We start from the raw sequence: 57671 nt of genomic DNA, 5'->3' as shown, positions 1-57671 counted from the left end.
CGTGCGATAAACCCATCTTGCCCCGGCTGGCCCCAAAAAGACCTGTCGAATTCATTCACACATCGGTCTGCTGTTGAGCGGGTGACATGTCGCAGACACGAATAGGCCGAAGACCTCGTCTTACTGGTTATAACCGAGTAATCCCCCGGTCCCGGGCGTCTCATTAGGGACGCCCGGGAAACCGCTTCGGCGGGACTGGAGAGGGAGCGCGCAAAGAGAAACGGGGCCGCCGGCGAGAAGCCGGCGACCCCGTGTCCGCGGAGCGGTCAGTGCGTGCCGAGCACGCCGTCCACCCGACGCGGGATGCCCAGCGGGTTCGCGTCCTGGAGTTCGGCCGGCAGCAGCGCGTCCGGCCACGACTGGTAGGTCACCGGCGCGATCCAGCGCCGGATCGACGTGGCACCGACCGACGTGTGCAGCGGGTTCGTCGTCGCGGGCCACGGACCACCGTGGTGCTGGCCCCACGCCACCGCGACACCGGTCGGCCAGGCGTTGAAGATCAGCCGGCCCGCCACGCGCCGCAGAATCTCGGCGACCTCACCGGCCTCGGCGTGGTCGGACTCGGCCGCGTGCACCGTGCCGGTCAGCGTGCCCGGCAGCTTCGCGAGCACCGAGTGCAGCTCCGCCGGCGACGAGTAGGTGACGACCAGGGCCGCCGGGCCGAAATGCTCCTCGGTCAGCTTCTCCAGGTTCTCCTCGAACACCTTCACCGGCGTGCTGAACAGCAGCGGCGCGACGGCCCACGCCTCGTCCGGGCGCACCCCCGTCGACACCACGGACACCAGGTCCGACGCGGCCAGCGCGTCCGTGCCCGCCTTGTAGGAGTCGCACATCCGCTCGTTCAGCATCGCGCCGCCCGACGACGCCGCGACGGCCTCGCCCAGCGTGGGCACGATCGACTCCGGTGCGAACACCAGGCCTGGGTTCGTGCAGAACTGCCCGACGCCCATCACCAGCGACTGGGCGAACCCGGCCGCGATGTCCGGCGTCGCCGCGCCCGGCAGGATCACCGTCGGGTTCACGCTGCCCAGCTCACCGTAGAACGGGATGGGGTCCGGCCGGCCCTGGGCCAGGTCGAACAACGCGCGCCCACCGCCGGTGGACCCGGTGAACCCGACCGCGCGCACCGCGGCGTGCTTCACCAGCGCGACACCGGCCTCGGTGCCGTACACGATCCCGAACACGCCCTCCGGCGCACCGGCCTCGCGCAGCGCGTCCACGACGACCCGCGCGGTCTCCCGCGACGTCGACGGGTGCGCCGAGTGCGCCTTCACCACGACGGAACAGCCGGACGCCAGCGCGGAGGCGGTGTCCCCACCGGCCACCGAGAACGCGAACGGGAAGTTCGACGCGGAGAACACCGCGACCGTCCCGAGTGGACGGAGCACGCGCCGCAGCACCGGTCGCGGCGGGATGATGTCCGGGTTCGCCGTGTCCAGCGTGGCCTCGACGTAGCTGCCCTCGCGCAGCACCTCGGCGAACAGCCGCAGCTGGTTCGTCGTGCGCTTCAGCTCGGTCGTCAGCCGCGGCACGCCCAGCGCCGTCTCGCCGTCGGCCGTCTCGATCAGCAACGGCGACTCGGCGTCGATCGCGTCCGCGACCTTCTCCAGCACCACGGCGCGGTCCGCCGCCGGGACCGCCGACCACGCCGTGAACGCGACGGCCGCGGCCGAGGCGATCCGATCCACCTCGCTGTCGGGCGTCTTGGCGACCGGCTCGCCGAACGGCTCACCGGTGCGCGGGTTGTATCCCTGAACGACGTGGCTCAACGCCCTGCCTCCTTGACTGCCGTGTCGAAATCGGGGCCGCACCAGGCCCCGCCAACGAACCTCGCCGCGGGCGACGAGGGGTCGAGTTCACCGTGCTGCTCCAGCACCGCGGCCGCGTACTCCTCGGAGTCGTCCTGCGGCTCGTACCCGATCGCGCGCGCCTCGTCCAGAGAGAACCAGCCGCGCTTGTTGTCCGAAACCCCCCAGACGATCCGGAATCCGGGTGACTCGACGGAGAGGCAGGCCTCGAACAGGCGCGCGCCGTCGTCGGGGGACATCCACGTCGACAGCATCCGCACGTCGCGCGGCTTCTCGAAGCACGACCCGATGCGGATCGCGATCACGTCCAGGCCGTAGCGGTCGGCGTACAGCGACCCCAGCGCCTCCAAGGCCACTTTGGACACCCCGTAGTACGTGTCCGGGCGCGGGAACGCGTAGTCACCCGCCTCGCCGTCCGCTCGTTCGACGTAGCCGACCGCGTGGTTCGAGCTCGCCAGCACGACGCGGCGGACCCCGCTGCGCCGGGCGGCCTCCAGCACCGTGTGCGTGCCGTCGATGTTGACCCGCAGGATCTTGTCCCACGACTCTTCCAGGCTGTGGCCGCCGAGGTGGATCACCGCGTCGACGTCCTTCATCGCCGCCTCCATCGCGGCCATGTCGGTCACCGAGGCCTCGACGAGCTCGACGTTCTCGCCGTCGGCGGCGGCGGGCAGCTCCGCGATGTCCAGCAGCCGCAGGACACGGCCCTGCGCCGCGAGACGGGTGCGCATGAGCGTGCCCACCCCGCCGCCGGCGCCGGTGATCAGGATGCGTGCGGTCACGGGATGGAACCCTCCGTCTTGTTCAGGTTTTCGGTACGACGTCAACGGCCGAACTGGCGCAGCAGCTCGGTGATCGTCCGCGCGGCGTCGAGCAGTGCCGCGACGACCTGCCGTTCGTGCTCGGGCGTGAGCCTGCCCAGCGGGACCGAGCAGCTCATCGCGTCCAGCACGGGATTGCGGTAGGGCAACGCCACCGCGAAGCAGCCCAGTCCGGGCGTGTTCTCCTCGCGTTCGTGGGCGTAGCCGACGTTGCGGAACCCGGCGAGCTGCTCGTGCAACGCCGCCCGGTCGGTCACGGTGTTCGGGGTCAGCGGCGACAGCTCGGCGGGCAGGATCAGATCGACGTCCTCCGGCGTGCGCGTCGACAGCACGGCCTTGCCCAGCGACGTCGAGTGCGCGGGCAGCCGGCGGCCGACGCGCGAGACGACGCGCAGGTGGTGTTCGGACTCGCGGCTCGCCAGGTACACGACGTCCGCACCGTCCAAACGGGCAAGGTGGACCGTCTCGTTGATGTCCTGGCGCACCTGCTCCATCACCCGGATCGCTGCGCGCACAACGGGGTCGTGGTCCAAATAGGACGTACCGACGAGCAGGGCGCGCACGCCGATGCCGTACGTGCCGCGGTCGGAGTCGACCTCCACCCAGCCTCGCGCCACCAATGTCTGCAGCAACATGTAGAGGCTGGACTTCGGGTAGCTGAGCTCCCGGTGCAGTTCCGTGAGCGTCAACCTGCGGTCTGACGCGGACAGCACCTCGAGAAGCTCCACCGTGCGGTCGGCGGACTTCACCGCGCCGGGTCGAGCCGTGCCCTTGCCGATCGGCGACGCCACCTGCAGCCTCCTCGAAACAGGAAAGAAACTTTCCCTTGACACGTTGCTGTGCTGATTCTTACAGTCCTGTCCCAGGTTCACAAGTACGACCCACGTTCACATATCTGAACATGAAGGGCTCCGACGATGCGCCGTAGAACTGCCACAACACTTGCCACGCTCGGCGTGGCCGCGCTGCTCGCGGGATGCGGCGGCGGTGGCACGGCGGCGACGTCCAACAAGGACCCGAACAAGCCTCTGGAGGTGTGGACCCGCTCCACCGAGGCGACCGCGAAGGTCTACGAGAAGATCTTCAAGTCGTTCACCGAGAAGACCGGTGTGCAGGTCGACTACAAGCCGATCTTCAACGACTTCGACAAGCAGGTGCAGCAGCGCGCCGCCTCGAAGGACCTCCCCGACGTCGTCATCACCGACACGGGCTCGCTCGGCAACTTCGTCAAGCAGGGCTGGACGACCGAGGTCAGCAAGGACGACGTCGCGGGTGCCGGCGACATCGTCGACCGCGCCTGGAACAACGGGAAGGGCGCGGACGGCAAGTTCTACGCCATCCCGTACTCCACCCAGGCGATGGTCACGCTGATCCGCAAGGACTGGCGCGAGAAGCTCGGCAAGCCCGTCCCCACCACGTGGGAGGAGCTCGACGACCTCGCGAAGGCGTTCACCTTCAACGACCCCGACGGCAACGGGCAGAACGACACCTACGGCATGCTCGTGCCCGGCACGACCGACCGCGGCTACCTCGCCTGGTGGGCCGCGAGCTACATCTGGCAGGGCGGCGGCGACATCCTCGAGGACGAGGGCGACGGCAAGTTCCGCGTCGGCATCGACTCGCCGGAGTCCACCAAGGCGGTCGATCGGCTGCGCAAGCTCTTCTGCGAGGACAAGGTCATGCAGCCCGGCTCGCTGACCCTCGGCACGAACGACGCGCACCCGCTGTTCGAGTCAGGCAAGAGCGGCATCTACCTCACCGGCCCGTACATGATCGGCCGCTTCGACAAGTCGATCGGCAAGGACAAGTACGAGGTCGTCGCGTCCCCCAAGGGACCGGCCGGCGCCACCGTGCTCGGTGAGGGCGAGAACATCTACCAGATGGCCGGCTCCGCGAAGACCGCCGACCAGAAGAAGCTCGCCGAGTACCTGATCACGCCCGAGGCGCAGCAGGCCGGCATGAAGGGCGACCCGCAGCCCGTCGTGCGCCTGCCCGTCAACAAGACCGTCGACGTCAACGCGACGTACCAGGACCCGCGGTGGGCGACCGTGGCGGGCGTGTACTCCAGCGAGGCGCGGCCGTTCCCCAGCGTCCCGAACTTCGCGCCGTTCCGGCAGAAGACCTCGGAGACCCTCAACTCCATCTTCGCGAAGTGCCCCGCGGACTCCTCGGCTGAGCTGAAGACCCTCGCGGAAGCCCTCAAGAAGGAACTGGACAACCAGAAGGCGTCGAAGTGACCTCTGTTCAGTCACTCGGCGAAACCCGAGACGTGGGCTCGACGGCTAGTGGCGGCGGTGCCGTCGAAACCCACCCCGTGAGGCGGCGCCGCCGGCGTCGCCTCACGGGAGCCACCTTCATCCCGTGGCTCTTCCTCCTGCCGGCCGCGCTGATCTTCCTGGTCTTCAAGTTCATCCCGATGGCCGAGGGCATCCGGCTCTCGTTGTTCGAGGTCCGGCCGTTCCTCGGGGACATCTTCGTCGGGTTCCGGAACTACGCGACGATCCTGCAGGACGAGAAGTTCCTGACCGCCAGCTGGCACACCCTCGTGCTGGCCGGCGGTCAGACGATCGGCGCGATGGTCATCGGCTTCTTCCTGGCTTTGCTGCTGGAAGGCCACACCAAGTCGCTGTGGTTCGTGCGGTCCGCGGTGTTCCTGCCCGTCGTGGCGGCCACCGCGGTCATCGGTGAGATCTGGCGGCTCTTCTTCTACCCGGCGCCCGAGGGTTTCCTCAACGAGCTGATCTCGTGGGTCGGCCTCGGGCCGTGGGAGTACATCCACAGCACGGACACGTCGCTGGTCTCGGTCATGTTCGTCGGCATCTGGAAGCACGCGCCGTACGACATGGTGCTGATCCTCGCCGGGCTCGCCGGCATCGACCGCCAGCAGTACGAGGCGGCCGCGATCGACGGGGCCTCGACGCCGCAACGGATCTGGAACGTCACGCTCCCGGCGTTGCGGCCGGTCATCACGATCCTCCTGACGCTGGCGGCGATCCGCGGCCTGCGCGTCTTCACCGAGGTGTACGTCCTCACCGGCGGTGGTCCCGCGGGATCGACCGACGTCTGGATGACCCGCGTGTACACCACGGCGTTCGAGCAGTCCGAAGCCGGACTCGCGTCCGCTGGTTCGGTGTTGTTGTTCCTGGTAACACTGGTCCTCACGGTCAGCGTGCAGTGGTACCGCCGCAGGAGGGAGGCCCGATGAGCACCGTCAACTCGAGCCGTTTCGACAGCGCCATCGGCTGGTCCACCCGCTCCGACGCGTGGGTCAGCCGGGGCATCCGGTTCCTCTTCTCGGCCCTCGCTGTAATCCTTTTCTGCGGGCCGCTGCTGGTCATCTTCTCCGGGGCGTTCGACCACAACCCGGACCCGACCCAGCTGTCGATCGTCCCGGACAACCCGTCGCTCATCAACTTCCAGGTGGCGGCGGAGAACAAGATCTGGCACTACCTGATGAACTCGCTGATCATCGCGGGTGGTGCGCTGCTGTTGCAGCTGGCGGTGAGCGTTTTCGCCGCGTACGCGTTGGCGCGCAAGAAGTTCCGCGGTCAGGCCATCGCACTGCTGGTCATCCTCGCCACGATGATGTTGCCGGAGGAGGTCATCGCGATCCCGCTGTCGCTGGTGATCGGAGACCTACCGCTGGTGCACGTGAGTCTCAAGGGCACCCTGCTGGGCGTCATCCTCCCGCTGGGGGCTTGGGGATTCTCCATCTTCGTCATGACGGAGTTCATGAAGGAGATCCCCGGCGAGCTGGAGGAAGCGGCCAAAGTGGACGGTGCCGGGGAGCTGCGTCTCTTCGCGCAGATCATCCTCCCGCTGTGCAAACCCGCGCTCGGCGTGATCGCCGTGTTCGGTTTCAACATGATTTGGGAGCAGTACCTGCTCCCCCTGATCGTCGCCGCTGACCCCTCCGATTACACGCTCACGGTCGCACTTCTCGCGCTCCGCTCCGACGACATGGTCGGAACGGGCATCGTGCTGGCCGGTGCGTTGCTGGCGCTGGTACCCAGCCTCGTGGTGTACCTGTCGCTGCAGAAGTCCTTCCTGCGTGGGATCACCACCGGAGCGATCAAGGGATGAGTCTGGTTATGCAACTCGATGGTGTGCTGTTCTTTCCGGTGACCCCGTTCGACAGCGAGGGGAACATCGCGTACGACGTGCTCGCCGAGCACGTCAAGCACGGTGTCTCCGCCGGGCCGGGCGCGGTGTTCGTCGCGTGCGGCACCGGCGAGTTCCACGCTCTGGGGCTGGAGGAGTTCGAACGGGCCGTCGCCGTCGCGGTCGAGGCGACCGCGGGCAGGGTGCCGGTGTTCGCCGGCGCGGGTGGGTCGATCGCGCAGACCAAGGAGTTCGTGCGGGCGGCCGAACGCGCCGGTGCGCAGGGCATCCTGCTGCTGCCGCCGTACCTGGTGACGAACCCGCCCGCGGGTCTCGTGCGCTACGTCGCGGAGGCCGCCGGCGCGAGCGAGCTGCCAGTCATCGTGTACCAGCGCAACAACGCGCGGTTCACGCCGGAGACCGCCGTCGAGGTCGCCTCGATTCCGAACGTCATCGGTTTCAAGGACGGCCTGGGCGACCTCGACCAGATGCAGCGGATCGTGCTGTCCGTCCGCGCGGGCGTCGACAAGCCGTTCCAGTTCTTCAACGGCCTGCCGACCGCGGAGATGACGCAGCTCGCGTACCGCGCGATCGGGGTCGAGCTCTACTCGTCGGCGGTGTTCTGCTTCGCGCCGGAGATCTCGATCGGTTTTTACAACGCTGTACAGGCCGGTGACACCGAGCTGGTGAACCGGTTCCTGTTCGAGTTCTACAAGCCGCTGGTCGAGCTGCGGGACACGGTGCCCGGCTACGCGGTCGCGCTGGTGAAGGCCGCGGTGCGCGCGAACGGCCTCGACGTCGGGGGCGTGCGCCCGCCGCTCGTCGACCCGGCCGACGAGCACCTCGCCGCACTGGACAAGATCATCGCCGCTGGTAAGGCACTGCTGAGCTGAGAGGGCGGTCGGGATGAAGATCACCGAGATTGTTCTGACACCGATCGCGTTCCGGGATCCGCCGCTGCTGAACTCGGCCGGTGTGCACGAGCCGTGGGCGCTGCGCACGATCGTCGAGGTGCACACCGACGAGGGCATCTCGGGGCTGGGGGAGACCTACGGCGACCTCGGGCACCTGGAACGCTCGCGGTCCGTTGTGGACTCACTGATCGGCCTTGATGTCTTCGCCCTCAACGAGATGCATGCGCGGGTCGCCGCCGTGCTCGGCGGCAAGGCCGGGCCGGACAAGCACGGGCTGACCGGGAAGATCACGGCCGAGAGCACCGTCGACCGGGTGTATTCGCCGTTCGAGGTGGCGTGCCTGGACATCCAGGGCAAGGCCCTGGGGCGTCCGGTGCACGACCTGCTGGGCGGCAAGGTCCGGGACGCGGTGCCGTACTCCGCCTACCTGTTCTACAAGTGGGACGGGCACCCGGGTGCCGAGCCCGACGAGTGGGGCGAGGCCGTGGACCCCGCGGGCATCGTCGCGCAGGCGTCGAAGATGATCTCGCGGTACGGGTTCGGGTCGATCAAGCTCAAGGGCGGTGTCTTCCCGCCGGAGCAGGAGATCGAGGCGATCCGCGCGCTGCGCGAGGCGTTCCCGGACCACCCGCTGCGGCTCGACCCGAACGCGGCCTGGTCCGTGGAGACGTCGCTGCGCGTGGCCGCCGAACTCGACGGCGTGCTGGAGTACCTGGAGGACCCGACGCCGGAGATCTCCGGGATGGCGGAGGTCGCCGCGAAGGCGGCGATGCCGTTGGCCACCAACATGTGCGTGGTCGCGTTCGAGCACCTGAAGCCGTCGGTCGAGCAGGACGCCGTGCAGGTGTTGCTGTCGGACCACCACTACTGGGGCGGTCTGCAGCGGTCGCGGCAGCTCGGGATGATCTGCCAGACGTTCGGCATCGGCCTGTCGATGCACTCGAACTCGCACCTCGGCATCTCGCTGGCCGCGATGACGCACCTGGCCGCGGCGACGCCGAACCTGAACTACGCCTGCGACACGCACTACCCGTGGAACGCGGCCGACGAGGTCGTCGAACCCGGCGTGCTGTCCTTTGTGGACGGCGCGGTGCCGGTGCCCGTCACGCCGGGTCTCGGTGTGTCGCTCGACCGCGACGCGGTGGCGCGCATGGCCGAGAACTACGAGAAGTGCGGCATCACGGCTCGTGACGACACGGGCTACATGCAGAAGTTCGACCCGAGCTACGAGAGGAAGCGTCCCCGGTGGTGAAGTCGGTTGTCCACGCCTACCCGTGGGACCTGGTCGGAGACCCCGAGGCCGTCGCGCGGTACCAGGACCTCGGCGTCGACGCGATCGCCCTGGCCGCGTCGTACCACACGGTGCGGGCCGCGACGCCGTTGCACCCGTCGCACCGCCTGGTGGACGCGCGGCACGCGGCGTTCTACCTGCCGGTGCGCGCGGAGAGGTACGGCCGCCTGGTGCCGGCCGAACCGTCCTGGGTGGACGGTCCGGACTCGTTCGGCGCCGCGGCCGCACTGGTCCGCGCAGCGGGACTCCCGGTGTACGCGTGGACGGTGCTGACGCACAGTTCGCGGCTGGGAGACCTGCACCCGGACCTGACCGTGGTGAACGCGTTCGGCGACCGCTACCCGTACGCGTTGTGCACGGCGCAGCCCGACGTCGTCGAGTACACGTCGGTGCTGGTGTCGGAGGTGCTGGAACTCGGTGCGCCCGACGGGATCGTCCTGGAGGCCGCCGGGCCGCTGGGGTTCTTCCACGGCGGGCACCACGAGAAGACCGACGGCACCGACTGGAACGCGGTGCAGCAGAAGCTGTTGTCGCTGTGCTTCTGCTCAGCGTGCACCGCCCTGTACGCCGACCCGGATGCCCTGCGTGAAGCGGTCCGGGCCGGGGTCGATCGCGGGGCGTCCAGCGTCGAGGAAGCGCTGGGCGCGCTCGCGGAAGACGTGAAGGCCGTGCGCACCGGTGTGGTGCGGTCGTTGCGGCAGCGGCTGGTCTCCGAGATCCGTGCTGCCGCGCCTTCGATCCGGATCGGCATGCACGTGACGGCCGACCCGTGGGGGACCGGACCGTTCGCGACCGTCGCGGGTGGCGTCGACGCCGACATCGACGTGCTGACGACGATGTGCTGGCCGGGGCCGGACGTCGCCGTGCCCGGCATCGAGGCCCTGCGCGCCGTCGCCCCGGACACGCGGATCGCCGCGTACGTCCTGGGGTTGCCGCCGAAGCCCGCCGACGGTGCCGCGCTCGCGAAGGAATGGCTCGCGTACGTCGACGCCGGCGTGGAGGAGTTCCACCTCTACCACGGGGGTCTCGCGTCCGCGGCCAGGTTGTCAGCTTTGCGAGAGGCTGTCACCGCCGTGAACCGGTGACGCTTCGGTATCAGCCGGTAACTGTGAAGAGAAGTCGCTGCAACCCGTTGTGACCGCGGTTCCGTCCTCTTCACATGAGGCACATAGGAACCGTAGTTGGCACTGGCGTCCTGCTGCTCGTCATCTCGGCCTGTGGCAGTGCGCAGAACGCAAGCCCCGGGGCAGGTGGCGGTCCCGAGCTACCGACCGCCACCGCGCCCTCGGACCCGTCGTCCGAGGCGCCGCCCAACGTCGCACCCGGTGAAGTTCCGCCGGACGGCAAACCCGTGACCAAGCTCGACGCCACCGCGCTGGCGCCGGACCACCCGCGCACCGTGTGGACGGAGAAGGACGGGAAGACCGTCGGCGTCGTCGCCCAGGAGGGCGGCTGCGGCAAGGCGAGCGCGTCCGTGCTGGAGCAGAACGCTTCCACGGTGAAGATCGAGCTCCTGGAGACGACGCCGCTCACGAAGCAGATGTGCACGATGGACATCCGCTTCCCCCCGCTCACCGTCCAGCTGTCCGAGCCGCTGGGTGAGCGCACCGTCGTGCTGACGTCGCGGCAGGACCAGAAGTAGACCTCCCTCCCCGGTGCCCGGCCGGCACCTGCCCCGCCGGCCGGGTACCTCCGCTGGAACGTTCCACCGGACAGAACCGCGAGACATTTACCGGGACTTCGTGTCCCGCTTTGCGAGGATGTGGCCATGAGAAACGCCGTCGCTGCCGTTGCTCTCGCCGTAGTGCTCGTCGGCTGCTCGTCCGGCACGGACTCGGGCGCGCCCGGCTCCAGCTCGCCGGGCGGCTCGCCCACGGGCACCAGCACGAACGCGCCGGGGTCGAGCGGCACCCCGGGATCGTCGGGCGCGAACCCCACCGCCCCGGTCCAGCCCCCGGTCTCCATCTCGGAGGAGAAGCCCGTCGTGCCCCCGAACGTCACGCCCGTGGCGAAGGAGAAGGTCGACACGACATCGTTGTCAGACACCTACCGCGACGAGGCCTACGTCTTCGGCGACGGCCGCGACGTCGAGGTGTTCGGCGTGGGCGGCGGCTGCAAGGAGGCGCGGGCCGAGATCACCGGCCAGTCCGCCGACGTCGTCCAGATCACGCTGGTCACGATCACCAAGCAGCCCGCAGGCACGGTGTGCACGCAGGAGGTCCGCCAGGTGCCGCTGACCGTCCGGCTGGACGCACCGCTGGGCGACCGCCGCCTGGTGCTCGAAGCCCGCGAGGAATCCGCCTAATCACCCGATACGGATCTACAGCCGCTGGACCCCGCCGCAAGGCGACCACGTACGGCGCGAATGCGACGGGTCGGCACCCCGGTGCTCTGCCACCCCGAACCTCGACCTGCCCCAAAACCGCTGTTTCGAACAGGCGGCTGCCGGATCTCCTGCAACCGGCCCGCTACGGCGGCTTCTTTCCAGTAATCAACCGCCTGATGAGCTCAGTCGCCACCGATATATCGCATATCGTCAACCCCTCGATGTAGACCGCTTCGCAGTAGCCAGCCACCAAGGCGGCGCACCCACGCCCTCGCGTGCGCCGCCCTGCTGTCAACTGGGTTACCGCCGCAAGCCGCGCCGAAGGAACGCTACGCAGCGTCTTCCCCAACAAGCTCGGCCCAGCTGATCGACGGCGACCTCGCCTACGTCACCCGTCGGGCTTCAACCTGTCCGCCACCATCACCGCGCCCACCCTCCCCGCTGCACGGCGACCGCGACGGCATCGATCCACCAACCCAGCCAATGGTTGGCCAACCACATCTCCACCGCATGGCTCCGCCGATCCCGAGGCGACGGCCGCATCTCGGTTCTGGACCACGCCGCAGCCGCCCTCGATTGGCTGCTGTCCCACTAGTCACATTCGCCGCGTGGTTGAGCAGCCTTGATTCTGGCGGCTCGTTCGTACATTGCGGCGGCATCGGCGTCGCGCCCGAGACGGTTCAGCGCGTCACCAAGGTTATCCACGCTGATAGCCACCCTGGGATGGTCAGGGGCGAAGGCTGCCTCGTCAATGGCGATGGCACGTTCGAAGAGCGGCTTCGCCTCGGCTGCTCGATCAAGGTCGTTGAGCAGCAAGGCGAGGTTGTTCAGGCGGATGGCGATGTTGGGATGGTCCGGGCCGTAAACGGCCTCGCTGATCGTCAGCGCGCGTTCCAACAGCGGAAGCGCGTCGGCGAATCGCCCGATTTGCCTCAGCACGAGACCAAGTCCGTTGAGGCGGATGGCGATTGTGGGGTGATCAGGGCCGTAGACGGCTTCGTCGATGGCCAGTGCGCGCTCGAGCAGCGGTCTGGCTTCGTCCGACCGGCCAAGCTCCCGGAGAACCGTACCCAGGTTGTTCAGGCGGATGGCGATGTTGGGATGGTCCGGGCCGTAGGCCGCCTGGTCGATGGTCAGGGCTCGCTCTAGCAGACGTCTGGCCTCATCGTGGTGCCCAAGAGAGTTCAAGTTCGAAGCCAGGTTGTTGAGCTGGATGCCGGTGGCGGGGGCATCCGGGCCGAGAGAGGCCTCGCTGATGGCGAGCGCTCGTTCGAGCAACCCCCTGGCTTCGGCTGATCTTCCCAGGTCTTCGAGGCTGAGCGCGAGGTTGCCCAGTAGGGCGGTAACGTCGGCGTGGTCCGAGCCGTCACCGTCTTCGACGATTGCGAGGGCACGCTCCATCAGCGGCACAGCAGCAGCGGGCTGGCCGAGTTCTTTCAGGACCGAACCGAGGTTACCCACCGTGATGGCGACGTTGTAGCTGTCGGGGCCGTGCATGGTCTCGTCGATGGCGAGTGCCCGTTCAAGGAGCGGGCGCGCCTGGCTGATCAGGCCGGTCGTCTGGAGATAAGCAGCGGTCCTGTCCAGCAACCACGACGTCGATTGGGGCACGAGATCGGGAATCGTCGGTTGATGATGCAGAACCGCCAGCACATGAGGGAGCAGCTGTCGCCACACCGGCCATGCATCGGGGTTGTCTCGCACACTTCCGGGCAGGCGGGCATGGAGCAGGGCGACAGACCACATCCGAGGGAACTGCGAAGTTTCCGGATTGGAGTCGGCGGCGTGGCCGCGCACGGCCAGTTGGACGAGGCGGTGCACCGTGATCGTGCCGCTGTCCCGCTTGACCAGCGAGTAGTCCGCCAGGACTCCCACGATGTGACTGAGTGAGGCCGCGTTGGCCACTTCCTCACCGAGCAAGGCCGGCAGGGCGTCGCTGCCGGTCGTGAACAGCGTGAGTGGAATGGCTTCCGGTGCCATGTAGGCGCAGATCGCCAGCAGTTGGGCGGCGGCGGGGTGGCGTTCGTCGAGGCGTTGGAGGCTGAGCGTCCACAGCTTGGCCAGGGAGCGGTCCGAGGTGCGACGGAGCCCGTCTACGCCCTTGTCCGACAAGGTGTCCGGGGCGGTGCGCAGGAGGGTGAGGTACTCCTGCGCCGGAATCTGCGACTGAGCCAGGTAGGCGGCGGCCTGTTCCAGGCCCAGTGGGAGGTCGCCCAGGAGTTCGGCCAGTTCGTCGGCTTCGGCTGGGGTGAGGCGCGGAGCGCGTCGGGCCAGCAGTTTGGTGGACTCCTGGCGGGCCATCGTGTCGAGGTCCAGCAAGCCGCCGATAGCGTCGAAGCCGGCACGGCGAGTTGTGATCAGCACTCGGCCGGTGTCTGACGGGAGGAACGGGTGCAGGTCGGCTGCCGACTCGGCGTTGTCGAAGATCAGCAGCCAGTTCTTCAGGCCGCGCAGTCTGGCCAGGACGATCTGCACCGTCTCGGTCGCGTCGGACACGAGTTCCAGGCCCAGCATCCGGCCCAGGGTGCGGAACTGGTCGGGGAGCAGAGTGGGGTTTTCTGCTTCGAACCACCACACGGCTTCGAGGCGGGTGCAGTGGCGGTGGCAGAACTCCAGAGCCAGTTGGGTTTTTCCTACGCCGCCCATGCCTCGTACGGCGTGCACTGCTACGCGCGATCGGGTTTTCAGCAGGCGTTGGAGGGCTTTCAAGTCCTTGTCGCGGCCGGTGAAGTTCGGGTTGCGGCCCGGTACGTTCCAGACTCGGTCAGGGCCTGCGGGCTCTGCTGACTTCTCGCGGTTGGCCATCAGTTGGAGGACGGCGACCAGCAACACGAGAACGACGAAGGTCAGCCAGACGCGCCACTGGTCCTGGAAGAACTCCGGAATCTGAGCGGTGGCGTAGTTGGTAACCAAGGCGAGCGCGGCGGCCACCAAGGCTATTGCCACCACGTTGATCTTCACCTGACGCGACGCCATGACATCACTATCGCGTCTCACGCGGATGGTGTTGCCATCGGCCTCAAACGGGTCCGGCGTCGGCCAGGAACTCGATTCGGTTGCCCACCCCGTCGAACGTGTGGAAGCGGAGGCGGCCGGGGATCTCGGCCGGGTCCGCCCAGACGACGGGATGGCCGGCTGCCGCCACCGCCTCGGCCACCCGCGTCACGTCGACGACGAACGCGGGGTGCGCTTTGCGGGCGGGGCGGAAGCCGGCCTCGACGCCGACGTGGACCTCACCGCCGCCGGGCACGGCGAACCAGCAACCGCCGCGGGCGGCGAGCAGGGGTGGTTTGGGCAGTTCGGCCCAGCCCAGCACGCCCGTGTAGAAGGCGCGCTGGGCGTCCTCGGTGCCTGCGGGGCAGGCGACCTGCACGTGGTGGATCAACGCGAAACCCCCGATCTGTATGCAGTACAACCGTACTGTCGGATCGGGGGTCTCGCGATGGTGAGAAGGTCTAACGCCTGAAAATCAGCGACGGAAACTGATCTGCAGGGTCGGGGTCGAGGTCTCGGCGAAGAAGTCGTTGCCCTTGTCGTCGACGACGACGAACGCCGGGAAGTCCTCCACCTCGATCTTCCAGACCGCCTCCATGCCCAGTTCGGGGTACTCGAGCACCTCGACCTTGCGGATGCAGTCCTGCGCGAGGCGGGCCGCCGGGCCGCCGATCGAACCCAGGTAGAAGCCGCCGTGCGTGGCGCACGCGTTGGTCACCTGCTTGGAGCGGTTGCCCTTGGCGAGCATGACCATCGAACCGCCCGCGGCCTGGAACTGTTCGACGTAGGAGTCCATGCGGCCCGCGGTCGTCGGCCCGAACGAACCGGAGGCGTACCCCTCGGGGGTCTTGGCCGGTCCGGCGTAGTAGACCGGGTGGTCCTTCATGTACTGCGGCATGTCCTCGCCTGCGTCGAGGCGTTCCTTGATCTTGGCGTGCGCGATGTCGCGGGCCACGACCAGCGGGCCAGTGAGGGAGACGCGGGTCTTCACCGGGAGCTGGGTGAGGATGTCGCGGATCTCCGCCATCGGGCGGGTGAGGTCGATGGTGACGACCTCGTCGGACAGGTCCTCGCCCTCGATCTCGGGCAGGAACTGCGCGGGGTCGCGTTCCATCTGCTCCAGGAACACGCCGTCGGCGGTGATGCGGGCCTTGGCCTGGCGGTCGGCCGAGCAGGAGACCGCGATGCCGACCGGCAGCGACGCGCCGTGGCGGGGGAGGCGGATGACGCGCACGTCGTGGCAGAAGTACTTGCCGCCGAACTGGGCGCCGATGCCGAAGTTGCGGGTGAGTTCGAGGACCTGCTGTTCGAGGTCCGTGTCGCGGAACGCGTGACCCGCCGGCGACCCCTCGGTGGGCAGGGTGTCGAGGTAGCGGGCCGAGGCGAGCTTCGCGACCTTGAGGTTCTGCTCGGCCGACAGGCCGCCGACGACGACCGCGAGGTGGTACGGCGGGCAGGCCGCGGTGCCGAGCGAGCGCAGCTTCTCGTCCAGGAACGACGCGAGGCGCTTCGGGTTCAGCACCGCCTTCGTCTCCTGGTAGAGGAACGTCTTGTTGGCGCTGCCGCCGCCCTTGGCCATGAACAGGAACTCGTAGACGGGCTCCTGGCCGGGCTTGTGGAACACCTCGATCTGCGCGGGCAGGTTCGTGCCGGTGTTCTTCTCGTCCCAGAACGTCACGGGAGCCATCTGCGAGTACCGCAGGTTGAGCTCCTGGTAGGCCTCGTAGACGCCGCGGGCGAGCGCCTTCTCGTCGTCGCCGCCGGTCAGGACGGTCTCGGAGCGCTTGCCCATGATGATCGCGGTGCCGGTGTCCTGGCACATCGGCAGCACGCCACCGGACGCGATGGCGGCGTTGCGCAGCAGGTCCATGGCGACGAAGCGGTCGTTGCCGGACGCCTCGGGGTCGTCGATGATCTTGCGCAGCTGGGCGAGGTGCGACGGGCGCAGCAGGTGCTGGATGTCCCGGATCGCTTCCTTCGCGAGCAGCGTGAGCGTCTCGGGGGCGATCTCCAGGAACTTGCGGTCACCGGCCTCGATGAGCTTGACCCCGTCGGAGGTGACGAGGCGGTACTCGGTCTCGGTGTCCTTCGCGAGCGGGAGGACGTCGGTGTACTCGAATGTGGTGGGCACGGGGTACACAACTCCAACGGTGTGCAGTTCGGATCAGAAAACCGTACCGCCACCAAAGGGACGTATTGGCTCGCGTCCACCGTGTTCTTCGCTACGGCCCTTCGAACAGGCCCGGAGATGGCGGAAGGCCGGGGCGGCCCCCGGCCGCCCCGACCTTCCTTCGCGTGCGAAACCCGACTCACGGCGGGCACCGCGTGGCTCTGGTAACGCCCGACCGTGCCGTGAGTTGAGTCACAAGTCAATACTGCCGGACGGGTGACTTACGAGGCGTACGCCCGCAGCTTCGCCGCCCGCTCGCCCTGCCGGAGCTTCGACATGACCTCGCGCTCGATCTGACGCACCCGCTCGCGCGACAGGCCGAACCGCTTGCCGATCTGGTCCAGCGTGCGCGGCTGGCCGTCCTCGAGGCCGTAGCGCAGCCGGATCACGGCCTGCTCGCGCGGCTCCAGCGTCGCGAGCACGCGGCGCAGGTCGTCCTGCAGCAGCCCCGAGATGACGGCGCTCTCGGCGTCGGTGGCGTCCGAGTCCTCGATGAAGTCACCGAGGGGCGCGTCCTCCTCCGTGCCGACCGGCATGTCGAGCGATACCGGGTCACGGGCGTGGTCGAGCAGGTCGGCGACCTTGTCGACGTTCAGGCCCGCTTCCTTCGCCAGCTCCTCGTTGGTCGCCTCGCGGCCGAGCGTCTGGTGCAGGTCGCGCTTGATCCGCGCGAGCTTGTTCACCTGCTCGACGAGGTGGACGGGGAGGCGGATGGTGCGGCCCTGGTCAGCCATGCCGCGGGTGATCGCCTGGCGGATCCACCACGTCGCGTACGTCGAGAACTTGAAGCCCTTGGTGTAGTCGAACTTCTCGACCGCGCGGATGAGGCCCAGGTTGCCTTCCTGGATCAGGTCCAGCAGCGGCATGCCGCGGCCGGTGTAGCGCTTGGCCAGCGACACGACCAGGCGCAGGTTGGCCTTGAGCAGGTGGTCCTTGGCGCGGCGGCCGTCGCGGACGAGCTCCCCCAGCTCTTCGCGACGGGTGGGGGTGAGGCGCTTGGCCGTCTCCATGACGTGCTGCGCGAACACACCGGCCTCGATGCGCTTGGCGAGCTCCACCTCCTCCTCGGCGGTGAGGAGCGCGGTCTTGCCGATTCCGTTCAGGTAGACTCGAACGAGGTCGGCTGCTGGTCCCTGCGCGTCGAGTTCGTGCTCGACGACGGTGGGCGTGTTCTCTCCGACTTCACGGTCGGAGATCCTCGTGACGGTCATGGATCTCCCTCCCCCTGGTGCGGGCGACGCTGCTGTCGGTCAGGCCTGTGGCTCCTGATCGAACAGTCGCGCGTGGCGGTCAAGGCGGCGCGGCGCTGCGCCCTGGTTGCCGGTTGCGGCGGGCCCGCTCGGGATCCCATCGCTAGCTGGCTGATACCTGGGTAACGAACGCGATTCCGAATTCGTTCCCGACTTCCATGACCTGAAGACGTCACCGCTGTCACAGCGGTTGCGCGACTAATCTGAGAACTGCCTGAGAACCCTTTCCTCAGAGCTCTACGATCACCGTGAACGGACCGTCGTTCACGCTCCGTACCTTCATCTCGGCTCTGAATCGTCCCGTTTCGACTCGCGCGCCCTTTTGGCGTAGTTCCTGCACGACGGCGTTCACCAAGGGTTCCGCGTGCTCGGGCCGGGCGGCCGCCGTCCAGGACGGACGGCGACCCTTCCGCGTGTCCCCGTAGAGCGTGAACTGGCTGACGACCAGCAACGGAGCACCGGTCGACTCACACGACCGCTCGTCGTCGAGGATGCGCAACCCGTGCAGCTTCTGCGCCATTTTGGCCGCCAGCTCGGGTGTGTCGTCGTGGTGGACGCCGAGCAGGACCAGCAATCCGGGCTCGTCGATCGCGCCGACGATCTCCCCCTCGACTTCGACACTCGCTTCTGTGACGCGCGCCACAACCGCTTTCACGCGGGAATCAACATTCCGTGCCGGATGAGATCACGAACGATCGGCAAGGCCGCTTCCGCGTCGATTTCTCCGTAAGCGAACTCCAGGAGTGCGAGCAGGTCCTCGAGCGGCAGGGCGCCGTTGCAGCCCGCGACGAGCTTGGCCGTCGCCTCGTCGACCTCGTGCTGCCAGCCGGGCCCGTCGGTGCGGTGCAGGCGCGCGACGACCTTGCGCCAGCCCTCGTCACCCGGCTCCGAGACCTCCTCGAGCAGGACGGTGTCGGCGACCCGGAACCGCCGGCCCAGCAGGTCGGGGTTGGCGCGGAGCCACGCGACGTTGTCGAGCCAGCGCGCGGCCTCCGGGCCCAGCGGGTCGTCGTAGGCGTGGCGCAGGTCCTCGCAGATGACCTGGGAGTGCATCTCGTCGGTGCGGCGCAGCGTCACGTAGCCGAAGCCGACGCCCTGGACGTCGTTCTCCTCGAACCAGTCGAGCCACGCGGCGGCCTTCTGACGGCCCTCGGGGCTGCGCGGGTCGACGCCCGCGTCCTTGAGCCACGTGCCGACGTACAGCGCGGGCTCGGCGATGTCACGCTGCACGAACCACGCGTCGATGCCGCCGCGGGGCAGCCAGCTCGACACGCGCTCCTCCCAGTCCTCACCCTTGCGGTGGACCCAGGACGCGAGCAGCTGGCCGACGCCGCCCTCGTTGAGGAACGCCGGCAGCTGCCGGATGACCAGCGCCGACGCGTCGTCGCCGCCGAGGCCGGAGTCGCGGTAGACGAAGTCGACGCGGGGCGGGCCGACGACGAACGGCGGGTTGCAGACGACCTGGTCGAACCGCCGGTTGCGGACTGGGCCGAACCACTCGCCCTGCAGCGTCTCGACGTCGAGTTCGTTCATCCGGAACGTGCCCTGGGCGAGCCTGAGCGCGCGTTCGGACAGGTCGGTGGCGGTGATGCGCTCGGCGTGGGTGCTGGCGTGCAGGGCCTGGACGCCGCAGCCGGTGCCGAGGTCGAGCAGCGTGCCGACGGGCGTGCGCTTGGTGGCGCGGGCGAGGCTGATGGACGCGTGGCCGACGCCGAGCACGTGGTCCTCGGGCACGGCACCGCCGCGCAGGTCGGAGTCGAGGTCGGCGATGACCCACCAGTTGTCCTCGTACGGCCGGACGTCCAGGCCCGCCTTGAGATCCTTGGTGAGGACCTCGTTGCGGACGGCGTCGTCGACGTCGACGCCGGCGAGGGCGGCGCGGACGTCCTTCTCCGGCTCCTCGTCGCCGAGCAGGAACAGGCGGATCAGCGTGCCGAGCGACCCGGCGTCCCTGCTCGCGCGGCGGGCGGGCTCCGGTTCACCGCGGCCGAGCGCGGCGTGGGCCTGCGGGCCGAGCGCGTCGACGACGCCGTCCGCGGTGTAGCCGGCGGTCAGGAAGGCCTCGCGCAGACGAGCGCACAGGTCAGCAGAAAGATCGGGGTGCACGGGAGGAGATGCTTTCACGCCGCCCGGGTCACCGCGTGATCTGGAGGGCGATGGCCATCGCGAGCCGCTGGTCGGCGTCGTCGAGGGGGAGCGGAGTCACCTCGGCCATCTTCTGCATGCGGTAGCGCAACGTGTTGGGGTGCACGCCGAGCTCCTTCGCCGCCGCCCGCACGTCCCCCTGGTTCGCGAGCCAGGCCCGCAACGTCGCCGCGTACTGCGTCCCGTTCTCCGCGTCGAATCGCAATATGTTGGATATCGGTCCGCGGGCAGGCAGTCGTCCGGCTTCCGCGACGGCGGCGAGCCGGTGCAGCAACACCCGCGCCCACGCGTCGTCGTACACCACCGGCGCACCGGTGGAGAGCGCGAGGCATTCGTCGGCCTCCTGCCGTGACGTCGGCAGCTGCGCGGCCTCGGCCGGGCCGCCGATGCCCGCGAGCACCGTCGCCTCCGCCGGCAGCTCCCGCACCAGTGAACGCACCCACGCGACGGCGTCGTCGGCGGCGGGGATGACGGTGTAGAGGACGTTGCCGAACAACGCGCTGCGCCCCGGCCGCGACCAGCCGAACCCGGCCGTCGCCCGCTGGAACGCGAGCACCGCGGCGCCGTGCTCGCCCTCGCCGGCGTGGGCCTGCACGGCGATCACCCGCAGGTCGGCCGACGGCAGCCCGAGCCGGGCGACGTCGGCGGACTCGGGCTGGTCGAGCAGCCGGATGACGAGGTCGGCCTCGGCCTGGCGTTCGAGGTCCGTCGACGCCCGCGACCGCAGCAGGTGCAACGCCGCCGTGCGCGCGCCGTCGACCAGCGCCGCCGACCGCGCCGCGTCCACCGGCCCGGTCACCTCGACCCACACCGACCCGAGCAGTTCCCGCCCCGCCCGCACGGCGGCGACGAGCCGGTTGCCCAGCTGGTCGGTCAGCTTGGGCACGAAGATCGGTTCGTCCGACGACGCCAGGTGCGTGAACACGCCGAACTCGTCCAGCGCCCGCCGCGCCTCCTCCGGCACCCGCCGGCCGAGGATGGTCTGCACGCGGACGGGGTCGACGTCCTCCTGCCGGTAGGAGTAGGCGAGGACGCGGGACTGCTGGTCCTCGATCGTCACCGGCCCGCCGACGACGCCCGCGATCACGTCCGCGAGGCCGAACAGGTCGCCGGTCCGCGTGCCGCCGTTGACCAGTGTCTGAGTGACGTTCGCCAGCTGGCTCCACGGCACCGACGGGTCCACGAGCAGCACGGCCGCGCCGGACTTCTTCGCCGCCGCGATCACCCGTTCGTCGAGCGGCGGCTTGCCGTGCAGCACCACCGCCGACGCCGCCGTCGACGACACCAGCCGCACCGCCGCCGCGACCGACGGGGTGCCGAGTCCGAGAAGCACGTCACCCGCCGCGGCCGGGGTGTTTTCGGCCGGGTCGTGCAGGGCAACCCCGCGGAGTTCGGCGTCGCGACCCTTCGGCGCGCAGGCCAGGTGCGTGCCGAGGCTGCCGAGCACGTCCACGAGGCGATCAAGGGCGACCACCCGCGGATGTTAACCGCCGACCGGCTGTCCCGGGCGTCACTCGGACGTGCGACGATGAGGGAGTGGAGGTGGTGTCGTGAGCAGTCCCGACCGGAACGACACCCCGGTGTTGATCACCGAGGCGGCCCCGTCCTACGAAGAACAGCACGCCGCCCGGCGCAAGAAGTACGCGATCATGATGAGTCTGCGCTTCCCGTGCCTCATCCTCGCGGCTCTGTTCGCGCACACCTGGTGGCTGGCCCTGTTCTTCATCGTGCTGTCCGTGCCGTTGCCGTGGATGGCCGTGCTGATCGCGAACGACCGGCCGCCGCGCAAGACCGAGAAGGTCAACCGGCACGAGGTGGAGCGCCGCGCCATCGCGCCGAAGAGCACCACCGTCATCGACGGCTGAGCACCGATATATCAGCCTGAGAACTGATATATCGGTGGGAGAACGCTCAGGTCAGCGGGGCGGTTGAGCGCCGACGACGCTGACGGCCCGTGATCCCGCCCGGACGCCGCCGAGCAGTGCGTCCCGCTTCGACGAGCCCGCCAGCCACGCCGCGAGGAACCCCGCGTCGAACGCGTCGCCGGCACCCGTCGAGTCGACGCACTTAGTGACTTCAGCGGGGACCGAGACGAGCTCGTCGGCGTCGACCCACGTCGCACCGTCCGGTCCCGAGGTCACCACGACGGCACCGACGTGCGAGAGCAGCGTCTTGGCCGACGCGGGTTCGGACGACCCGGTCAGGGCGAGCAGTTCGTCGGCGTTGGGCAGCAGGAAGTCGACGCCGCGCACGTCCTGCAGGAACGCCTCGGCCGAGTGGATCAGCACGGCGGCCTGCGGGTCCACCGACGTTGTCCAGCCCGCCGCCCGCGCCGCCGCGAGCACCGCCAGCCCAGCCGGCCGGGAGGTCGCGTCCAGCAGTACGTACCCGGACAGGTGCAGGTGGCCGTTCGCCCCGGCGAGCAGGCCCGGGTCGAGGTCGGCGGGGGAGAAGCGGGCGTTCGCGCCCCGGTCGGGCAGCATCGAGCGCTGTCCGTTCTCGTCGACCAGGACCACGACGCAGCAGGTGGCGAGGTCGGGGTCGACGGCGAACGCGCACTGGACGCCCGCCGTGGTCAGTTCGGCGTGGACCTGGCGGCCCGCCGAGTCGGCGCCCACACGGGCCACCAGTACCGGCGAGGCACCGCAGGCGGCGAGCCAGACGGCGGTGTTGGCGCCGGCGCCGCCCGGTTCGATGGTGACCTTCGCCCGCACGTCGCCGCCGTGGGCGATGGGGCCGGTGTGGCGGGCCACCACGTCGAGGCCCGCGTCACCGACCACCACGACCGGCCTCACTGCGCGAGCTCGACCGCGACGGCGGCGGCCACGGAGACGTTGCTGACGACGAGTTCCTCGTTGGCGTCGAGGCTCACGCCCTCGGAGGCGGTGTGGAAGTGCTCCAGCAGCACGGGGGTGACGTCCTTGCCGCGCACGTCCTGGTCGACGAGCTTCCGCAGCCCCTCGGCGAGGAGGCGGTCGTGCAGGTCGGCGTCCATCTCGAAGGCGGCGGGGATGGGGTTGACCAGCAGCATCCCGCGCCCGCCCGCGGCGAAGACGGCGGCGGCCTCGGCGGCGTTCTCGACGCGCCACGGCACGTCGAACTCCGACTCGCGGCGGTAGAAGGCGGGGAAGCGGGACGTGCGGTAGCCGACGACGGGCACCGACCGGGTCTCCAGGACCTCGAGCGTCGCGCCCATGTCCAGGATCGACTTCACGCCCGAGCAGACCGTCAGGACCGGCGTCGTGGCCATCACGTCCAGGTCGGCGGACACGTCCCACGTGTCGCGCGCGCCCCGGTGCACGCCGCCGAGCCCGCCGGTGCCGAAGACGCGGATGCCCGCGCGGTGGGCGAGCGCGGCGGTCGAGGCCACGGTCGTCGCGCCGCTGCGGCCCAGGGCGTAGGCGGGACCGAGGTCGCGCAGGGAGAGCTTCAGCAGGTCGCCCGCGTTGCAGACGCGGTCGAGCTCGGCCTCGGTGAGCCCGATGTGCGGCACGCCGTCGAGCACGGCGATCGTGGCGGGGACGGCGCCCGCCTCCCGGACGACCTTCTCCAGGCGTGCGGCGACCACGAGATTGCGCGGAGCGGGCAGGCCGTGGGACAGGATGGTGCTCTCGAGAGCGACGACGGGACGGTTCTCGTCCAGGGCGGCGGCAACTTCATCGGCGATGTGCAGCGTGGTCACGAGGGGACATCATCCCAGGTACCCTGGGCGCGTGAGCACCCAGACTCTCCCCGAGGTCGACGTACGGCCGGACGAGACCGACCAGTCTTCGGACGACACCCCGAAGATGTTCCACTACGTGCGCAAGGCGAAGATCGCCGAAAGCGCCGTGATGGGCACGCACGTGGTCGCGCTGTGCGGCGAGGTCTTCCCGGTCACGCGGTCGCCGAAGCCCGGTTCGCCGGTGTGCCCGGACTGCAAGAAGATCTACGAAGGCCTGCCGCCCGGCGGCGACGAGTAAGACCCAGGAACTTCACACCGCAGCGCCCGGCGCCTCGGACTGCCCGAGGCGCCGGGCGCTGCTGTTCTCAGACTGCTGTGCCAAGGCGGGGAGCTAGCCCCGCTGCTTTTCTTCCTCGGCCTCGGGTGAGGGCTTCTGGATCGGCAACGGCGAGGTCAGCTGCGTGTCGGCGGGTGACGGCGCCGAGTAGCCGTTGGCAGGCCCGGTCTCGGGCGCGGGCTGGGGCCGCGCGCTCTCCTCGCGGATGCGGGACGCCGCGCGTTCCAGCTCCAGCCTGCGCCAGCGGCGGCGCTGCCGGCGGGTCATCCGGGCGGGCCACATGTCCTGGATGGCGCTGTTGAAGTACGCGCCGATCGTGATCGCCAGGCCGATGAAGAACACGAACAGCAGGAACGCGATCGGTGTCGCCAGCGCGCCGTAGGTGTAGCCGGTGGTGGTGATCCACTGGATGTACAGGCGCAGGCCGATCGACGACAGGATGAACACCGCCATCGCGAGGATCGCGCCCGGCAGCACGCGGTGGTAGGGCAGCCGTCGCGGCAGCGCCACCTTGTAGAGCAGCGACAGCGAGAGCACCAGCAGGGCCGCGACGCCGGGGTAGTAGAACCGGCCGACCCACGTCGAGATGTACGGCTGCCAGGACGCCGGGAAGAACTCCGGCAGCACGTCCGGCCCGAGCGCGAGCACCGGCAGGCCGATGACCAGCGCCACCAGCGACACCATGTAGAGCAGCAACGCGAAGATGCGCTGCCACAGCTCGTTGCGCACGCCGTACTGCCCGTGCGCCACGGTGATCGCGTCGACGAACGACGACATGGCCGACGACCCGGCCCACAGCGAGATCAGGAAGCCGATGGAGACGATCTCGCCCTTGCCGGTCGAGAGGATCTCCGCGACCGTGGGCTGGATCACGCCGTTCACGACGTCCGCGCTGAAGATCGTCCGGGTGAACCCGATGATCCTCTCCTGCACGGCCTTGACGACCTCGTCGCCGAACCAGGTGCCGAGCCAGCCCATCGAGCCGAGCACGCCGAGCAGCAGTGGCGGGAACGACAGCGTCTGCCAGAACGCGGCCTCGGCGGCTTCTGAGAAGATGTTGCCCTGCCACGCCTTCGACAGCGTGCGCGCGAGTAGACGCAGCGGCCCCTTTCGGCCGGACCTGCGTGGTGCGTCGTTGTCGGAAGGCGAACCCATCGCAGTGACAAGCATGGTGCATGGGGCCACGTTTCGCGGCATCGACGCTCGGAACAGGTAGAGTCGCACTGCCCTCGGCCACCGTCCGCCTGAGGGTATTGCTATGTCTGACCTGCGCAAATGAGGAGAAACACGGCTGTGACAGCGCCAGCAGCAACGCCGGCAGCAATGCGACCGCTGCGAGCCTGGCAGCGGCGCGCGCTGACCAAGTACCTCGCCGCCAAGCCGCAGGACTTCCTCGCCGTCGCGACGCCCGGCGCGGGCAAGACGACCTTCGGGCTCCGCGTCGCCGCCGAACTGCTGGCCGACCGGACGATCGAGGCGGTCACGATCGTCACGCCGACCGAGCACCTCAAGCACCAGTGGGCGAAGGCCGCGGCCGAGCAGGGCATCCACATCGACTCGAACTTCCGCAACACCAACGCGATGACCTCCCGCGACTACCACGGCGTGGCCGTCACGTACGCGCAGGTGGCCGCTCATCCGACGTTGCACCGCGTGCGCACGGAGAACCGCAAGACGCTTGTGCTGCTCGACGAGGTGCACCACGGCGGTGACGCCAAGTCGTGGGGTGACGCGATCCGCGAGGCGTTCACGCCCGCCGTGCGCCGCCTCTGCCTCACCGGCACACCGTTCCGGTCCGACGACTCGCCGATCCCGTTCGTGCAGTACGAGGAGAGCAACGGCGGCTTCAAGACGTCGAAGGCGGACCACACCTACGGCTACTCCGACGCGCTGCGCGACGGGGTGGTCCGGCCCGTGCTGTTCCTCGCGTACACGGGTGAGGCGTCGTGGCGGACCAGCGCGGGCGAGGAGTACACCGCGCGGCTGGGCGAACCGCTGACCCAGGAGCAGACCGCCAGGGCCTGGCGCACCGCCCTCGACCCGGCGGGCGACTGGATGGCGTCCGTCCTGCGCGCCGCGGACAAGCGGCTCACGCAGAAGCGCGAGAACGGCCTGCCCGACGCCGGCGGCCTGGTGATCGCCACCGACCAGACGGTCGCGAAGGCCTACGCCCAGGTGCTCGAACGCGTCACCGGCCAGATCCCCACGCTGGTGCTCTCGGACGACCCGAAGGCGTCCGGCAAGATCGCCGAGTTCGCCGCGACGACCGAACGCTGGATGATCGCGGTCCGGATGGTGTCCGAGGGCGTCGACGTGCCGCGGCTCGCCGTCGGCGTGTACGCGACGTCGTCGTCGACCCCGCTGTTCTTCGCCCAGGCCGTTGGCCGCTTCGTGCGCAACCGCAAGCCCGGCGAGACCGCGACGGTGTTCCTGCCGTCGGTGCCGGTGCTGCTCCAGCTCGCGTCGGAACTGGAGGCCGAACGCGACCACGTCCTCGGCAAGCCGCACCGCGAGAAGGACGGCTGGGACGACGAGCTCATGGCCGCGGCCAACCAGGCCAAGGACGAGCCGGGTGAGGACGAACGCGCCTTCACGGCTCTGGGCACGACCGCCGAGCTCGACCAGGTGATCTTCGACGGCTCGTCGTTCGGCGCGCCGACCCAGGCGGGTTCGGAGGAGGAGCAGGAGTACCTCGGCCTGCCCGGCCTGCTCGAACCCGACCAGGTCCGCACCCTGCTGCTGCAACGGCAGGAGGAGCAGATGGCGCTCGCCGCCAAACGCCCCAAGCCCGAGGCGCCGGTGCGCGAGGCCCGGCCGGTGGGTGTGCAGGAACGCCTCACGTCGTTGCGCAAGGAACTCAACACCCTCGTCGCGATGCACCACCACCGCACGAAGAAGCCGCACGGCAAGATCCACAACCAGTTGCGCGAGTACTGCGGCGGCCCGCCGACCGCGATGGCCACCATCGAACAGCTCGAAGAGCGGATCTCGACCCTTCGCTCCTGGTAGGCGCGATATCCGATATATCAGTTGCGGGTGACGGCCACGGCGAGCGTCGTGTAGTTCATGGCGAACGAGCCGCCGATGGCGTCGATCGCGACGCCGACGTCGTCGAGGAGCTCGGTGACCTGCTCGCGCTCGAGCATGGCCATCGGGCTCATGGTGAGCATGAGGTCGGTGTACTCGGCGGTGGTGAAGGTCCTGTCCCAGGACGCCTCCCACTGGACGACCTCGCCGAACGAGCCGGTGGCGACGAGCGCGTCGGCGGTGCGCACGCAGCCCGCCCGGTACGCCTCGGAGGCCTCGTCGTAGGAGTGGCCGACGCGGTGCGTCATCTGCGGCGCGACCTTGTCGTAGGCCGCGACGAAGGCGTCGGCGATCGGCTCCGGTGTTCCGAACACGTGCCAGAGCGCGACGAACACCCCGCCCGGTCGCAGCACCCGCGCCGCCTGCACCGGACCGGCCTCGGCGTCGACCCAGTGCCACGACTGCCCGGCGACGACGGCGTCGAACTCGCGCCCGGCCGGGTCCCACGCCTCGAACTTCGCCACCTCGACGTCGACACCGGTCGCGCGGGCGAACGCCGCCATGCGCTCGTCGTGCTCGACGCCGAGCACGTCCAGCCCGGCCGCCTGGAGTTGCCGCGACAGCACGCCGGTGCCGCAACCGACCTCGGCCACACACGTCCCAGGAGTGGCGGCGACCAACTTTTCGATCAACGAGGCCGGATAGGCGGGGCGGGTGCGGTCGTAACGGGCCGCTTCGGCACCGAAGGAGATGGCCAGCCGATCGGCGGCTTCCTTGTCGATCGTCATGCACCCAACCTAGGGGTGTCCGGGAGATGACAGGCATGCGTCCACCGAGGGCGGCGACCGATGTGTCGCCGCGGTAATCCGTAGCGCGGTGGTAACGCTCTCACGACTCTCGGTGACCAAATTTCGCCACGGTTACCGCATCGTTGCGACTTAATCGATCCAGTGTGGTTCCGGTCACGCATATGTCGGGCATACGTTGTGCGCCACAACATTCTCTGTGACACAGCGCAGTGAAAGGGACTGGCGGATGCGCAGCAAGACTCTCGCTTCCATCGCCGTTACCGCGGGCCTCGCCCTGGCGGTCTCGGCATGCGGCGCCAACTCGTCCTCCGGCACCGGAGGAAGCTCTGAAACGAATTCTGCTGGCAGCGGCACGGGCGCGAAGGTCGGCGTGATCCTGCCCGAGACCAAGACCTCCGCCCGCTGGGAGGGCTTCGACAAGCCCCTCCTGGAGGCGGCTCTGAAGGCCGAGGGTCTCGACCCCGACATCCAGAACGCGCAGGGCGACGTCCAGAAGTTCAGCACCCTCGCCGACGGCATGATCAACAACGGCGTCAAGGTCCTGATCATCGCGACGCCCAACGCCGAGGTCGGCGCGTCCGTCGCCAAGAAGGCCCAGGCCCAGGGCATCCAGGTCATCGACTACGACCGCCTGAACACCGGTGGCTCCTCGTCCTACTACGTGTCGTTCGACAACGTGAAGGTCGGCGAGCTGCAGGGCCAGGGCATGGCCGACGCGCTCAAGGACGCCCCGCAGGGCGCGAACATCATCGAGATCGAGGGCGCGCCGACGGACAACAACGCGACCCTCTTCGCGGACGGCCAGAAGAAGATCCTCAAGCCGCTGTACGACTCGGGCAAGTTCAAGCTCGTCCAGTCGCAGCCGATCGACGACTGGGACAACCAGAAGGGTGGTCAGGTCTTCGAGCAGATCCTGACCGGCAACGGCGGCAAGGTGGACGGCGTCGTCGCCGCGAACGACGGCCTCGCGGGCGCGGTCATCACCGTGCTCAAGAAGGTCGGCCTCAACGGCAAGGTGCCGGTCACGGGTCAGGACGCGACCCCGGACGGCCTGCAGGCCGTGCTGCTCAAGGACCAGTACATGACGGTCTTCAAGCCGATCAAGGAAGAGGCCGAGGCCACCGCCAAGCTGGCCGGCTTCCTCGCCAAGGGCGACACCGCGGGCGCCGACAAGCTGGCCTCGGGCGTCACCAAGGACACCAAGGCCAACCGCGACGTCAAGTCCGTGCTGCTCACCTCGCAGCTGATCACGCGCGACAAGGTCAAGGTCGTCGTGGACGCCGGCTTCGTCAAGGCGTCGGAGATCTGCGTGGCCGCCACCCAGGCCGCCTGCACCGAGCTCGGCATCAAGTAGGACCACTCGCGACGAGGGCGGGGTGCGCGCACTGTGCACCCCGCCTCTCGCCGCGTGGTAACCACGGAGGAAATCCCAGTGAGCGAGCCGATTCTCGAGCTGCGCGGCATCAACAAGAGCTTCGGTCCCGTGCACGTCCTGCACGACATCGACCTCGACGTGAACCCCGGTGAGGTCACAGCCCTCGTCGGCGACAACGGCGCGGGCAAGTCGACGCTGGTCAAGTGCATCGCGGGCATCCACCCGACCGACTCGGGCGAGGTCCTGTTCGCCGGCGAGCCGGTGCACATCAAGGGCCCGCGCGACGCCGCGGATCTCGGGATCGAGGTCGTCTACCAGGACCTCGCACTGGCCGACAACCTCGACATCGTCCAGAACATGTTCCTCGGCCGCGAGCGCACCAAGGGTGGCCTGCTCGACGAGTCGGACATGGAGCAGGCGGCACGCAAGACGCTCGCCTCCCTGTCGGTGCGCACGGTCAAGTCGGTGCGCACGCAGGTGTCGTCGCTGTCCGGCGGTCAGCGCCAGACCGTGGCGATCGCCAAGGCCGTGCTGTGGAACAGCAAGGTCGTGCTGCTCGACGAACCCACCGCCGCACTCGGCGTCGCGCAGACGCGCCAGGTCCTCGACCTGGTCCGCCGCCTCGCGGAGCAGGGCCTGGGGGTCGTCCTGATCAGCCACAACATGAACGACGTCTTCGAGGTCGCCGACAAGATCGCGTGTCTCTACCTCGGCCGCATGGCCGCCGTCGTGTCGACCAAGGACGTCACGCACGGACAGGTCGTCGAGCTGATCACCGCCGGCCGTTCCGGTGACCTGGGCATCGCCCGCCCCGAGGCGGCGACGATCTGATGAGTACCGAAGAGGCGAGCAAGATGACCGACACCACCGAAACGCACGAGGCGGAGCCGGCCCAGCAGGGCGCCATCTCCGACTTCGGCATCGACACGACCTCCCGTTCCGCCGGCGAGGCCATCAGGGACTACTGGTCCAGCGTCCGCGGCGGCGAGCTCGGCTCACTGCCCGCCCTGCTCGGCCTGATCGTCCTGCTCATCGTGTTCAGTTCGCTGTCCGAGTCGTTCTTCACCCTCGGCAACCTCGCCAACCTGCTCCAGCAGGGCGCCAGCATCACCATCATCGCGATGGGCCTGGTGTTCGTGCTGCTGCTCGGCGAGATCGACCTGTCCGCCGGTACCGCGTCCGGCGTGACGGCCTCCGTGATGGCGCTCGACCTGATCAACGGCGGCAACCTGCTCGGCGGCATGGGCGACGGCGTCTTCTACGTCTTCTGCGGCTGGCTGGTCCTCGCGGTCGGCCTGTCGCTGCTGATGCGCCTGTGGACCGGCGCCGTGCTGTCCGGCATCGCGCTGCTGATCGCGCTGCTCGGCGTGCCCGCGAACGCCTGGATCGGCATGCTGCTGGCGATCTGCGTCGGCGCGTCGATCGGCTGCATCACCGGCTACCTGGTCGCGAAGATCGGCATCCCGTCGTTCGTCGTGACCCTGGCGCTGTTCCTCGTGTGGAGCGGTGTGGTCCTGCAGTTCATCGGCCAGGGCGGCACCCTCGGCCTGCGCGACGACACGATCTTCCAGGTCGCCAACGGCAACATCAGCACCGTCGGGTCGTGGATCCTGTGCCTGCTGGCGGTCGGCGGCTACGCGGCGGTCGTGCTCAGCCGGCACTACACCCGGCTGCGCAAGGGCCTCGTCGCCTCGCCGACGGCGCTGGTGCTCGCCAAGATCGGTGGCCTCGCGCTGCTCGCCGCCGTCGCGACGTTCGCGCTGACGCAGAACCGGTCGCCAACGAACCTCGTGGTGATCTCCGGCGTGCCGTACGTCGTGCCGCTCGTGCTCGTCCTGCTGGTCATCGGCACGTTCGTGCTCGACCGCACCAGCTACGGCCGGCACCTCTACGCGGTCGGCGGCAACAAGGAGGCCGCGCGCCGTGCCGGCATCAACGTGGAGAAGATCCGCATGAGCGTCTTCGTGATCGCCTCCTCGGCGGCCGCGATCGGCGCCATCGTCTACTCCTCGAAGGTCGGCTCGGTCGACCCGAACGCCGGTGGCGGCAACACGCTGCTGATGTCGGTCGGTGCGGCCGTCATCGGTGGCACGTCGCTGTTCGGCGGCAAGGGCCGGCTGCGTGACGCCGTCATCGGTGGTGCGGTGCTGGCGGTCATCGCGAACGGCATGGGCCTGCTCAAGCAGCCCTCCGCCGTCGTGTTCATGGTGACCGGCCTGGTCCTGCTGCTCGCCGCGAGCGTCGACGCGCTGTCCCGCCGCCGGGCGGCCACCGCGGCTCGCTGACGCGGTGACGGGACCCACGTCCGGCACCCGTCCCGACGAGATCCGCAGGCACAACAGGACGGCGTTGCTGCGCCGCCTGCACGTCGACGGACCGTCCACCAGGGCGTCGCTCGCGGCGGAGCTCGGGCTCAACCGCAGCACGATCAAGGCCCTGGTGGACGGCCTCGCCGAAGCCGGTGTGGTCGCCGAACGCGTGCCCGCTCTGCGCAGCGGAGCGGGCCGCCCCTCCTTGCTGGTCCTGCCCCAGCCGCACGCCGCGGTCGTCATCGCGATCGACGTGCGGGTGGAGCACGTGGCCATGGGGTTCGTCGGGCTCGGCGGCGAGATACTCGGCCGGGACAGCTGGAACCTGCACCGGACGCGTGATCCGGGTGAGGTCATCACGCACATCGTCGAGTCGGCGCGCCTCATGGCCGACGACCTCGACGTCACCGCCGTCGGGGTGGGCGTCTCGGTGCCCGGCGTGGTCCGCCGCGCCGACGGGCACGTCCACGAGGCGCCCAACCTGCACTGGACCGGGGTGGCGCTCGGCAAACGCCTGGAAGCGGTGCTGAAACTGCCGGTCCAGGTCGGCAACGACGCGGAACTGGGCGCGCTCGCGGAGCACGTGCGCGGCGCGGCCAGGGAGTCCTCGGACATGGTCTACATCTCCGCGGACGTCGGCGTCGGCGGGGGAGTGATCCTCGCGGGACAGCCGTTGCGCGGTTCCGGCGGCTACGTCGGCGAACTCGGGCACATGGTCGTCAACCCGAACGGCCGCCGCTGCTACTGCGGCTGCGACGGCTGCTGGGAGACCGAGGTGGGCGAACCGGCGCTGTGCCGGGCGCTCGGCCTGCCCGACGACGCGCCGCGCGGTGCCGTCGTCGCGGCGTTGCGGGCGCTGGACGAACCGGCGGTGCTCGACGAGTTCGCCGGCTGGCTCGCGCTGGGGCTCTCGAACATCGTCAACGTCCTCGGCCCGGAACTGGTCGTGCTCGGCGACCTCTACACGGCGCTGCCCGCGTCGGTGGTCGACTCGGTCAGCTCGTCGGTGCAGAAGCGCAGCCTGGTGTCCCGCGCGCTCGGCGGGGCCCAGGTCGTGACGTCACCGCTGGGGCGCGACGCGAAGCTCGTCGGGGCCGCCGAACTGGCCTTCGAGCCGGTGCTCGACGCCATCTAGTCGCCCCGAAAAGCCGCTGGAATGCGAAGGGGGCGGAGATCCACCGGATCTCCGCCCCGAGCGGCTAGGTGGGGTGGAAGTCAGCCCTGCTGAATCTCAGCAGCGAGTTCGCGCAACTTCTCACTGTGCGCGCGAGCGTGGTGCCCGCAGAACAGCAGCTCGCCCCCGGACGGGAGCAAGGCGCGAACCTGGGCAGCAGCCCCGCAGCGGTCGCAGCGGTCGGCAGCGGTCAACTCGGGGCGGGTGAGTGCTGCGGTCATGATGAATCTCCCTCCGTCCCAGCACCGGTACGAAGTGTTCCGGTGCCCTCTTACCAAGCTGCGACCACGGCGCCCCTGGATTGGTGCGCGGTGCTCGCTGGCTCCACTCTGACAGACGTTTCGGCGATAGTCAGTGTTCCCGTGTACGTGGCGACTCGCGTCACTATGCGATTTACCCGGCTGTCGCAGAAGTACACCTGCGTTTGCCACCGGTTCACAGTCTTGACACGCACGCTGCGCAACCGGAAACCCGCTGGTGGAGCAGCACGTTCAGGCCGTTCGGTCGGTTGCGTGCCACCGTGAGTGTGATATCGGTTGCCCTTGTCCGCCCGCAGCGAACAGGTCACGAACGTCCCACGATTCGGACGCGGAACCGTGATCAAGTCCCGTTCGATCAGCCCGCGAGGGCAGTGCTGATCGCCCGTGCGGCGTGCCCCACGGCGTCCCGCAGAGCCGTCGCGCTGCGGCCGTGGTCGAGCACCGCCGACACCGTACCGACGACGCTGCTCCCGTGCGCGCGCACCGGAGCGCTCACGAACTCCATGCCCGCCGGCACCGTCGCGCCCGGCCGCAACCGGGGCACGTCCTCGGCCCGCACCAGGCTCGCCGCCGCCACCAGCACCCGGTCGCGCCGCGGCACCGCGAGGATCGCCGACGTCCTGATCGTCGCCGACAACGCCCGCAACGGCTGCCGCGCGATCGCCAGGATGCCCGGCGCCGGCTCCCACGCCTGCCCGTACCGGAACATCTGCGCGCCCACCCGGTACCGGCCGCGCACGTTCTCCACCGCTCCCAGCACCTCCAGTTGTTCCAGGAGGCGGTGCACCGTCGTCTTCGGCATCTCGCAGCGCTCGGCGAGCTGGGACAACCCGAGCTCGCCCTCGTCCATCAGCCCGTCCAGCAGCGAGAAAGCCCCTTCGAGCACAGACCTGCCCATGTCCCCAGTCCCCTCGTTCCGTTGTGCGGAACCGATGCTGGCGTGGGCTCGCCCTGGAGCGCATGAGTACAGGGGTACTCAATTTTTGGAAACACAGCGGCCCCGCACCGAACCGGTGCGGGGCCGCGTGCGTATGACTCGGTAAGACCTAGTCGAGGTAGTCCCGCAGCACCTGCGAACGGGACGGGTGACGCAGCTTCGACATCGTCTTGGACTCGATCTGGCGGATGCGCTCACGCGTGACGCCGTAGACCTGACCGATCTCGTCCAGCGTGCGCGGCTGGCCGTCGGTGAGACCGAAGCGCAGCCGGACGACGCCCGCCTCGCGCTCGGACAGCGTCGCGAGCACGGACTGCAGCTGGTCCTGCAGCAACGTGAACGAGACGGCGTCGACCGCGACGACGGCCTCGGAGTCCTCGATGAAGTCACCGAGCTGGCTGTCGCCCTCGTCGCCGATCGTCTGGTCCAGCGAGATGGGCTCACGCGCGTACTGCTGGATCTCCAGCACCTTCTCGGGCGTGATGTCCATTTCCTTCGCGAGCTCTTCCGGGGTGGGCTCGCGGCCCAGGTCCTGGAGCAGTTCGCGCTGGATGCGACCGAGCTTGTTGATGACCTCGACCATGTGCACCGGGATGCGGATGGTGCGGGCCTGGTCGGCCATCGCGCGGGTGATCGCCTGACGGATCCACCAGGTGGCGTACGTCGAGAACTTGTAGCCCTTGGTGTAGTCGAACTTCTCGACCGCGCGGATCAGACCGAGGTTGCCCTCCTGGATCAGGTCCAGGAACGCCATGCCGCGGCCCGTGTAGCGCTTGGCGAGCGACACGACGAGGCGGAGGTTCGCCTCGAGCAGGTGGTTCTTGGCCCGCTCGCCGTCGCGGACGATCCAGCGGAGGTCACGGCGCAGCTGCGGCGTGAGCTTCTCCGCCTCCTCCTCGGAACGGCGGACGCGCTCGGCGGCGTAGAGACCCGCCTCGATGCGCTTCGCGAGCTCGACCTCCTCCTCGGCGTTGAGGAGGGCGACCTTGCCGATCTGCTTGAGGTAGGCGCGGACCGAGTCGGCCGAGGCGGTGAGCTCCGCGTCCTTGCGCGCCTGGCGCAGGGCCTCGGACTCCTCCTCGTCCCAGACGAAGTCACCCTCGTTCTTGGGGTCCTCCGCCTCCTCGGGCTCGTCGACGACCGGCTCGTCGACGATCTCGACGTCTTCCAGGTCCTCGGCGCCGGGAGCGCCTTCCATGTCCTCGGGCTCTTCACCGGGCTTGCCGGTGCCCTTCGCGGCAGGATCGGCCTTGCCGGCCGTCTTGCGCGGGGCCTTGGCGGCGGCGGGCTTCTTCGCTGCCGCAGCGGTCGTCTTGCGCTTCGGCTTCTCCTCGGCCTCGCCGGCCGCGGTCGCCTTGGTCGTCTTGGCGGCGCTCGCGGCGGAGCTGGAGCGTCGGGTTGCGGTTTCTGCGGCTGCCACGTACGCCCTTTCGCGACGGTCGTTCAAGGCGGACCAGAGGGCGCGAAACCTCGGTCGCCAGAGTTCAGGGGATCTCCCCGCCGATCTTGCTTGGCGGGTGTGCGTTCCATTGTAACGACGTCGGTGACCGGGTGTTGCGCCCCGAGGTGCATCGAGGCGCTCCCACCTGCGTTTTCCCAGCTAGATCGAGTCGGACACGATTCGGTGTCGAACGCTCACCAGGGGCGGACGCCGTGCGTGGCGGCCCACGCGGCGCCGACGATGCCAGCGTCGTTCTTCAGCGCGGCGGCGACCACTTCGGTGCGAACCTTGAGCAATGGCAACCACTTGTGCGCCTTCTTGCTCACGCCGCCACCGGCGATGAACAGGTCGGGCCAGATGAGGTCCTCGAGCACGTTCATGTACCGCGTGACCCTGGGTGCCCACTCATCCCAGGACAGGTCCTTCTCCTCCTTCACGGAGGCGGCCGCGCGCGTTTCCGCGTCGTGCCCGTCGACCTGCAGGTGCCCGAACTCGGTGTTCGGCACCAGCTTGCCGTCGAGGAACACCGCGCTGCCGATGCCCGTGCCGAACGTCAGCAGCACCACGGTCCCGTTCTTGCCCACCCCGGCGCCGAACGACATCTCCGCGATGCCGGCCGCGTCCGCGTCGTTCATCACGACGATGTCCTCGGGCTTGCGCTTGAGGCGCTCGGCGAACAACGTCTGCGCGTCGCAGTCGATCCAGCCCTTGTCGACGTTCGCGGCGCTCAGGGCCACCCCGTGCTTGACCACGCACGGCAGCGTGATCCCGACGGGACCCTCCCACTGGAACTTCTCGACGATCTCCGCGACCACCTCGGCCACCGCCTGCGGTGTCGAGGGCTGGGGCGTGGGGATCCGCATGCGTTCGCCGTCCAGTGCTCCTGCCTCGAGGTCGACCAGGCCGCCCTTCACGCCGGAGCCGCCGATGTCCACACCGAACCCGCGGGTGATGCCCATCCCCGTGGTCCTTCCTACTCGATCCTGCTTGCTTCGATTCAGTACACCGTGGTGCGCAGACATTAGCCTGACGTTGTCCGATAGTCCCGTGCTAGTGACACAGGAGGGAACCGGTCGTGTTCGATCCCCGGCCACTCGTCGACATCGCGACGGCCATCGGACGGGAAGCGGGTGCTCTTGTTCAGCGCATGCGCGCCTCCGCCGTCGTCTCGTTCGACACCAAGAGCACCTCGACCGACGTCGTGACCGCCGCCGACCGCGCCTCGGAACAACTCGTACGGACGCGTCTGTCCGAGGCGCGCCCCGGCGAACCCGTGCTCGGTGAGGAGGAGGGCGGTGACGTCGTCGAGGGGGTGACCTGGGTCGTCGACCCCATCGACGGCACCGTCAACTACCTCTACGGAATCCCCTGGTACTCGGTGTCGATCGCAGCGCAGCTCGACGGCGAGTCCGTCGCCGGCGCGGTGTTCGAGCCCGCCACCGGGCGCATGTGGACCGCCGCACGTGGTCATGGCGCGTTCCTGGACGGCTCGCCGTTGCGCGTGTCCACCACCACAGACCTGTCGCTGTCCTTGCTGGGCTACGGGTTCGCCTACCGGTCCGAGCGGCGGCAGCGCCAGGCGGACGCCTGGGCCGGGATGGCCACCCGCGTCCGCGACCTGCGCCGGGCCGGAGCGGCGTCGCTCGACCTGTGCTCGGTGGCGGCGGGCCGGCTCGACGCCTACGCCGAGCACGGTCTCGGGCGGTGGGACTGGGCCGCGGGCGGGTTGATCGCCGCGGAGGCCGGTGCGGTCGTCCGGTTGCCGGGATCGTCGCCGGAACTGGGGGCGGACGCGACGTTCGCGTGCACCCCCGGCGTGGCCGACGAGATGTACCGCGCGTTGACGGAGAGCGGATTCGGCAAGGTCTGAATCAAGTCAAGCTCCGAATCAACACATGGATCAACTCAACGTTGATCCGATCCACCTCACGTTGATTCGTCAACGTCGACGTTGACGAATCAACGTTGACGCGCGGGCTGTCCAGTCAGAGTCGACAGCAGGGTGACGACCTCGCGCACGTCAGCGATGTGGAACAGCTCGCCGACGGTCCGGTTGCCGAACCCGTCGGGCACGACGCGGTCACCGATGTGGATGTGGCCGGAGCCGTCGGGCTCCTCGGTGAACGTCAGGGTGCTGATCGCGGTGAGGTCGGTCGACCGCGATCGGCGACCTGGCGTGGACACGACGCGTTGGTCGGTCACGTAGTAGGTCGTGCGACGCAACGTGAAACGGCGCCACACGAACGGTTCGACGAAGTAGAAGAACAGGTCCAGGGCGGCGAGCACGGCCAGCGTGCCCAGTGCCGCCGGCCAGCCCGAGAAGAAGTCCGCCCACCCCTGACCGGCGACGATCAACGCGGCGAGCAGCCCGATCTTGACGGCCTCGAACTTCAGGCTGAACCGCATCCAGCGCCGGTCCTCGCGCACGAACACCGTGCGTCTCGACGGATTCCCTTGCCACAGCACGCGCTCTTCAGCGCGAAGATCTACCCCCATTGGGGGAAAGATAGCGGGCGAACCGGACGGATCAGCGGAAGATCAGCAGGTCACTTCGCGGGCGCCGGCCAGGTTGTCGGCGTTGATCGACGGGGGAGCGGCCGCGGCGACCTGACCGCCCTGCTGCTCCGGCTGCTGCGCCGCCCACTCGGCGAGCTGGTCGAGCACCTTGCGGGCGTTGCTGTTGGGCTTGACCTCGTCGAACTTCTTGCCGATCGCGATGTCCACGGTGGCGTCCTGACGGTCGTCGCGCACGAGCTCCAGGCACGGCTCGAGCAACGAGAGCGTGCGCGCGGCCGAGGCGCCAGGCGCGCCGAAGCGGATCTGGCCGCGGCAGGTCATGTCGCCCGCCGGGTAGATCGGGTCGTTGCCGGGCTCGGCCGCCTGCTTGAGGCCGAGTTCGGTGAACATCGTCGCGACGGCCTTGGCGTGGTTGCGCTGCGTCGAGGCGTTGACGACCTTGAAGTTCACGTCGGCGACCGGCACCGGGTTCGTGCGGTCGAGCGCGTCGTGCTCCAGGACCGTGCCGAGCGCCGGTGGCGGTGGCGTCGGGGCCGCGGCCGCATCGGCCGCCGGGCTCTCCGATGTCACGACGTTGCCCGGCGCGTTGCACTTGATGGCCGCGTCCACGTCGCTCGCGTTGCCGAGCACCTTCACCCACACGAACACGGAACTGACCAACAGCACCGCGAACAGGACGAGCGCGGGCACGGGCCGACGCCTCTTGTAAGGCGTCAAGCTTCCCGATGCGGATCCCACGTTCGAAGCCCTCCCCGTGATCCGTCCCCTGAGGTCAGCCTAGGCCCTGCCCGGCTGACGCGCGCCCCGACGGGCGTGACCGAACGCACCGACCTGATTGCTCACAGTCAAGACGGTACCGGCCCGGCGTCAGGTTGCACGCCCAGGCGTACACGCACCTGCACAGGGTATCGGTCCAGCGTACAAAGGTTGTGTCACCCGTCCGGTCGGTAAGGGGTAACCCGATGTTGAGTCATCCGGACGGTGAGCTACCCTCTGCGCGCTCCGCACACATGTCGATCAAGCCGATGGTCACGTCAAGGGGGTTGGCACGACCGACGGGTGTGAGAGACCTACGTCACCTTGACGTGGGGCACAAAAGAGGTCGCTGGAGCGTTAACCAGCGACACGAACAGTCTCCGTAGACCGCAGGGGTGAAGAAGATGGCGACCGACTACGACGCGCCGCGTCGCAGCGAGGCGGACGAACTCGCTGAGGACTCCCTCGAGGAGTTGAAAGCCCGGCGGAACGAGACGCAGTCCGGCGTCGTCGACGTCGACGAGGACGCGAGCGCTGAGAACTTCGAGCTGCCCGGCGCCGATCTGTCCGGCGAGGAGCTCACGTTCAAGGTCCTGCCGAAGCAGGCCGACGAGTTCACGTGCTCGAAGTGCTTCCTGGTGCACCACCGCAGCAGGCTCGCCGAGGACAACGGCGGCACGTACATCTGCCGCGACTGCGCCTGATGCTCGACGCACGGCACCTGGCCTGCGTCTGACACCAGCGCCCTGACCGCAGGGCGTGACCGGATCAGCGAAGTCCGCCGAAAGAACTGGGCGCTCACCCTCACGGGTGGCGCCCAGTTGTGTTTCCGTCTCAGGACTTGATCGCGGCGGCGAGCTCTTCCGGGCGCCGCGTGCTGATCACCCAGTAGGGGGTCGGGTCCTCCGGGTCCGTCACGCGCACCCGCACGAGCGGCTTGACCCAGCCCCGGTGCACGACGAACGCCGCCGGGTCGAGGTCGCGGCCCATGGTCCGGCGGCGGTCCTCGGCGGCGATGATCTCGACCTCGCCGAGCAGCTCCAGCGGGATGTGCGCGTCACCGGCGTGCAGCTCGCCGTCGGCCACCTCGACCTTCGTGGACCCCATCCGGATGATGAGCACGACGGTCAGGGGCAGCAGGATCACGTACGGCAGCCAGGACCGGACGCCGGGGAAGCCCATGTGCACCTCGGCGGCCAGCAACGCGGCCGCGAGCAGCGGCAGGGGCCAGATCCACCACGTCACGTACAGGCGCTCGCGGAAGGTCGTAGTGGCGGTCACGGCAGTCTCACTCACGTCGTCAGGGTAATCTCGGCCGCCGTGTCCAGCGTCGAGGTGTTGCTGACCCGGCTCGATCCGGGGGTTCCCGTGCCCGCCTACGCCCGTCATGGCGACGCGGGCGCTGATCTGGTCACCACGTCGGACGTCGTCATTCCACCAGGCGAGCGCGCGGTGGTCGGCACCGGTGTCGCGATCGCGCTGCCGGACGGGTTCGCGGGTTTCGTCCACCCGCGGTCGGGCCTCGCGGCGAGGGTCGGCCTGAGCGTGGTGAACACTCCCGGAACGATCGATTCCGGCTACCGCGGTGAGATCCGCGTTTGTCTCGTGAACCATGATCTTCGTGAGCCGATCGTGCTGTCGCGCGGCGACCGGATCGCCCAGCTCGTCGTGCAACGCGTCGAGCACGCGGTGTTCCGCGAGGTCACCGAGCTCTCCGAGACGGAGCGCGGTGCGGGAGGCTATGGCTCGACCGGCGGGCACGTGGTGCTCGCCCGTACGAATGCGGAGGGGTAGGGGCATGTTCGGAAGGCGCCGCAAGCGCGGTCGTCACTCCTCGGGGGCGGTCGACACCGGTCAGGAGCACGACGAGTCGTTCGACGAGGTCGACGGCCCGTGGGACTCCACGGTCGCGCCCCGCGACGACGTGCAGCGGCTCGACCTGGGATCGGTGCAGCTGCCGATGCCGGACGAGGCCCAGCTGCAGGTCGAGATGGACCAGCAGAACGGCTCCGTGCGCGCCGTGCACGTGCTCACCTCGGTCGGCCAGCTGACGGTCAGCGCGTTCGCCGCGCCGAAGTCCGGTGGCCTGTGGCGGGAGGTCGGCGCCGAGCTGATCGACGGCCTCAAGGAGGACGGCGCCCGCATCAACCGCGAGAACGGTGAGTGGGGCGAGGAGATCACCGCGCGCAACCAGGGCGTGCAGATCCTCTTCGTCGGCGTCGACGGCCCGCGGTGGATGCTGCGCGGCGTCGCGGCCGGTCCCGAGGAGCACTTCGAGCAGAACTCCGCGGCGTTGCGCGAGATGCTGCGCGGCACCGTGGTCGTGCGCGGTGAGCAGCCCATGCCGCCCCGCACCCCGCTGCCGGTCGAGCTGCCGGAGGCGATCGCCCGGCACATCCAGCAACAGGGCTAGAGCTTCGCCTGCTGCCACGCCCGCACCGCACGCCCGAGCGCGTGTGGGTAGGCGTCCAGCGTGGTCGTGAGGAGCACGGCGCGGGGCATCGCCTCCGCCCACTGCCGGGCGATCTCGATCGGGTGCACCGGATCGTCGGTGCACCCGAGGATCCCGGCCGGCACGTCCAGGGACTTCAACTCCTCGAGCGTCGGCGCGAGCGACTCGGCGGCTTCCTCGAAGTGCGGCACGAGCCGGTCCCCGTAGCCGCGCCAGGCCCTGGACAGCTCGTCGTGCAGCCACCCGGTCGTCCCGGCCAGAGCCGTTGCCAGGCCCCGGGTCCTGACGATCTCGGCACTCGCTCTGGCCGCCTGCGCGGCCGGTGCGTCCCGAGGGGCGCCGATCCACGCGGGCAACGCCAGCACGAGTCCCGCGCACCGGTCCGGGTTGTGCGCCGCCCAGCGTGCCGCCACGTGCGCGCCCAGTGAGACACCACCCACCACGATCGGGTGGCCTGCCGGGGCATTTTCGAGCGCCGTCAACCGTTCACCCAGTGTGCGCACGAGCGGGGCGTGGAGAACGGCACCGACCTGCGACAACGGCTCGGTGAAGACAGACCGGACGAACACCTCGTCGGAGGCGGTTCCGGGCAGCAGGACGACGGTCTCGGCAGGCACGCCGAGGATTGTCGTCGCTCGTGCGTACCCTCACTGTCAGACGGCCCACACCACGGGGCCACCAGAGCAATGCAGGAGTCGGGGATGAGCGGCTATTGGCGCCGCTTGGTACGTCGCTTGACCAGTGACGTGACCGAGCTCGACGCGGACGACCTGTCGCGAAAAGCGGAGGCCGTCGGCGCGGTGAAGGCCTGCGACTGCAAGTCCGGTGAGGAGGTCACCGTCCTCGGCAGGCTCCGCAGCGTGGAGCTCTGTCCCCGGGACGCGGCCGCCACCCTGGAAGCCGAGCTCTACGACGGCACCGAGGGCGTCACCCTCGTCTGGCTCGGCCGCCGTCGCATCGCCGGAATCGAGCCTGGTCGGACGATCAAGGCCCGAGGCCGCATCGCCGTGCGCGACGGGCGCAAGGTGCTCTACAACCCCTATTACGAGTTGCAGATCGCTTCATGACCTCAGCTGAGACCGAAGAAAAGCAGCCCACCGTCCTCGAGCAGATGGGCGGCGTGAGCGGAATGCTCTACTCGTCGCTGCCCGTGCTCGTCTTCGTGATCATCAACTTCGCGACCAAGAACCTGATGGCCGCGATCATCAGCTCCCTCGCCGCCGCCGTCGTCATCGGCGTGGTCCTGGCCGTGCGCAAGGGAACCATCCAGCCCGCGATCTCCGCCGTCTTCGGCGTCGGCATCGCGGCCTTCATCGCCTACAAGACGGGCGAGGCGAAGGGTTTCTTCCTCTTCGGCATCTGGCAGAGCGTCGTGTACGGCAGCGCCTTCCTGCTGTCGATCATCCTGCGCTGGCCGCTCGCCGGCGTGATCTGGACGTTCCTCAACGGCCGGGACCGCTCCTGGCGCGCCGACAAGGCCACGGTCCGCGACTACGACATCGCGACCTTCGTCTGGGCCCTCGTCTTCTTCGCGCGCTTCGTGGTGCAGCGCTGGCTCTACGACGAGGACCAGGTCGGCTGGCTCGCCGTCGCCCGCCTCGGCATGGGCTACCCGCTGATGGCCATCGCCCTGCTCGCGACCGTCTGGGCGGTCCGCCGCGCCGACAAGCGCCTCAAGGCGGCGGAGGAAGCCGCCGAGGCCCAGGCCGCGAAGGAGGCCGAGGTGAACGAGGTGCTCGCCCGCACGGCCGACGACCTCCTCACCCCGGACATGGACGAACTCAAGCGCGTCGTCGACGCCGAGTCCCGCGACAGGTCCAGAGACTGACCCGCACGACGCCACACGGCCGGCACCCCGCTCCGGGGCGCCGGCCGTGACCGTTTCAGGGCGGACCGAGGATCGCGCGCAGTTCGTCGCGGCCCGTCACCCCGAGCACGCCGTAGATCGCGTGCAGGTGGTTGTCGACGGTGCGTTTGGACGTGTGGAGCCGCGCCGCGATCTGCTGGTTGGTGAGCCCGGACGTGGCCAGCCGGGCGACCTCCGTCTGGCGGCGGGTCAGCCGGGCTCGGCAGGGGTGGTCGCCGGTGCGCAGGGCGGGGGTGTGCGCTGCGTCGAAGTCGCGGGCCAGCAGGGCCTGGCGGGCGGAGGTCTGCGAGGCGGCGCGCGGGTTGCCCCGGGCTCGGTGCAGGCGGGTGGCGGCGCCCAGGGCCTCGGCGGCGTGGAGGGTGGCGCCGAGGCGGTGGAACGTGGTCGCGGTGGCTTCCAGCAGTGCCGGGGAAGCCTGGGCGAGTGCGGTGGCGTGGGCCGCGTAGGCGCCGGTGAGCGGGTCGGTCATGGTGGACGTGAGGGCGGTCAGGCGCCGGGACGTGTCGGCGCCCAGGCGGGCCGCGTCGTGCAGCGCCATCGCTTCGCTGCCGTGCGCGCCGAGGGAGGCGCACTCGTCGGCGGCATCCAGCGCCGCGGTGGTGGCGGCGGGGAGGTCGCCGGTCGCGGCCAGGACCCACGAGCGGGCCAGGGAGACGGTGAGCCCGGCCAGACGCCACGCCGGTCGGCGGGCGGTCTCGGCTCGGGCCAGCGAGTCCTGGGCCAGGGCGGTGTCGCCGGTGAGGGCCGCGGCGAAGGCCAGGTTGGCCAGGGCGATGGCGTCGAAGACCAGCGGTGGTGTGGCCGCGGCGGGTTTCGGGGTGCCTTCGCGGGCCAGGCGAAGGGCTTGCGAACCGTGGCCTCGCATGCGCGCGCAGAAGGACAACGCGCTGTAGAGGGATGTTGCGCCGGTGAAGGCGAGTTCGTCGAACGGGCGGGTGTGCATCGTCAGCGCCAAGGCCTCGGCTTCGGCGAGGTGCCCGGCGAACGCCAGGGCGAAGCCGCGCATGCGCAAGGCACCGTCGTCGGGTTCAGCGCCAGCCGAGTAGGCGTCGATCTCGTGCAGCACGTCGCTGTAGCGCCCCGCGTGCAGGAGACACAACGCTCTGGTGCGTCGCATGTGGACGGTCAGATGGGGTGCCACGGGCTGATGGGTGCGTTCCAGCACGGAAGTCACGTGTGAGTGCTGTGCGGCGGAGATGACACGCACGACTCGCAGCCAGTCGCGCAGGTCCGCGGGCAGGGAAGGGACGTCGACGCTGTCGAGAACGGCGTCGGCCGCAGCGGCGTCGCCCAGGCCGAAGTGCAGGTTCATCGCACGGGTGGCGCCCAGACGGCTCAGGTCCTCGGCCGACAGCGCGCCGGACATCACGTCGGCGAGGGTCGCCTCGGCCTCGGACGGCGCCCGGCCGTGCATCAGGACCTGGCCGAACACGTGGCCCACGCGGTCCAGGCCGCCCGCCGCCACCGCGCCCCGGCAGAGGCGTTCGGCGAGCGTCACGTCCTGGGCGGCCCAGGCCTGGTCGGCGGCTGCGGCGAGCAGGTCGACCGAGGGCGGCGCACCGCTGTCGAGCCGCCAGGTGGCGATGCGCATGAGGTCTTCACGACGGCGGCCGCCTGTTTCCTCGAGAGCGGTGGCCAACGCTCGTTGGTGGGCTCGCGCGCGCAACGTGGGGCATGTAGCGCGGAGCAGGCTGCCGTAGAGGGGATGCCCTAGTCGCACCATCGCGCGACGGTCCGATGACGCGACACGGATCAAACCGCGCGTTTCGAGTTCGTCCAGCGCCTCTTCCTGGACCAACGGCGCCAGCAGGTCCAGCTCGACGGGTTCGGAGTAGGCGAGGAGCTCCAAGGCGTGCCGGTGCGCGGCATCGAGGCGGCCCAGGTTCGAGCGCACGAGTTCGGCGAGGCGGCCGTCGAGTTCGATCGCGCCGTGCCACGACCAGATGCCGTCGTCGGTGCGCAACGACCCCACGGCACGTCCGGACACGACGAGTTCCCTCAGGTACAACGGGTTGCCGGTGCTGGCCGACCACAACAACGTCGCGGACCGCGTGTCGACCGGCCCGCCCAGAGCGCGTTCGAGGAGCAGGTCGGACTCGGAACGGGCCAGGTCGTCCACCGTCACCCGGCGCAGCAGGCCCTCCTGCCAGAGTTCGGTGCGGTCGCCAGGGCGTGCGGTCACCAGAACGCGTGCGTGCCTGTGCCGGATCACGTGCTGCAACAACGCAACGGAGGCGTCGTCGAGCAGATGCGCGTCATCCACGACGATCACCAAGGGCCGTGACAACGCCAACAGGTGCTCCACGGCACGACCGAGCGGGTTTGCCGTGCGCAGGTCGGCAGGCAGCATCGCGGCCATGGCACCGAACGGGATGGACGACGTCGCCACGGTCGCATAGCAGCGCCGCACCACCACACCGGTGCGTTCGAGCCGTGTGACGACCTCGTCCGTGAGCCGGGTCTTGCCCACACCGGCGGGTCCGACGAGAGCCGCGCCGGGTTCGGACGTCAGCGCGGACACCACGTCCTCGAGTTCCCGCGCCCTGCCCACGAACGGCCACACGGCTCGCAGTGTGCCCAAGTCCCGGCTCACCGCGCACATCGATTTACGTCCCCAGACCGAACAACGCGCGCAAGCCACCCCGTCCGGTCACACCGACGGTGGCGTACGTCGTGTGCAGGTGGTTGTCCACGGTGCGTTTGGCGATGGCGAGCCGTGCGGCGATCTCCACGTTCGTCAGCCCCGCCACGGCCAGACGCGCGATCTCCAGCTGACGCGGCGTCAACGCGACGAGCGTGCTCGTCACCACCAGGCCGGGCGTGCTCGCGCCGTCGAACGACTCCATGAGCGCCGACGCCTTCTTCTCCAGGCGATCCGCGTCCCGAGGCCGGTCGTGCAACCGCGACAGCCTGCTCGCCTCCGCGAGTGCCTCGGCCGCGTACAACGTGACACCGCACGCCAAGAACGCCGCCGCCACCTCCTCCAGCCCCGCTGGGTCACGCAACGCGCGCGCTTGGGCGTGCGAGGCGTATGCGGTCGTCAGAGCGTCACGCCGCGTCTTGGCGAGTTCCAGCAGACGCGGCGAGGTGTCCGCACCGAACCGTGCGGCGTCGTGCAGCGACACGATCTCGTCCGCGTGTGCGCCGTGTTCCCCGGCCAACGCGGCGTTGTCCAGGGCGGCCTGCATGGCTTCGTTGACCCGCCCGGCCCCCGCGAGCACCCACGACCGTGCGGTGCCCACGGCGAACTGCGCGATACGCCACGGGGGCCGCACCCCGGCTTCCGCGCGCGCCAACGCACGGAACGCACGATCAGACTGCCCGTGCAACGCCGCCCCGGCCGCGAACTCGGCCAGCAGCAGCACGTCCCACATCATCGGCACCGTCCCGGGCTCGGTCACGCCCTCCGCCGTGATGCGCACGGCCGCCGCGGCCTTCCCACGCACGCGGGCGCTCTGGCTCAACAGCACCCGCGGCGGCACCTGTGCCACCGACCAGCGGCTCTCCTCGACCGCCTCGGCCAGCGCCCGCGCCGCCCGCTTCTCGGCCTCCACCAGGTCACCGCCGCGCAGCATGCTCTCGTTGCGCACACCCCGCGCCGCCGCCACCAGCGTCGGGAACCGCCCGGCCGCCGCGAGCACCGCCGGTGCGTTCTCCTCCACCTGCGCGACCGCCTCGGGGTACCGCCCGGCGAACTGGTCCGCGATCGCCAGCACCTGCCGTCCCGCCGTCTCCGCCCAGCCGCCCTCGGCGACCAGCAGATCCCCGCCCAGCCGCGCGATCCGCACCGGTGCCGCTTCCAGCGCGACCATCAGCGAGAAGAACAACACCGCGTGCTCGAGTTCGGCGGGCAGCTCCCGTTCGGTCACGTGGTCCAGCACGGCCACAGCGGCGGCGTCGTCACCGACACCGAAGAACAGGTTGAACGCGCGCGCACAGCCGACCTGGATCAACGTCGCGATGTCGCCACACGACGCCATGGCCGAGGCGAACACGGACTCGGCCTCATCGCATTGGCGTTGGTACATCAGCACCAGACCCAGCACGAGCCCAACGCGCGGTGTCATCTCACGGGCAACGGCCGCGCGCGAGAGCCGTTCGGCGAGCTCCCAGTCTTGTGCGGACAGTGCGTGTTCGGCCGCACGCGCCAGCACGTCCGGTGAGTCCGCCGTCCCGCTGTCGAGCCGCCACGTCGCGAGGCGCACCGCATCACCGGGCCGCTCCGCACCGGCGGCTTCGAGCCTGTCCGCCAATGCACGCCTGTGCGCCCGTGCACGCAACGTCGGACAAGTGGCCCGTAGGCGCGCGCTGTACAAGGGATGCGCAACGCGCGTGCGTCCATCGTCACCGACGCGGACGAACCCCATCTCCACCAAATCCCGCGGCACGGGCATCAACGAAGGTTCCAGTGGCTCCCCGTACGCCAGCAGCTCCAGCGCCCGCCGCTGCGGCTCCGCGAGCCGGCCCAGCGTCAGGTCCACGAGCTCGGCGAGCCGCCCGGACAGCTCCAGCGGCCCGTTCCAGCTCCACCCGCCCCCGGTCTCGGTCACCGCGCCCGTGTGCCGCCCGGCCGCCACGAGTTCCTTGAGGTACAACGGATTGCCCTGGCTGTTCGCCCACACCAGGTGCCGCGTCGAGGCGTCGGCCGGCCCGCCCAGCGCCGCCGCGAGCAACGCGTCCGCCCGTTCCCGGTCCAGTGCCTTGACCGCGACGACGGTCAGTCCCTCGATGCCCCAGCAAGGCTGTGCGGTGCACATGACCCGCATCAGCCGATGCCGCACGAGGTGTCGCAACACCGACAACGACGCGTCGTCGAGCAGATGGGCGTCATCGATCGACAACACCCTTTGGCCGCCACGAGAGAGGTGTTCGGCAGCCGTCCGCACAGACGACGACGGGAGCAGCCCTCGCGAGGCAGGCAGGTCGGAAGGCACGAGCGATGCGAACGCACCGAGTGGAATACGCGATGTCGCGACCGTGGCATAACAACGCACGACCGGGTGCGGCACGGCGAGCAACGCCTCGGCGGCCAGCCGTGTCTTCCCCACGCCAGGAGGGCCGGACAGCAGCACCGCGCCGTCCACGGCCAACGCCCGCAGCGCGGTCCGCAACTCTCTCTCGCGCCCGACCAGGGGCAGCTGATCGCTCACGGGTGGTAAGTGCCCGCATCCGTTCCGCAGATACGGAACGGCCATGCCGCCGTGAGGCCGTCACAGCGGCAACCACCCGATCCGGCTAATACCCGAGCGCGGACTTGATTTCTTGCTCAACCGCCGCGGTCGTCACGAACAGCAGCTCGTCGCCGCCTTCCAGGGTGTCGTCCGGCTGCGGCACGATGACCCGCCCGCCGCGCAGGATCGTCACCAGCGCGGCGTCGCGCGGCAGCGTCAGCTCCGACACCGCACGCCCGGCGAACGGCGTCGCCTCGTCGAGCGTGATCTCCACGAGGTTCGCCTGCCCCTGCCGCAACGTCAGCAGCCGCACGACGTCACCGATCGTCACGGACTCCTCGACCATGGCGGCCAGCAGCCGTGGCGTCGACACGGCCACGTCGACACCCCACGACTCGGTGAACAGCCATTCGTTCGTGGGGTCGTTCACGCGCGCGACGACGCGACGGACCGCGAACTCCGTCTTCGCCAGCAGCGACACCACGAGGTTGACCTTGTCGTCACCGGTCGCGGCGATCACCACGTCGCACAGGTGCATGCCCGCGTCCTCCAAAGAGGACAACTCGCACGCGTCGGCCTGCACCCACTCGGCCTGCTCGACGGAGTTCGGGTCGAAGTGCGCCCGGTCCCGTTCGATCAGCATGACCTGGTGCCCGTCCGAGACGAGCTCCTGCGCGATGGACCGCCCCACCGCTCCCGCACCAGCGATCGCGACCCGCATCAGCTCTCCTCCGGTGCCTGCAACGCCGCGGCGGCGACGTCGGTGATCGTGCCGGACAGCGCCGCCACGTAGATGGTGTCGTCCGCCTGCACCGTGGTCTTCGCGTCGGGCAGCACGCCCGTGCCGAACCGCATCAGGAACGCCACCCGCGCCCCGATCGCGCCCTCCAGCTCGAGGACCGGCCGCCCGACCCACTCCTCGGCGACCTCGATCGGCAGCACCGCGACCGTGCCGGACGGGTCGCGCCACGCCGTCGACGCGCCCTCGGGCAGCAGCATCCGCAGGAACCGGTCGGTCGACCACGGCACCGTCGCCACCGTCGGGATGCCCAGGCGCTCGTACACGGCCGCGCGCTTGTGGTCGTAGATCCGCGCGACGACGTGCTCGACGCCGAACGTCTCCCGCGCCACCCGCGCCGAGATGATGTTCGAGTTGTCGCCGCTGGAGACCGCCGCGAACGCGCCCGCGCGCTCGACACCGGCCTCGATCAGGACATTGCGGTCGAAACCGTTGCCGACGACCTGCTGTCCGTGGAAGTCGCTGCCCAGCCTGCGGAACGACTGCGCGTCCTTGTCGATCACGGCGACCTGGTGGTCGAGTCGCTCCAGAGCCCTGGCCAGGGACGCCCCCACCCGGCCACAGCCCATGATCACCACGTGCACGACATGCCTCCTCAGGCGAACCTTGCGCAGAACCTACCGAGCATTAGCCCGTCCCGGTGAGCGGACCCCTTACGCTCTGGCCGTGTCCAAGCTCGCCACCGCTGCCAAACGCCTCCTGGTCGGACGGCCGTTCCGCAGCGATCGCCTCGCTCACACCCTGCTGCCCAAACGCATCGCCTTGCCGGTCTTCGCCTCCGACGCCATGTCGTCGGTCGCGTACGCGCCGGAAGAGATTTTCCTGATGCTGTCGGTGGCCGGCTTGAGCGCCTATGCAATGGCGCCGTGGGTGGGTGTCGCGGTCGTCGTGGTCATGCTCACCGTGGTCGCCAGCTACCGCCAGAACGTGCACGCCTACCCGTCCGGCGGTGGCGACTACGAGGTCGCGACGGTCAACCTCGGGCGCAGAGCGGGGCTCACGGTGGCGAGCGCCCTGCTCGTCGACTACATCCTCACGGTCGCGGTGTCGATCTCGGCGGCCGCGGCGAACATCGGGTCCGCGATCCCGTTCGTCGCGACGCACAAGGCCGAGTTCGCGGTCGCGGCCATCGTGCTGCTGACGGCGGTGAACCTGCGCGGCATCCGCGAGTCCGGCAGCGCGTTCGCCGTCCCCGTCTACGCGTTCATGATCGGCGTCTTCGGCCTGATCGGCTACGGCCTGTTCCGCGGGTTCGTCCTGGGCGACGACATGCGGGCGGAGAGCTCCGGCCTGGAGATCCACGCCGAGTCGGACCACCTGATGGGCCTCGCGTTCGTGTTCCTCGTGCTGCGTGCGTTCTCATCGGGCTGTGCGGCGCTCACGGGCGTGGAGGCGATCAGCAACGGCGTGCCCGCTTTCCGCAAGCCGAAGTCACGCAACGCCGCCACGACGCTGCTGCTGATGGGCGGCATCTCGGTCGTCATGCTGATGGGCCTGATCATCCTCGCCCAGCTCACCGACGTGCGGATGGCCGAGTTCCCGAAGCAGCAGATCGCCAACGCGCCCGAGGGCTACGAGCAGAAGACGATGGTCGCGCAGATCGCGCACGCCGTGTTCGACAGCTTCCCGCCGGGCTTCTACTTCATCGCCGGCGTCACCGCGCTCATCCTCGTGCTCGCCGCGAACACCGCGTTCAACGGCTTCCCGGTGCTCGGCTCGATCCTCGCCCAGGACCGCTACCTGCCGCGTCAGTTGCACACGCGCGGCGACCGGCTCGCGTTCTCCAACGGCATCCTGTTCCTCGCGGGGTTCGCGGTCGTGCTGGTGATCGCGTTCGACGCCGAGGTGACGCGGCTCATCCAGCTCTACATCGTCGGCGTCTTCGTGTCGTTCACGCTGAGCCAGCTCGGCATGATCAAGCACTGGCAGCGGCTGCTCAAGAACGAGACCGACGCCCAGGCGCGCACCCGGATGCGGCGCTCGCAGGCCATCAACACGTTCGGCCTGGCGCTGACGGCGACCGTGCTGATCATCGTGCTCATCACGAAGTTCACCAAGGGCGCGTGGATCGCCATCGCCGCGATGGCCGCCATCTACGCGTTGATGACCGCTATCAGGAAGCACTACGACACGGTCGCGGAGGAGCTCCGCAAGCAGGAACGCGTACGGACGATGCCCGCGCGCAACCACTGCATGGTGCTCGTGTCCAAACTGCACATGCCGACGCTGCGGGCGCTGTCCTACGCGAAGGCCACCCGGCCGGACGTGCTGGAGGCCGTCACGGTCAACGTCGACGACGGCGACACCCGCAAGCTCGTCGCCGAGTGGGAGAAGGAGAACTTCAAGATCCCGCTCAAGGTCATCGAGTCCCCCTATCGGGAGATCACCAAGCCCGTTCTCGACTACGTCAAGAGAGTCAAGACGGACAACCCGCGCGACGTTGTTACGGTGTTCATCCCCGAGTACGTCGTCGGCCACTGGTGGGAGCAGCTGCTGCACAACCAGAGCGCGTTGCGGCTCAAGGGAAGGCTGCTGTTCCAGCCGGGTGTGATGGTGACGAGCGTGCCTTGGCAGCTCGAGTCTTCGGTGAAGGTCAAGGACAAGGACGTCATCGCGCCCGGCGCTGTCCGAAGGGGACTTGACGACCGATGAGCACTGTCAAAGAAGACTGGACCGGCCGCAAGGTCGAGGTCGAGGTAGGACCCGTCGCGCACGGCGGGCATTTCGTCGCACGGCACGAGGGGCGCGTTCTGTTCGTGCGCCACGCACTGCCCGGCGAACGCGTCGTGGCGTCGGTGTACGAGGACAACGGCGGGTCGTTCTGCCGTGCGGACGCCATCGAGGTCCTGGAGCCGTCACCGGACCGGGTCGAGGCGCCGTGCCCGTTCAGCGGCCCCGGGATGTGCGGCGGCTGCGACTTCCAGCACGTGTCCTGGGACGCGCAGCGGGAGCTCAAGGCCCAGGTCGTGCGCGAGCAGCTGACCCGCCTGGCGAAGATCGACCGGGACGTGGTCGTCGAGGCGCTGCCGGGCGGCCCGCTGGAGTGGCGGACCCGGATCCGGATGGCCGTCGACCGCGACGGACGACCGGGTTTCCGCGGCACCCGTTCCCACGATGTGATCCCGATCGACCACTGTGTGATCTCCCGGCCGGGCATGGTCGAGGCCGTGGCCGACCGAACGTGGCGGGCCCAGGAACTCACGATCGTCCAGGACGGTGACGGCAACCGTCATGTGGGTGAGGTGCGCGGCCGACACACCGCGCGCCGCGCCGGAACCGGTACGGCCGTCGAGACCGCCGCCAACCGAAAGTGGCGAATTTCAGCGGACGGCTTCTGGCAGGTCCACCCCGCCGCCGCGGACACGTTCGCGAAGGTCGTGGGGGAGTGGGCGGCGGCCGAACCCGGCCAGCGCGCGTGGGACCTCTACGGCGGTGCCGGCCTCTTCGCCTCGGTGCTCGGACGGCAGGTCGGCGAGACCGGTTCCGTGCTGGTCGTGGAGTCGTTCCCAGGCGCTGTGGAAGACGGCCGGCGCAACCTCCGCCGCATGTCCCAGGTCGAGTTCGTGGTCGACAAGGTCGAACGCGCCGTGGGGCGTCGTCTGCCCGTTGAAGACCCTCACGTCGTAGTGCTAGACCCCCCTCGCAAGGGGGCGGGCAAGGTCGTTGTGGCTGAAGTCGCACGGCGCCGTCCCGAACGCGTCGTCTACGTCGCCTGCGACCCGGCCGCGCTGGCCCGCGACCTGGCCGAATTCACTGTTCAGGGGTACCGGCTCGCTGATCTTCGGGCGTTCGACGCGTTCCCGATGACGCACCACATGGAGTGCATCGCCCTGCTGGTTCCTGAGACCAGCTGACAAGGCGTCTCAGTGGCGTCTCCGTAGACTGAGCCGAAGTCTTCAGGAGTGAGGTGGGCGTGGTGACCCTGCTGGAGTCCGTGCACGGACCGGCTGATCTGAAACGGATGGACGAGGCGCAGCTGACGCAGCTGTGCGACGAGATCCGTCGTTTCCTGGTCGACAAGGTGTCCAAGACGGGCGGGCACCTGGGCCCGAACCTGGGTGTCGTCGAGCTGACCGTGGCGCTGCACCGCGTCTTCGACTCGCCGCAGGACCCGATCGTCTTCGACACCGGGCACCAGTCGTACGTGCACAAGATCGTCACGGGCCGTCGCGACGGCTTCGACCGGCTCCGTCAGAAGGACGGCATGTCGGGCTACCCGTCGCGGTCGGAGTCCGAGCACGACGTGCAGGAGAGCTCACACGCCTCGACGGCGCTGTCCTACGCGGACGGTCTGGCGAAGGCGAAGCAGATCAACGGCGCGCACGGCCACGTGGTCGCCGTCGTCGGAGATGGCGCGCTGACCGGCGGTATGTGCTGGGAGGCGTTGAACAACATCGCGTCGGACAAGAACCGTCCGGTCGTGATCGTCGTCAACGACAACGGCCGCTCCTACTCGCCGACGATCGGTGGTCTCGCCGACCACCTGTCGTCGTTGCGCCTGCGCCCCGGCTACGAGCGGGTGCTGGAGAAGGGCAAGAGCGCGCTGCAGCAGACGCCGTTCTTCGGCAAGCCGCTGTACGCCGCGCTGCACGCCGCCAAGCGCGGCATCAAGGACGCTCTGGCGCCGCAGGCGATGTTCGAGGACCTCGGCCTCAAGTACATCGGCCCGGTCGACGGCCACGACATGGCGACGCTCGAGTCGGCCCTGCAGCGCGCGAAGTCGTTCGGCGGCCCCGTGATCGTGCACGCCGTCACCCGCAAGGGCATGGGCTTCGCGCCGGCCGAGAACCACCAGGCCGACCAGATGCACGCCACCGGCGTCATCGACCCGATCACCGGCGAGGACGTGAAGCCCGCCGGACGCACCTGGACGCACGTGTTCTCCGACTCGCTCGTGGAGATCGGCCGCGAACGGCCCGACGTCGTGGCGATCACCGCCGCGATGCAGGGCCCGACCGGCCTCGACGCGTTCGCCAAGGCGTTCCCGGAGCGCTTCTACGACGTCGGCATCGCCGAGCAGCACGCGATGACGTCCGCCGCCGGTCTCGCCATCGGCGGCCTGCACCCGGTCGTCGCCGTGTACGCGACGTTCCTCAACCGGGCGTTCGACCAGCTCCTCATGGACGTCGCGCTGCACAAACAGGGCGTCACGGTCGTGCTCGACCGCTCAGGCGTCACCGGCCCGGACGGCGCGTCGCACCACGGCATGTGGGACATGTCCATCTGCGGCGTCGTCCCGGGCATCCACGTCGCCGCGCCGCGCGACGCGGGCACGCTGACCGAGGAACTGCGCGAGGCCGTGGCGATCTCGGACGCGCCCACGGTGATCCGCTACCCCAAGGCGTCGGTCGGACCGGACCTGCCCGCGTTGGAGCGCGTGGGATCCGTGGACGTTCTTCGGCGGTCCGGCTCTGACGTGCTGTTGGTGACCGTCGGCGCGTTGGGCGAACTCGGCATCGAGGCCGCGCAACGGCTCGAGGACCAGGGCATCGGCGTGACGGTCGTCGACCCGCGGTGGATCTACCCGATGTCCGTGGACCTCGTGGAGATGGCCGCGTCGTCCAAGCTCGTCGTGACCGTCGAGGACGGTGGCCGCCACGGTGGCTTCGGCTCGTCGTTCGCGGCCGCGTTGCGCGACGCCGACATCGACGTGCCGTTGCGCGACATCGCGCTGCCGCAGCAGTTCCACGACCACGGCTCGCGGGGAGAGGTGCTGGCGTTGTGCGGCATCACCGCGCAGGACGTCGCACGGCGCGTGACGGAGTGGGCGGCTCGCCTGGAGTGCCTGCCCGTCGAAATTCAGGCGCCCGCGGAGAAGTAGTTCGGCTAACCTCCACGTCGACGGCGCTCGCTCCTTGCGGCCCGGCGGGTTTCCCCGGCCGGGTCCCGCGTTCCGCGAGCGCCTTGGAGCCCTGTAACGGCACCAGGTTCAAACCCTGAACACCACGGCCCCGGTCGCACACGGGGGCGACGAGCTTTGTGAGTCCCTTGTGGAGTCCCGCTCGGAGTCCCGCCGACCGGGGTCGTGGTCTGCGCGGGGTGGAGGTGGAGACGATGAAGCACACGTTGTACCCGTGGGAGCGGGCAGTCCGGTTCGATCGTGGGGTGCTGGCGGGCGAGGTGGAGCCCGGCGAGCACAAGTTCCCGCGGCACGTCGTGCTGCACCGCGTCGACCTCAGGCCGCGCACGATGACGCCGGCCGCGCAGGACGTTCCGACAGCCGATGGCGTGCTGGTCCGTGTGACCGTGGTGGTGCGTTGGGCCGTGTCGTCACCGACGACGTTCGTGATCGCATCGGCCCGTCCTGAAGACGAGCTCTACACGGACGTGCAGGTGGCGTTGCGAGGCGCGGTCGTCAAGCGCGCACATTCCGCCGTCGACCCCGAGCGCGGGGCCATCGCGGCCGAGGTGCTGGCAGCCGTGGCCACGCGAGCCGCTGAGCTGGGCATCTCGGTGTCCGAGGTGGCGGTGCGCGACGTCGTGATGCCCGGTGAACTGCGGCGGGCGGCGTTGGCGGAGCTGGTGGCGGCGTCCGAGGGACGTGCGGCGCTGGAGCGGGCGCGCGGGGAGACGGCGGCGCTGCGGTCGTTGCTCAACGCGGCACGACTGGCTGAAGAGCACCCGGCGTTGCTGGAACTGCGCGCACTCCAGGCCGCCTCGACGGTCGTCGTCGACCGGCCCGCGCGCAAGGCGTGACCGACAGCGCTTGTGAAGGTGTCGTTAAGTGCTTTCTCAGGTGCATGTGGCACCTTTGACGTCGTGCGGATTTTGGTAGTCGAGGACGAGGCGCCCCTGGCCGACGCGATCGCTCGCGGCCTGAGGCGCGAAGGCATGGCCGTGGACGTCGCCTACGACGGCGAGACCGGGCACGAGAAGTCGACCGTCACGCGGTACGACGTCGTCGTGCTCGACCGCGACCTGCCGGGGATGTCCGGTGACGAGCTGTGCAAGGAGATCCTCAGCTCCGGCGCGCTCACCAGGGTCATGATGCTCACGGCCAGCGGATCCATCGAAGACCGCGTGTCCGGGCTGTCGCTCGGCGCGGACGACTACCTCGCGAAGCCGTTCGCGTTCCCCGAGCTGGTCGCGCGCGTACGGGCGTTGGCCCGGCGCGCGACTCCGGCCACGCCGCCCGTGCTCGCCGCACAGGACGTGGAGCTGGATCCGGCCCGTCGCACCGTGTCTCGCGGTGGCACGCCCATCGAGCTTACGCGCAAGGAGTTCGGCGTCCTCGAAGTGCTGCTCGCAGCCAAGGGATCAGTCGTCAGCAGCGAGGAACTGCTCGAGCGCGTGTGGGACGAGAACGCCGACCCGTTCACCACGACCGTGCGCGTCACCGTGATGACGTTGCGCAAGAAGCTGGGCGAACCGGGCATCATCGACACCGTCGTGGGCTCCGGGTACCGGGTGCCGAGTGCTTCGAACGGATCTGCTGAGGACTGACCTATGCGAAGGCGCGGACCAGGACTGCGTCTCCGGATCACGTTGCTCACCACCGCGCTGGTCGCGGTGGTGAGCGCTGTCCTGCTCTTCCTCGGGTGGACGCTGGTGGGCCGGGTCTTCGACTCGTCGCCGTCGTTCCCCTCCGACAGCCAGGTGACCGTGGACGGTGTGACGGTCACGGTGAAGACGCTGACCGACGCGCTGACGTCGGCCGCACGTGCGGACCTGCTGCGTGCGGGGTTGATCGCGTTCGCGTGCATGGTGGTGGCCGCCGGCGTCTTGGCGTGGACGTTCACCGGCCGTGTGCTCAAACCGCTGCACGACGTCACGGGCGCCGCACGGCAGTTGTCCGCGGAGTCGCTCGGGTCGCGGTTGCGCCTGGAAGGGCCACGCGACGAGGTCGCGGAGCTCGCGGACACGTTCGACTCGATGCTCGACCGCCTCGAAGCGGCCTTCGACTCGCAACGCCGGTTCGTCGCGAACGCGTCGCACGAACTGCGCACCCCTCTCTCGGTGGTGCGCACGGAGCTGGACGTGACCCTGTCCGATCCGGATGCCGACGTCGAAGAACTCCGCCGGATGGCCGGTGTCGTGCGCGCGGCCGGCGAGCGTGCCGAACAGTTGGTGTCCGCGCTGCTGCTGCTCGCGCGCACGGACGGCATCGGGCTCGCCGTGCGTGAACCGGTCGACCTGTCGGCGGTGGTCGAGTCGGCGTGGAGGGCCACACGGGCCGACGCCGACGCACGGAATCTGCGCGCTGTCTTCCGGTGCGCGCCCGCGCTCGCCGTCGGTGACCCCTCGCTGCTGGAACGCATCGCCGGCAACCTGCTGGAGAACGCCGTCCGGCACAACCACGTCGGCGGGTGGATCGAGACCGTGGTGGAGACGGGGCCACAGTGGTCCGTGCTGCGGGTGTCGTCGTCCGGTCCGATGATCCCGCCGGACCGGGTGGAGGAGCTGTTCGAGCCTTTCCGCCGCGGGGTGAAGGACAGGACCAGCCAGTCCGGCACGGGTCTGGGGCTCTCGATCGTGCGGGCCGCGGTGGCCGCGCACGGCGGGTTTGCGCAGGCAGTGGCCGTGCCGACGGGCGGATTGTCGGTCAGTGTTCACCTGCCGAGCGCACCCCGTTGACCCCGTCTTCAAGATTTCTGGCGTGGCCCCGGTCACACTGTGCGTCGATCTTGCGGGGTTTGGGCCGTCCGCGTGGCGTCTGACCTGCGGTTACTCCGTACGTGACCCCCGATTTGGATCTCGTGGGGCGCCCGTGTAAATTTCTCCATGTCAGCACGGAACGGGCCGGGAAACACAGCCGGAACGGAGTGCGGGACACAAAAACTTTCTAAGCCTGACACAGCCCCGGAAGTAAATCTCCTCGGAGACGAGCTGCGGTGAGCGCGTGTTCTTTGAGAACTCAACAGCGTGCCGAAACACAGCCAGTAATATGAATACCCCTCGTCGGGGTATTCCTTTGAGAGTAATACCAGATTGCCAGACATATTCCGTCTGGAGCGAT

53 protein-coding genes are annotated in these 57671 nt (G+C 69.4%); 27 read left to right on the top strand and 26 right to left on the bottom strand.

The window, feature by feature from the left end; translation table 11 throughout:
* Nucleotides 1-266 precede the first annotated feature (266 nt).
* Genes QSK25_RS43735 through QSK25_RS43725 form a run of 3 tightly spaced genes read right to left on the bottom strand, consistent with a single transcriptional unit; the run spans nt 267 to nt 3420 of the window.
* Nucleotides 267-1769, bottom strand: coding sequence for an aldehyde dehydrogenase (NADP(+)) (locus QSK25_RS43735; protein ID WP_285647461.1), 1503 nt, complete (start codon nt 1767-1769; stop codon nt 267-269).
* Complete coding sequence (locus QSK25_RS43730; RefSeq protein WP_285647460.1) at nt 1766-2590, bottom strand: NAD-dependent epimerase/dehydratase family protein; 825 nt, start codon at nt 2588-2590, stop codon at nt 1766-1768. Before QSK25_RS43730 ends, QSK25_RS43735 begins: the two co-directional genes overlap by 4 nt.
* Nucleotides 2591-2631: 41 nt before the next feature.
* Nucleotides 2632-3420 (bottom strand): IclR family transcriptional regulator, encoded by a 789-nt coding sequence (locus QSK25_RS43725; protein ID WP_285647459.1) that lies wholly within the window; start codon nt 3418-3420, stop codon nt 2632-2634.
* Between the two features lie 126 nt (nt 3421-3546).
* On the opposite strand from QSK25_RS43725, the gene QSK25_RS43720 reads away from it, so the two are divergent.
* From QSK25_RS43720 to QSK25_RS43685, 8 genes are all read left to right on the top strand, one after another.
* Complete coding sequence (locus QSK25_RS43720; RefSeq protein ID WP_285647458.1) at nt 3547-4866, top strand: ABC transporter substrate-binding protein; 1320 nt, start codon at nt 3547-3549, stop codon at nt 4864-4866.
* Between the two features lie 77 nt (nt 4867-4943).
* On the top strand, nt 4944-5834 hold the full coding sequence (locus tag QSK25_RS43715; RefSeq protein ID WP_285647457.1) for a carbohydrate ABC transporter permease: 891 nt from the start codon (nt 4944-4946) through the stop codon (nt 5832-5834).
* Nucleotides 5831-6712: a carbohydrate ABC transporter permease gene (locus QSK25_RS43710; protein WP_285647456.1), complete on the top strand. Its 882-nt coding sequence runs from the start codon at nt 5831-5833 to the stop codon at nt 6710-6712. Before QSK25_RS43715 ends, QSK25_RS43710 begins: the two co-directional genes overlap by 4 nt.
* Nucleotides 6713-6720: 8 nt before the next feature.
* On the top strand, nt 6721-7623 hold the full coding sequence (locus QSK25_RS43705; protein ID WP_285647454.1) for a 5-dehydro-4-deoxyglucarate dehydratase: 903 nt from the start codon (nt 6721-6723) through the stop codon (nt 7621-7623).
* 13 nt (nt 7624-7636) lie between these two features.
* A complete protein-coding gene (locus tag QSK25_RS43700; RefSeq protein WP_285647453.1) occupies nt 7637-8896 on the top strand; it encodes a glucarate dehydratase family protein in 1260 nt (419 codons plus the stop codon).
* On the top strand, nt 8893-10020 hold the full coding sequence (locus QSK25_RS43695; protein ID WP_285647451.1) for a hypothetical protein: 1128 nt from the start codon (nt 8893-8895) through the stop codon (nt 10018-10020). Before QSK25_RS43700 ends, QSK25_RS43695 begins: the two co-directional genes overlap by 4 nt.
* A gap of 266 nt (nt 10021-10286) precedes the next feature.
* Nucleotides 10287-10577, top strand: coding sequence for a hypothetical protein (locus QSK25_RS43690; RefSeq protein ID WP_285647450.1), 291 nt, complete (start codon nt 10287-10289; stop codon nt 10575-10577).
* Between the two features lie 126 nt (nt 10578-10703).
* Nucleotides 10704-11240: a hypothetical protein gene (locus tag QSK25_RS43685; protein WP_285647448.1), complete on the top strand. Its 537-nt coding sequence runs from the start codon at nt 10704-10706 to the stop codon at nt 11238-11240.
* A gap of 612 nt (nt 11241-11852) precedes the next feature.
* Here QSK25_RS43685 and fxsT read toward each other — a convergent pair.
* The 7 genes from fxsT to QSK25_RS43650 all read right to left on the bottom strand — a co-directional run bounded on the left by fxsT (nt 11853) and on the right by QSK25_RS43650 (nt 21294).
* Nucleotides 11853-14237, bottom strand: a complete 2385-nt coding sequence (fxsT, locus tag QSK25_RS43680) for an FxSxx-COOH system tetratricopeptide repeat protein (RefSeq protein WP_285647447.1) — start codon at nt 14235-14237, stop codon at nt 11853-11855.
* 43 nt (nt 14238-14280) lie between these two features.
* Complete coding sequence (locus tag QSK25_RS43675; RefSeq protein WP_285647446.1) at nt 14281-14646, bottom strand: VOC family protein; 366 nt, start codon at nt 14644-14646, stop codon at nt 14281-14283.
* A gap of 84 nt (nt 14647-14730) precedes the next feature.
* Nucleotides 14731-16395 (bottom strand): fumarate hydratase, encoded by a 1665-nt coding sequence (locus QSK25_RS43670; RefSeq protein ID WP_502881957.1) that lies wholly within the window; start codon nt 16393-16395, stop codon nt 14731-14733.
* Nucleotides 16396-16646: 251 nt separating this feature from the next.
* The gene (locus QSK25_RS43665) at nt 16647-17636 is read right to left on the bottom strand and encodes a sigma-70 family RNA polymerase sigma factor (RefSeq protein ID WP_285647443.1); all 990 of its coding nucleotides are present in this window, start codon (nt 17634-17636) and stop codon (nt 16647-16649) included.
* A gap of 268 nt (nt 17637-17904) precedes the next feature.
* On the bottom strand, nt 17905-18330 hold the full coding sequence (gene dtd, locus QSK25_RS43660) for a D-aminoacyl-tRNA deacylase (RefSeq protein WP_285647442.1): 426 nt from the start codon (nt 18328-18330) through the stop codon (nt 17905-17907).
* The gene (locus tag QSK25_RS43655; protein ID WP_285647441.1) at nt 18327-19799 is read right to left on the bottom strand and encodes a DUF7782 domain-containing protein; all 1473 of its coding nucleotides are present in this window, start codon (nt 19797-19799) and stop codon (nt 18327-18329) included. Before QSK25_RS43655 ends, dtd begins: the two co-directional genes overlap by 4 nt.
* A 10-nt stretch (nt 19800-19809) precedes the next feature.
* The gene (locus QSK25_RS43650; protein WP_285647440.1) at nt 19810-21294 is read right to left on the bottom strand and encodes a PucR family transcriptional regulator; all 1485 of its coding nucleotides are present in this window, start codon (nt 21292-21294) and stop codon (nt 19810-19812) included.
* 76 nt (nt 21295-21370) lie between these two features.
* Between QSK25_RS43650 and QSK25_RS43645 the strand changes: the two genes are divergently transcribed.
* Nucleotides 21371-21685 (top strand): DUF3099 domain-containing protein, encoded by a 315-nt coding sequence (locus QSK25_RS43645; RefSeq protein WP_285647438.1) that lies wholly within the window; start codon nt 21371-21373, stop codon nt 21683-21685.
* Nucleotides 21686-21736: 51 nt separating this feature from the next.
* Here QSK25_RS43645 and QSK25_RS43640 read toward each other — a convergent pair whose 3' ends face one another.
* A complete protein-coding gene (locus QSK25_RS43640) occupies nt 21737-22615 on the bottom strand; it encodes a carbohydrate kinase family protein (RefSeq protein ID WP_285647436.1) in 879 nt (292 codons plus the stop codon).
* Nucleotides 22612-23502, bottom strand: a complete 891-nt coding sequence (locus tag QSK25_RS43635; protein ID WP_285647434.1) for a pseudouridine-5'-phosphate glycosidase — start codon at nt 23500-23502, stop codon at nt 22612-22614. Before QSK25_RS43635 ends, QSK25_RS43640 begins: the two co-directional genes overlap by 4 nt.
* A gap of 31 nt (nt 23503-23533) precedes the next feature.
* On the opposite strand from QSK25_RS43635, the gene QSK25_RS43630 reads away from it, so the two are divergent.
* Entirely contained in the window at nt 23534-23782 is a 249-nt protein-coding gene (locus QSK25_RS43630; protein ID WP_189159462.1) for a DUF3039 domain-containing protein, read from the top strand.
* Between the two features lie 93 nt (nt 23783-23875).
* Here QSK25_RS43630 and QSK25_RS43625 read toward each other — a convergent pair whose 3' ends face one another.
* Entirely contained in the window at nt 23876-24991 is a 1116-nt protein-coding gene (locus QSK25_RS43625) for a YihY/virulence factor BrkB family protein (RefSeq protein ID WP_502881956.1), read from the bottom strand.
* Nucleotides 24992-25144: 153 nt separating this feature from the next.
* On the opposite strand from QSK25_RS43625, the gene QSK25_RS43620 reads away from it, so the two are divergent.
* The gene (locus tag QSK25_RS43620; RefSeq protein WP_285647430.1) at nt 25145-26830 is read left to right on the top strand and encodes a DEAD/DEAH box helicase; all 1686 of its coding nucleotides are present in this window, start codon (nt 25145-25147) and stop codon (nt 26828-26830) included.
* Between the two features lie 17 nt (nt 26831-26847).
* Here the strand turns inward: QSK25_RS43620 and QSK25_RS43615 are convergent, their stop codons facing one another.
* Nucleotides 26848-27636 carry a class I SAM-dependent methyltransferase gene (locus QSK25_RS43615; RefSeq protein ID WP_285647429.1) on the bottom strand — a complete coding sequence of 263 codons (789 nt, stop codon included), beginning with the start codon at nt 27634-27636 and terminating at the stop codon, nt 26848-26850.
* Nucleotides 27637-27883: 247 nt separating this feature from the next.
* Between QSK25_RS43615 and QSK25_RS43610 the strand changes: the two genes are divergently transcribed.
* The 4 genes from QSK25_RS43610 (at nt 27884) to QSK25_RS43595 (ending at nt 32476) form a co-directional block, all read left to right on the top strand.
* Nucleotides 27884-29011, top strand: a complete 1128-nt coding sequence (locus QSK25_RS43610) for a sugar ABC transporter substrate-binding protein (protein ID WP_285647426.1) — start codon at nt 27884-27886, stop codon at nt 29009-29011.
* 78 nt (nt 29012-29089) lie between these two features.
* Nucleotides 29090-29863, top strand: a complete 774-nt coding sequence (locus tag QSK25_RS43605) for an ATP-binding cassette domain-containing protein (RefSeq protein ID WP_285647425.1) — start codon at nt 29090-29092, stop codon at nt 29861-29863.
* Nucleotides 29864-29886: 23 nt separating this feature from the next.
* The gene (locus QSK25_RS43600) at nt 29887-31317 is read left to right on the top strand and encodes a sugar ABC transporter permease (protein WP_285647477.1); all 1431 of its coding nucleotides are present in this window, start codon (nt 29887-29889) and stop codon (nt 31315-31317) included.
* Between the two features lie 4 nt (nt 31318-31321).
* Nucleotides 31322-32476: an ROK family transcriptional regulator gene (locus QSK25_RS43595; protein WP_285647424.1), complete on the top strand. Its 1155-nt coding sequence runs from the start codon at nt 31322-31324 to the stop codon at nt 32474-32476.
* Between the two features lie 80 nt (nt 32477-32556).
* Here QSK25_RS43595 and QSK25_RS43590 read toward each other — a convergent pair whose 3' ends face one another.
* From QSK25_RS43590 to ppgK, 4 genes are all read right to left on the bottom strand, one after another.
* The gene (locus tag QSK25_RS43590; protein ID WP_231642793.1) at nt 32557-32736 is read right to left on the bottom strand and encodes a DUF7455 domain-containing protein; all 180 of its coding nucleotides are present in this window, start codon (nt 32734-32736) and stop codon (nt 32557-32559) included.
* A gap of 394 nt (nt 32737-33130) precedes the next feature.
* Nucleotides 33131-33673, bottom strand: a complete 543-nt coding sequence (locus tag QSK25_RS43585; protein WP_285647423.1) for a helix-turn-helix domain-containing protein — start codon at nt 33671-33673, stop codon at nt 33131-33133.
* Nucleotides 33674-33821: 148 nt separating this feature from the next.
* Nucleotides 33822-35132, bottom strand: a complete 1311-nt coding sequence (locus QSK25_RS43580; protein WP_285647422.1) for an RNA polymerase sigma factor — start codon at nt 35130-35132, stop codon at nt 33822-33824.
* Nucleotides 35133-35347: 215 nt separating this feature from the next.
* Nucleotides 35348-36112, bottom strand: a complete 765-nt coding sequence (ppgK, locus tag QSK25_RS43575) for a polyphosphate--glucose phosphotransferase (RefSeq protein WP_285647421.1) — start codon at nt 36110-36112, stop codon at nt 35348-35350.
* A gap of 116 nt (nt 36113-36228) precedes the next feature.
* Here ppgK and QSK25_RS43570 point away from each other — a divergent pair, with 116 nt between their 5' ends.
* Nucleotides 36229-37023, top strand: a complete 795-nt coding sequence (locus QSK25_RS43570) for an inositol monophosphatase family protein (RefSeq protein WP_285647420.1) — start codon at nt 36229-36231, stop codon at nt 37021-37023.
* A gap of 89 nt (nt 37024-37112) precedes the next feature.
* Here the strand turns inward: QSK25_RS43570 and QSK25_RS43565 are convergent, their stop codons facing one another.
* Complete coding sequence (locus tag QSK25_RS43565) at nt 37113-37649, bottom strand: hypothetical protein (RefSeq protein WP_285647418.1); 537 nt, start codon at nt 37647-37649, stop codon at nt 37113-37115.
* A 42-nt stretch (nt 37650-37691) separates the two neighbouring features.
* A complete protein-coding gene (gene cei / locus QSK25_RS43560; protein ID WP_285647417.1) occupies nt 37692-38408 on the bottom strand; it encodes an envelope integrity protein Cei in 717 nt (238 codons plus the stop codon).
* A gap of 422 nt (nt 38409-38830) precedes the next feature.
* Here cei and QSK25_RS43555 point away from each other — a divergent pair, with 422 nt between their 5' ends.
* On the top strand, nt 38831-39130 hold the full coding sequence (locus QSK25_RS43555; protein ID WP_030474775.1) for a DUF4193 domain-containing protein: 300 nt from the start codon (nt 38831-38833) through the stop codon (nt 39128-39130).
* Between the two features lie 130 nt (nt 39131-39260).
* Here QSK25_RS43555 and QSK25_RS43550 read toward each other — a convergent pair whose 3' ends face one another.
* Nucleotides 39261-39722, bottom strand: coding sequence for a DUF3093 domain-containing protein (locus tag QSK25_RS43550; RefSeq protein ID WP_285647414.1), 462 nt, complete (start codon nt 39720-39722; stop codon nt 39261-39263).
* Between the two features lie 24 nt (nt 39723-39746).
* On the opposite strand from QSK25_RS43550, the gene dut reads away from it, so the two are divergent.
* Both dut and QSK25_RS43540 read left to right on the top strand, forming a co-directional pair.
* Nucleotides 39747-40220 carry a dUTP diphosphatase gene (gene dut, locus QSK25_RS43545; protein ID WP_285647412.1) on the top strand — a complete coding sequence of 158 codons (474 nt, stop codon included), beginning with the start codon at nt 39747-39749 and terminating at the stop codon, nt 40218-40220.
* 4 nt (nt 40221-40224) lie between these two features.
* Nucleotides 40225-40839, top strand: coding sequence for a DUF3710 domain-containing protein (locus tag QSK25_RS43540; RefSeq protein ID WP_285647410.1), 615 nt, complete (start codon nt 40225-40227; stop codon nt 40837-40839).
* Here the strand turns inward: QSK25_RS43540 and QSK25_RS43535 are convergent.
* Nucleotides 40836-41495 (bottom strand): alpha/beta fold hydrolase, encoded by a 660-nt coding sequence (locus QSK25_RS43535; protein ID WP_285647409.1) that lies wholly within the window; start codon nt 41493-41495, stop codon nt 40836-40838. The genes QSK25_RS43540 and QSK25_RS43535 overlap by 4 nt on opposite strands.
* 69 nt (nt 41496-41564) lie before the next feature.
* Between QSK25_RS43535 and QSK25_RS43530 the strand changes: the two genes are divergently transcribed.
* The gene (locus QSK25_RS43530) at nt 41565-41945 is read left to right on the top strand and encodes an OB-fold nucleic acid binding domain-containing protein (protein WP_285647407.1); all 381 of its coding nucleotides are present in this window, start codon (nt 41565-41567) and stop codon (nt 41943-41945) included.
* A complete protein-coding gene (locus tag QSK25_RS43525; RefSeq protein ID WP_285647405.1) occupies nt 41942-42706 on the top strand; it encodes a DUF3159 domain-containing protein in 765 nt (254 codons plus the stop codon). The genes QSK25_RS43530 and QSK25_RS43525 overlap by 4 nt, the downstream gene beginning before the upstream one ends.
* Nucleotides 42707-42761: 55 nt before the next feature.
* On the opposite strand, the gene QSK25_RS43520 is transcribed toward QSK25_RS43525, so the two are convergent.
* The 4 genes from QSK25_RS43520 to QSK25_RS43505 all read right to left on the bottom strand — a co-directional run bounded on the left by QSK25_RS43520 (nt 42762) and on the right by QSK25_RS43505 (nt 49299).
* Nucleotides 42762-45308, bottom strand: coding sequence for a helix-turn-helix transcriptional regulator (locus QSK25_RS43520; protein WP_285647404.1), 2547 nt, complete (start codon nt 45306-45308; stop codon nt 42762-42764).
* Nucleotides 45309-45351: 43 nt separating this feature from the next.
* Nucleotides 45352-47895: a helix-turn-helix transcriptional regulator gene (locus QSK25_RS43515; protein WP_285647396.1), complete on the bottom strand. Its 2544-nt coding sequence runs from the start codon at nt 47893-47895 to the stop codon at nt 45352-45354.
* 85 nt (nt 47896-47980) lie between these two features.
* The gene (locus tag QSK25_RS43510; RefSeq protein ID WP_285647394.1) at nt 47981-48637 is read right to left on the bottom strand and encodes a potassium channel family protein; all 657 of its coding nucleotides are present in this window, start codon (nt 48635-48637) and stop codon (nt 47981-47983) included.
* Nucleotides 48637-49299 (bottom strand): potassium channel family protein, encoded by a 663-nt coding sequence (locus QSK25_RS43505; protein ID WP_285647393.1) that lies wholly within the window; start codon nt 49297-49299, stop codon nt 48637-48639. Before QSK25_RS43505 ends, QSK25_RS43510 begins: the two co-directional genes overlap by 1 nt.
* An 82-nt stretch (nt 49300-49381) precedes the next feature.
* Here QSK25_RS43505 and QSK25_RS43500 point away from each other — a divergent pair, with 82 nt between their 5' ends.
* The 6 genes from QSK25_RS43500 to QSK25_RS43475 all read left to right on the top strand — a co-directional run bounded on the left by QSK25_RS43500 (nt 49382) and on the right by QSK25_RS43475 (nt 57289).
* Entirely contained in the window at nt 49382-51367 is a 1986-nt protein-coding gene (locus QSK25_RS43500; RefSeq protein WP_285647391.1) for an APC family permease, read from the top strand.
* Nucleotides 51364-52569 carry a class I SAM-dependent RNA methyltransferase gene (locus tag QSK25_RS43495; protein ID WP_285647389.1) on the top strand — a complete coding sequence of 402 codons (1206 nt, stop codon included), beginning with the start codon at nt 51364-51366 and terminating at the stop codon, nt 52567-52569. Before QSK25_RS43500 ends, QSK25_RS43495 begins: the two co-directional genes overlap by 4 nt.
* Nucleotides 52570-52631: 62 nt before the next feature.
* Complete coding sequence (dxs, locus tag QSK25_RS43490) at nt 52632-54536, top strand: 1-deoxy-D-xylulose-5-phosphate synthase (protein WP_285647387.1); 1905 nt, start codon at nt 52632-52634, stop codon at nt 54534-54536.
* A 233-nt stretch (nt 54537-54769) separates the two neighbouring features.
* Nucleotides 54770-55411 (top strand): SPFH domain-containing protein, encoded by a 642-nt coding sequence (locus QSK25_RS43485; RefSeq protein WP_285647385.1) that lies wholly within the window; start codon nt 54770-54772, stop codon nt 55409-55411.
* Between the two features lie 63 nt (nt 55412-55474).
* Nucleotides 55475-56158, top strand: coding sequence for a response regulator transcription factor (locus QSK25_RS43480; RefSeq protein ID WP_285647383.1), 684 nt, complete (start codon nt 55475-55477; stop codon nt 56156-56158).
* Nucleotides 56159-56161: 3 nt separating this feature from the next.
* The gene (locus QSK25_RS43475) at nt 56162-57289 is read left to right on the top strand and encodes a sensor histidine kinase (RefSeq protein ID WP_285647382.1); all 1128 of its coding nucleotides are present in this window, start codon (nt 56162-56164) and stop codon (nt 57287-57289) included.
* Nucleotides 57290-57671: the final 382 nt, after the last annotated feature.

The organism is Lentzea sp. NBRC 102530, from assembly GCF_030269365.1.
Classification (GTDB): domain Bacteria; phylum Actinomycetota; class Actinomycetes; order Mycobacteriales; family Pseudonocardiaceae; genus Lentzea.
Note: the sequence above shows the minus strand (reverse complement) of the source record. Positions and strands in the feature narration are given on the sequence as shown.

Bases quoted from the DNA above. Each gene is read 5' to 3' on its own strand.
- QSK25_RS43720 (WP_285647458.1), top strand. From the start codon at position 3,547: ATGCGCCGTAGAACTGCCACAACACTTGCCACGCTCGGCGTGGCCGCG.
- QSK25_RS43710 (WP_285647456.1), top strand. From the start codon at position 5,831: ATGAGCACCGTCAACTCGAGCCGTTTCGACAGCGCCATCGGCTGGTCC.
- QSK25_RS43705 (WP_285647454.1), top strand. From the start codon at position 6,721: ATGCAACTCGATGGTGTGCTGTTCTTTCCGGTGACCCCGTTCGACAGC.
- QSK25_RS43700 (WP_285647453.1), top strand. From the start codon at position 7,637: ATGAAGATCACCGAGATTGTTCTGACACCGATCGCGTTCCGGGATCCG.
- QSK25_RS43685 (WP_285647448.1), top strand. From the start codon at position 10,704: ATGAGAAACGCCGTCGCTGCCGTTGCTCTCGCCGTAGTGCTCGTCGGC.
- fxsT (WP_285647447.1), bottom strand. From the start codon at position 14,237: ATGGCGTCGCGTCAGGTGAAGATCAACGTGGTGGCAATAGCCTTGGTG.
- QSK25_RS43665 (WP_285647443.1), bottom strand. From the start codon at position 17,636: ATGACCGTCACGAGGATCTCCGACCGTGAAGTCGGAGAGAACACGCCC.
- QSK25_RS43625 (WP_502881956.1), bottom strand. From the start codon at position 24,991: ATGCTTGTCACTGCGATGGGTTCGCCTTCCGACAACGACGCACCACGC.
- QSK25_RS43620 (WP_285647430.1), top strand. From the start codon at position 25,145: ATGCGACCGCTGCGAGCCTGGCAGCGGCGCGCGCTGACCAAGTACCTC.
- QSK25_RS43615 (WP_285647429.1), bottom strand. From the start codon at position 27,636: ATGACGATCGACAAGGAAGCCGCCGATCGGCTGGCCATCTCCTTCGGT.
- QSK25_RS43610 (WP_285647426.1), top strand. From the start codon at position 27,884: ATGCGCAGCAAGACTCTCGCTTCCATCGCCGTTACCGCGGGCCTCGCC.
- QSK25_RS43600 (WP_285647477.1), top strand. From the start codon at position 29,887: ATGACCGACACCACCGAAACGCACGAGGCGGAGCCGGCCCAGCAGGGC.
- QSK25_RS43590 (WP_231642793.1), bottom strand. From the start codon at position 32,736: ATGACCGCAGCACTCACCCGCCCCGAGTTGACCGCTGCCGACCGCTGC.
- QSK25_RS43585 (WP_285647423.1), bottom strand. From the start codon at position 33,673: ATGGGCAGGTCTGTGCTCGAAGGGGCTTTCTCGCTGCTGGACGGGCTG.
- ppgK (WP_285647421.1), bottom strand. From the start codon at position 36,112: ATGGGCATCACCCGCGGGTTCGGTGTGGACATCGGCGGCTCCGGCGTG.
- QSK25_RS43565 (WP_285647418.1), bottom strand. From the start codon at position 37,649: ATGGGGGTAGATCTTCGCGCTGAAGAGCGCGTGCTGTGGCAAGGGAAT.
- QSK25_RS43555 (WP_030474775.1), top strand. From the start codon at position 38,831: ATGGCGACCGACTACGACGCGCCGCGTCGCAGCGAGGCGGACGAACTC.
- QSK25_RS43540 (WP_285647410.1), top strand. From the start codon at position 40,225: ATGTTCGGAAGGCGCCGCAAGCGCGGTCGTCACTCCTCGGGGGCGGTC.
- QSK25_RS43530 (WP_285647407.1), top strand. From the start codon at position 41,565: ATGCAGGAGTCGGGGATGAGCGGCTATTGGCGCCGCTTGGTACGTCGC.
- QSK25_RS43525 (WP_285647405.1), top strand. From the start codon at position 41,942: ATGACCTCAGCTGAGACCGAAGAAAAGCAGCCCACCGTCCTCGAGCAG.
- QSK25_RS43510 (WP_285647394.1), bottom strand. From the start codon at position 48,637: ATGCGGGTCGCGATCGCTGGTGCGGGAGCGGTGGGGCGGTCCATCGCG.
- QSK25_RS43495 (WP_285647389.1), top strand. From the start codon at position 51,364: ATGAGCACTGTCAAAGAAGACTGGACCGGCCGCAAGGTCGAGGTCGAG.
- QSK25_RS43485 (WP_285647385.1), top strand. From the start codon at position 54,770: ATGAAGCACACGTTGTACCCGTGGGAGCGGGCAGTCCGGTTCGATCGT.
- QSK25_RS43475 (WP_285647382.1), top strand. From the start codon at position 56,162: ATGCGAAGGCGCGGACCAGGACTGCGTCTCCGGATCACGTTGCTCACC.